The organism is Variovorax ginsengisoli, from assembly GCF_030486595.1.
Classification (GTDB): Bacteria; Pseudomonadota; Gammaproteobacteria; order Burkholderiales; family Burkholderiaceae_C; genus Variovorax; species Variovorax ginsengisoli_B.
This window is the reverse complement of record NZ_JAUJZH010000016.1, coordinates 1-56,815: the sequence shown is the minus strand read 5'-3', so window position 1 is coordinate 56,815 and position 56,815 is coordinate 1. Positions and strand designations below refer to the sequence as shown.

The 56,815-nt window shown below is 63.3% G+C and carries 51 protein-coding genes and 1 pseudogene (1 of these 52 cut by a window edge); 26 read left to right on the top strand and 26 right to left on the bottom strand.

The features are described from left to right. A protein-coding gene (locus QZH52_RS21325) for a hypothetical protein (RefSeq protein WP_301812600.1) crosses the window boundary here: on the top strand, positions 1–297 show its 3' portion. 9 nt of this gene lie to the left of the window's left edge; only the last 297 of its 306 coding nucleotides appear in the window; the start codon falls outside the window, past its left edge; the stop codon is at positions 295–297. A 1,090-nt stretch (positions 298–1,387) separates the two neighbouring features. Here the strand turns inward: QZH52_RS21325 and QZH52_RS21320 are convergent. After that, the gene (locus QZH52_RS21320) at positions 1,388–1,981 is read right to left on the bottom strand and encodes a VOC family protein (RefSeq protein WP_301812599.1); all 594 of its coding nucleotides are present in this window, start codon (positions 1,979–1,981) and stop codon (positions 1,388–1,390) included. A gap of 364 nt (positions 1,982–2,345) precedes the next feature. Then, positions 2,346–3,248 carry a LysR family transcriptional regulator gene (locus QZH52_RS21315; protein WP_301812598.1) on the bottom strand — a complete coding sequence of 301 codons (903 nt, stop codon included), beginning with the start codon at positions 3,246–3,248 and terminating at the stop codon, positions 2,346–2,348. Between the two features lie 69 nt (positions 3,249–3,317). On the opposite strand from QZH52_RS21315, the gene QZH52_RS21310 reads away from it, so the two are divergent. Further along, a complete protein-coding gene (locus tag QZH52_RS21310) occupies positions 3,318–3,818 on the top strand; it encodes an ester cyclase (protein ID WP_301812597.1) in 501 nt (166 codons plus the stop codon). A gap of 87 nt (positions 3,819–3,905) precedes the next feature. Further along, the gene (locus QZH52_RS21305; RefSeq protein ID WP_301812596.1) at positions 3,906–4,130 is read left to right on the top strand and encodes a DUF2798 domain-containing protein; all 225 of its coding nucleotides are present in this window, start codon (positions 3,906–3,908) and stop codon (positions 4,128–4,130) included. A gap of 17 nt (positions 4,131–4,147) precedes the next feature. Here the strand turns inward: QZH52_RS21305 and QZH52_RS21300 are convergent, their stop codons facing one another. From QZH52_RS21300 to QZH52_RS21265, 8 genes are all read right to left on the bottom strand, one after another. Next, complete coding sequence (locus QZH52_RS21300; RefSeq protein ID WP_301812595.1) at positions 4,148–4,552, bottom strand: PaaI family thioesterase; 405 nt, start codon at positions 4,550–4,552, stop codon at positions 4,148–4,150. After that, positions 4,553–5,953 (bottom strand): MmgE/PrpD family protein, encoded by a 1,401-nt coding sequence (locus tag QZH52_RS21295; protein WP_301812594.1) that lies wholly within the window; start codon positions 5,951–5,953, stop codon positions 4,553–4,555. A gap of 13 nt (positions 5,954–5,966) precedes the next feature. Further along, a complete protein-coding gene (locus tag QZH52_RS21290; RefSeq protein ID WP_301812593.1) occupies positions 5,967–6,929 on the bottom strand; it encodes a Bug family tripartite tricarboxylate transporter substrate binding protein in 963 nt (320 codons plus the stop codon). Positions 6,930–6,955: 26 nt separating this feature from the next. After that, the gene (locus QZH52_RS21285) at positions 6,956–8,185 is read right to left on the bottom strand and encodes an iron-containing alcohol dehydrogenase (RefSeq protein ID WP_301812592.1); all 1,230 of its coding nucleotides are present in this window, start codon (positions 8,183–8,185) and stop codon (positions 6,956–6,958) included. Positions 8,186–8,188: 3 nt separating this feature from the next. Then, the gene (locus tag QZH52_RS21280) at positions 8,189–8,992 is read right to left on the bottom strand and encodes an enoyl-CoA hydratase/isomerase family protein (protein ID WP_301812591.1); all 804 of its coding nucleotides are present in this window, start codon (positions 8,990–8,992) and stop codon (positions 8,189–8,191) included. 12 nt (positions 8,993–9,004) lie between these two features. Beyond that, positions 9,005–9,748 (bottom strand): SDR family oxidoreductase, encoded by a 744-nt coding sequence (locus QZH52_RS21275; protein WP_301812590.1) that lies wholly within the window; start codon positions 9,746–9,748, stop codon positions 9,005–9,007. 41 nt (positions 9,749–9,789) lie between these two features. Beyond that, positions 9,790–10,962: a thiolase family protein gene (locus tag QZH52_RS21270; protein ID WP_301812589.1), complete on the bottom strand. Its 1,173-nt coding sequence runs from the start codon at positions 10,960–10,962 to the stop codon at positions 9,790–9,792. Positions 10,963–11,027: 65 nt separating this feature from the next. Next, entirely contained in the window at positions 11,028–12,194 is a 1,167-nt protein-coding gene (locus tag QZH52_RS21265) for a CaiB/BaiF CoA transferase family protein (RefSeq protein WP_301812588.1), read from the bottom strand. Positions 12,195–12,459: 265 nt separating this feature from the next. Here QZH52_RS21265 and gcvA point away from each other — a divergent pair, with 265 nt between their 5' ends. Beyond that, entirely contained in the window at positions 12,460–13,368 is a 909-nt protein-coding gene (gene gcvA, locus QZH52_RS21260; protein WP_301812587.1) for a transcriptional regulator GcvA, read from the top strand. 13 nt (positions 13,369–13,381) lie between these two features. Here the strand turns inward: gcvA and QZH52_RS21255 are convergent, their stop codons facing one another. From QZH52_RS21255 to QZH52_RS21245, 3 genes are all read right to left on the bottom strand, one after another. Next, on the bottom strand, positions 13,382–14,302 hold the full coding sequence (locus tag QZH52_RS21255) for a Bug family tripartite tricarboxylate transporter substrate binding protein (protein ID WP_301812702.1): 921 nt from the start codon (positions 14,300–14,302) through the stop codon (positions 13,382–13,384). Positions 14,303–14,503: 201 nt separating this feature from the next. Then, positions 14,504–15,049, bottom strand: a complete 546-nt coding sequence (locus QZH52_RS21250) for an NAD(P)H-dependent oxidoreductase (RefSeq protein ID WP_301812586.1) — start codon at positions 15,047–15,049, stop codon at positions 14,504–14,506. An 8-nt stretch (positions 15,050–15,057) separates the two neighbouring features. Continuing rightward, the gene (locus QZH52_RS21245; protein WP_301812585.1) at positions 15,058–16,287 is read right to left on the bottom strand and encodes an MFS transporter; all 1,230 of its coding nucleotides are present in this window, start codon (positions 16,285–16,287) and stop codon (positions 15,058–15,060) included. A gap of 82 nt (positions 16,288–16,369) precedes the next feature. On the opposite strand from QZH52_RS21245, the gene QZH52_RS21240 reads away from it, so the two are divergent. Further along, entirely contained in the window at positions 16,370–17,377 is a 1,008-nt protein-coding gene (locus QZH52_RS21240; protein WP_301812584.1) for a LysR family transcriptional regulator, read from the top strand. Positions 17,378–17,532: 155 nt separating this feature from the next. Here the strand turns inward: QZH52_RS21240 and QZH52_RS21235 are convergent, their stop codons facing one another. The 3 genes and pseudogenes from QZH52_RS21235 to QZH52_RS21225 form a co-directional block, all read right to left on the bottom strand. Further along, positions 17,533–18,594: a DNA-binding protein gene (locus tag QZH52_RS21235; protein ID WP_301812583.1), complete on the bottom strand. Its 1,062-nt coding sequence runs from the start codon at positions 18,592–18,594 to the stop codon at positions 17,533–17,535. A 738-nt stretch (positions 18,595–19,332) separates the two neighbouring features. Further along, a pseudogene (locus QZH52_RS21230) lies at positions 19,333–20,417 on the bottom strand (IS630 family transposase). 136 nt (positions 20,418–20,553) lie between these two features. After that, entirely contained in the window at positions 20,554–21,801 is a 1,248-nt protein-coding gene (locus tag QZH52_RS21225; RefSeq protein WP_436411618.1) for a CaiB/BaiF CoA transferase family protein, read from the bottom strand. A gap of 180 nt (positions 21,802–21,981) precedes the next feature. Here QZH52_RS21225 and QZH52_RS21220 point away from each other — a divergent pair, with 180 nt between their 5' ends. The 7 genes from QZH52_RS21220 (at position 21,982) to QZH52_RS21190 (ending at position 29,429) form a co-directional block, all read left to right on the top strand. Next, positions 21,982–22,944 carry a LysR family transcriptional regulator gene (locus QZH52_RS21220; RefSeq protein ID WP_301812581.1) on the top strand — a complete coding sequence of 321 codons (963 nt, stop codon included), beginning with the start codon at positions 21,982–21,984 and terminating at the stop codon, positions 22,942–22,944. Between the two features lie 196 nt (positions 22,945–23,140). After that, entirely contained in the window at positions 23,141–24,382 is a 1,242-nt protein-coding gene (locus QZH52_RS21215; RefSeq protein ID WP_301812580.1) for a CoA transferase, read from the top strand. A gap of 25 nt (positions 24,383–24,407) precedes the next feature. Then, positions 24,408–25,253, top strand: coding sequence for an HTD2 family dehydratase (locus QZH52_RS21210; protein WP_301812579.1), 846 nt, complete (start codon positions 24,408–24,410; stop codon positions 25,251–25,253). Positions 25,254–25,281: 28 nt separating this feature from the next. Further along, positions 25,282–26,385, top strand: a complete 1,104-nt coding sequence (locus tag QZH52_RS21205) for a MaoC family dehydratase (RefSeq protein ID WP_301812578.1) — start codon at positions 25,282–25,284, stop codon at positions 26,383–26,385. A gap of 44 nt (positions 26,386–26,429) precedes the next feature. After that, complete coding sequence (locus QZH52_RS21200) at positions 26,430–27,407, top strand: HpcH/HpaI aldolase/citrate lyase family protein (protein WP_301812577.1); 978 nt, start codon at positions 26,430–26,432, stop codon at positions 27,405–27,407. Then, the gene (locus QZH52_RS21195) at positions 27,404–28,330 is read left to right on the top strand and encodes an HpcH/HpaI aldolase/citrate lyase family protein (protein WP_301812576.1); all 927 of its coding nucleotides are present in this window, start codon (positions 27,404–27,406) and stop codon (positions 28,328–28,330) included. Before QZH52_RS21200 ends, QZH52_RS21195 begins: the two co-directional genes overlap by 4 nt. Before the next feature lie 124 nt (positions 28,331–28,454). Continuing rightward, on the top strand, positions 28,455–29,429 hold the full coding sequence (locus QZH52_RS21190; RefSeq protein WP_301812575.1) for a Bug family tripartite tricarboxylate transporter substrate binding protein: 975 nt from the start codon (positions 28,455–28,457) through the stop codon (positions 29,427–29,429). Between the two features lie 189 nt (positions 29,430–29,618). Here QZH52_RS21190 and QZH52_RS21185 read toward each other — a convergent pair whose 3' ends face one another. Further along, entirely contained in the window at positions 29,619–30,515 is an 897-nt protein-coding gene (locus tag QZH52_RS21185) for a LysR family transcriptional regulator (RefSeq protein ID WP_301812574.1), read from the bottom strand. A gap of 95 nt (positions 30,516–30,610) precedes the next feature. Between QZH52_RS21185 and QZH52_RS21180 the strand changes: the two genes are divergently transcribed. The 3 genes from QZH52_RS21180 to QZH52_RS21170 all read left to right on the top strand — a co-directional run bounded on the left by QZH52_RS21180 (position 30,611) and on the right by QZH52_RS21170 (position 33,040). Beyond that, positions 30,611–31,294, top strand: coding sequence for an RraA family protein (locus QZH52_RS21180; RefSeq protein ID WP_366919311.1), 684 nt, complete (start codon positions 30,611–30,613; stop codon positions 31,292–31,294). 48 nt (positions 31,295–31,342) lie between these two features. Continuing rightward, entirely contained in the window at positions 31,343–32,326 is a 984-nt protein-coding gene (locus QZH52_RS21175) for a Bug family tripartite tricarboxylate transporter substrate binding protein (protein WP_301812573.1), read from the top strand. A gap of 75 nt (positions 32,327–32,401) precedes the next feature. After that, positions 32,402–33,040, top strand: a complete 639-nt coding sequence (locus tag QZH52_RS21170) for a 4-carboxy-4-hydroxy-2-oxoadipate aldolase/oxaloacetate decarboxylase (RefSeq protein WP_301812572.1) — start codon at positions 32,402–32,404, stop codon at positions 33,038–33,040. 375 nt (positions 33,041–33,415) lie between these two features. On the opposite strand, the gene QZH52_RS21165 is transcribed toward QZH52_RS21170, so the two are convergent. After that, positions 33,416–33,601, bottom strand: coding sequence for a hypothetical protein (locus QZH52_RS21165; protein ID WP_301812571.1), 186 nt, complete (start codon positions 33,599–33,601; stop codon positions 33,416–33,418). Between the two features lie 145 nt (positions 33,602–33,746). Here QZH52_RS21165 and QZH52_RS21160 point away from each other — a divergent pair, with 145 nt between their 5' ends. The 3 genes from QZH52_RS21160 (at position 33,747) to QZH52_RS21150 (ending at position 35,463) form a co-directional block, all read left to right on the top strand. After that, the gene (locus tag QZH52_RS21160) at positions 33,747–34,166 is read left to right on the top strand and encodes a hypothetical protein (protein ID WP_301812570.1); all 420 of its coding nucleotides are present in this window, start codon (positions 33,747–33,749) and stop codon (positions 34,164–34,166) included. A gap of 36 nt (positions 34,167–34,202) precedes the next feature. Next, positions 34,203–34,733 carry a hypothetical protein gene (locus QZH52_RS21155; RefSeq protein ID WP_301812569.1) on the top strand — a complete coding sequence of 177 codons (531 nt, stop codon included), beginning with the start codon at positions 34,203–34,205 and terminating at the stop codon, positions 34,731–34,733. A gap of 175 nt (positions 34,734–34,908) precedes the next feature. Beyond that, complete coding sequence (locus QZH52_RS21150; RefSeq protein WP_301812568.1) at positions 34,909–35,463, top strand: hypothetical protein; 555 nt, start codon at positions 34,909–34,911, stop codon at positions 35,461–35,463. 473 nt (positions 35,464–35,936) lie between these two features. Here the strand turns inward: QZH52_RS21150 and QZH52_RS21145 are convergent, their stop codons facing one another. Both QZH52_RS21145 and QZH52_RS21140 read right to left on the bottom strand, forming a co-directional pair. Next, the gene (locus tag QZH52_RS21145) at positions 35,937–37,133 is read right to left on the bottom strand and encodes an IS91 family transposase (protein WP_436411616.1); all 1,197 of its coding nucleotides are present in this window, start codon (positions 37,131–37,133) and stop codon (positions 35,937–35,939) included. A 9-nt stretch (positions 37,134–37,142) separates the two neighbouring features. Beyond that, positions 37,143–38,018 (bottom strand): tyrosine-type recombinase/integrase, encoded by an 876-nt coding sequence (locus tag QZH52_RS21140; protein WP_301812567.1) that lies wholly within the window; start codon positions 38,016–38,018, stop codon positions 37,143–37,145. Between the two features lie 192 nt (positions 38,019–38,210). Here QZH52_RS21140 and QZH52_RS21135 point away from each other — a divergent pair, with 192 nt between their 5' ends. Further along, complete coding sequence (locus tag QZH52_RS21135) at positions 38,211–39,338, top strand: IS110 family RNA-guided transposase (RefSeq protein ID WP_301812566.1); 1,128 nt, start codon at positions 38,211–38,213, stop codon at positions 39,336–39,338. Between the two features lie 292 nt (positions 39,339–39,630). On the opposite strand, the gene QZH52_RS21130 is transcribed toward QZH52_RS21135, so the two are convergent. Continuing rightward, positions 39,631–39,789 carry a hypothetical protein gene (locus QZH52_RS21130; RefSeq protein ID WP_301812565.1) on the bottom strand — a complete coding sequence of 53 codons (159 nt, stop codon included), beginning with the start codon at positions 39,787–39,789 and terminating at the stop codon, positions 39,631–39,633. Between the two features lie 509 nt (positions 39,790–40,298). Then, the gene (locus QZH52_RS21125) at positions 40,299–40,541 is read right to left on the bottom strand and encodes a ParB N-terminal domain-containing protein (protein ID WP_021009193.1); all 243 of its coding nucleotides are present in this window, start codon (positions 40,539–40,541) and stop codon (positions 40,299–40,301) included. A 210-nt stretch (positions 40,542–40,751) separates the two neighbouring features. Here QZH52_RS21125 and QZH52_RS21120 point away from each other — a divergent pair, with 210 nt between their 5' ends. From QZH52_RS21120 to ligD, 4 genes are all read left to right on the top strand, one after another. Beyond that, positions 40,752–43,100: an AAA family ATPase gene (locus QZH52_RS21120; RefSeq protein WP_301812564.1), complete on the top strand. Its 2,349-nt coding sequence runs from the start codon at positions 40,752–40,754 to the stop codon at positions 43,098–43,100. 64 nt (positions 43,101–43,164) lie between these two features. Next, the gene (locus QZH52_RS21115; RefSeq protein ID WP_301812563.1) at positions 43,165–45,654 is read left to right on the top strand and encodes a DUF4238 domain-containing protein; all 2,490 of its coding nucleotides are present in this window, start codon (positions 43,165–43,167) and stop codon (positions 45,652–45,654) included. A gap of 448 nt (positions 45,655–46,102) precedes the next feature. After that, complete coding sequence (locus QZH52_RS21110) at positions 46,103–46,279, top strand: DUF3606 domain-containing protein (protein ID WP_301812562.1); 177 nt, start codon at positions 46,103–46,105, stop codon at positions 46,277–46,279. A gap of 487 nt (positions 46,280–46,766) precedes the next feature. Continuing rightward, positions 46,767–49,325 (top strand): DNA ligase D, encoded by a 2,559-nt coding sequence (ligD, locus tag QZH52_RS21105; protein ID WP_301812561.1) that lies wholly within the window; start codon positions 46,767–46,769, stop codon positions 49,323–49,325. Between the two features lie 21 nt (positions 49,326–49,346). On the opposite strand, the gene QZH52_RS21100 is transcribed toward ligD, so the two are convergent. Both QZH52_RS21100 and QZH52_RS21095 read right to left on the bottom strand, forming a co-directional pair. Beyond that, positions 49,347–49,637 (bottom strand): YciI family protein, encoded by a 291-nt coding sequence (locus QZH52_RS21100; RefSeq protein WP_301812560.1) that lies wholly within the window; start codon positions 49,635–49,637, stop codon positions 49,347–49,349. Between the two features lie 8 nt (positions 49,638–49,645). Next, complete coding sequence (locus tag QZH52_RS21095) at positions 49,646–50,410, bottom strand: SOS response-associated peptidase (RefSeq protein WP_301812559.1); 765 nt, start codon at positions 50,408–50,410, stop codon at positions 49,646–49,648. 223 nt (positions 50,411–50,633) lie between these two features. Here QZH52_RS21095 and imuA point away from each other — a divergent pair, with 223 nt between their 5' ends. The 3 genes from imuA to QZH52_RS21080 are packed head-to-tail and all read left to right on the top strand — an operon-like array spanning position 50,634 to position 55,878. Next, a complete protein-coding gene (imuA, locus tag QZH52_RS21090) occupies positions 50,634–51,473 on the top strand; it encodes a translesion DNA synthesis-associated protein ImuA (protein ID WP_301812558.1) in 840 nt (279 codons plus the stop codon). Then, on the top strand, positions 51,418–52,776 hold the full coding sequence (locus QZH52_RS21085; RefSeq protein WP_301812557.1) for a Y-family DNA polymerase: 1,359 nt from the start codon (positions 51,418–51,420) through the stop codon (positions 52,774–52,776). Before imuA ends, QZH52_RS21085 begins: the two co-directional genes overlap by 56 nt. Positions 52,777–52,779: 3 nt before the next feature. Beyond that, entirely contained in the window at positions 52,780–55,878 is a 3,099-nt protein-coding gene (locus QZH52_RS21080; protein WP_301812556.1) for an error-prone DNA polymerase, read from the top strand. Here QZH52_RS21080 and QZH52_RS21075 read toward each other — a convergent pair. Then, positions 55,872–56,012: a hypothetical protein gene (locus QZH52_RS21075; RefSeq protein ID WP_301812555.1), complete on the bottom strand. Its 141-nt coding sequence runs from the start codon at positions 56,010–56,012 to the stop codon at positions 55,872–55,874. The two genes, QZH52_RS21080 and QZH52_RS21075, sit on opposite strands and share 7 nt — an antisense overlap. A 289-nt stretch (positions 56,013–56,301) precedes the next feature. Further along, positions 56,302–56,815, bottom strand: a 514-nt coding sequence (locus QZH52_RS21070; RefSeq protein ID WP_301812554.1) for a helix-turn-helix domain-containing protein, incomplete at its 5' end; no start/stop codon positions are given.

Below are 56,815 nucleotides of genomic sequence, written 5' to 3'. Positions count from 1 at the left end.
GTCGCCATAAGCGGAGCCGCTGCGCAAGCCAACGAGCCGGCCCCGGTATTCACCCGCGCTCGATTCATGTCCTCATTTGAAGAACCTGGCGGGAAGCTCTACGTGCGCCTGAAGTTGCTACCCGGGTTCCAAATTCCCTTCGCAACGCTGACATTCAGTGTGCCTGACCGCTCGCTGTTGGCTGATATTCCTGAAGGCTCCTGGGTCAAGTTCACCTCGAAGCGCATCGATGGAGAGAACTCTTTGACGTCAATCCACTCTGTCGCGGAGTGCAAGCGCTTTCAGCCGTGCGACTGAAGCCGGGCCAGAAGCCGACACTCGCCACCATCCTCCAGTTTGTACGCCCTCTGCCCTTTTCCCCCATTCGGAACTGCGAGTCCCTTCGAAAGGACACCCCGTATATCGCGATGAAGCACAGACTGTCAGACGCTCAGAAGGCATTTCTTAGCAGGCCCTTCTCTACCTCTCGGCTATTGGAAGCTGACGCCTCTCGAGGCGGGGCACCTCGCCGTGCTTGCGGTCTATCTTGGCCTCGCCGCGGGGTTAGCCGTGCTGGTGGTTGCCGTTCGGAGATGGTTACGACCGCCCAGGTCCGTTCTCGAAGACACGTTCATCGATGTGAGCGCCGGCGGAGTACTGAGGAGACGCCAACATCTCGTACCTTGCTTCTGGCAAGTCCACAGGTCGGCCGAGCGTAATTATGATCCTCTAAGCGGGGTGCCCGCTGGCAGACGCGGTTGGATACGGCTCACACCGCCCTCGCGCACCGGCCAAGCGCAGCGCCTGACTCGGGCTCGTCAACGAACACGCTGAAGTAGCGGAGGTGGTTCGTCCACAAACTATATGGAACGACAATCCATAGCATGGCTCAGGCGTAGACTCCCGCGATGCATGCGTGCTCCCCAATTGGCGTGAGCCTCCCGAACCATGGAGAAGAAATGTCAAAGCTCGCGAACGCTGTCCTGCTGTGCGCCCTGATCACCTTTGTGGCGGGCTGTTCTGGCATGCCGCCCCCTTCGGAAGCCACCGTGTGTTCGACCCACCCTGGGACCTACGCCTGTCAGGTTTACCGCATGGAAAACGCTGGCAGCTGATGCCCTCAAGCGGCGCTTGAGACGCGCCTTCAGGGCTCCCAGGCTTTATTCGTGCTGCTGGCCGGAAGCGGGCTCATCTTCATCGAGCGGTCGTGCTCAGCGATTTCCTCGGGGTCGAAGGACGGCTTCGGGGCCCAAAGGAGGCCTTCGGTCTTCTCCAAAGCGGCCGTCGACGTCCTCTTATGCCCGCCTTTACACCGCTGGAAATGGGTTGCCTCTAGCCATGGCGTCCACGGCCAGAGACTCTGGCTTCACAAGGGCCGCATGCTAGTGGTGGACGGGCCGCTGCGCGCCTAGCTATCAAGGTCGAGATGCCTTTGTGGGACCGTCGAAGCATGCTGTTCTAGTGTCCCTGCTTCGACAAGTCGATTCCGCAATTGTTCGCGCCACTCCGTTCGTCTCATGTGCCCTGGCGTCGCATTCACCGTGTCCTCGGTCAGCTTGTAGATTTCATCGTCGGATAGGGCCATGTCGAGCGGAACCGAGATTGGCGGTACATACCAGGGAGTGGGTGCAAACAGTTCGATTCGATTGCCTTCGGGGTCAAGAAAATAGATCGACCAAGAGCCTCCATGGTTGGTCGGATTGAGGCCGGCGACACCCAGCGCCTTGACCTCAGAATGAAGACGGCGAAGTTCCGCGATCGAGATGACGCGGAAGGAGATTTGATTGACCGTGGATGGCCTGTCGGGCCTACGACCTGGAACAAGGACGATCTGATGATGCTCGTCAGGATTCCGAGATAGGAAGACAACATCGGCGCCCCGGATGTTGGCGCGGTCAGTCACCGCGAAGCCAAGCACGTCCTCGTAGAACTCGACCATCGCAGACATGTCTGAGACATAGAGGCCCATGTGCGAAAAAGCCATCCGCGGTGCTGGGTCCATTTTCATCTCCGGTGGCGGCAATAGCCCCGGAGCCTGCCGCAAGGACATCCGGGATGCATCGATGATAGTCCCCTTGGCAGCCAACCGATTCAGCGGTGCCCCACAACCGACTGCGCGAATGCGCGGGCCGCGAGCTCGGTCCAGTTCAACTACCCAAAAATTGAACGGCGACTTCCAAATTCCGGTCTTGGCCGGTAGGCCCAGTTCGACGGCCTGGTTCGCGAACGTGCTTCAGACTGGTTGCAGCCAGTCGCCTGCGAATCGTGGATGCCGCAGATGGGGCCCGAAGCAGTCGCTCAAAACTGTCAAGGGCAGGCAGCTAGATGTCGCAGGTCAACCGAAGCTGAACCGCCGAAGGCGTGTTTCAAGCGGTGTCGGATTGGGACTGCTTTTCCACCACATCGCTGCTCAGCAAAACCTCGGACAGCAACGCAACCAGCGGCTGCACGATGTGCTGCAGCGCGGAGTCCTCGCTGATGACCGCGACTTCGGTGTTAGGCAGCGCCGGCCACTGCTGCGAAGTGGGCAGGATCTTCATGCCGCTTTGCACGAACGATTTGCCTAGCACCGTGACACCGAGGCCGGCGCGAACCGCGGCCAGCGTGCCGTTCAGGTTGCTCGAGGTGCATGCGGTGTTCCATTCGCGCTTGCTGGCGTCGAGCGCCTGGGTCATCACTTCGCGGTACACGCACGGCGGGCGCATCATGACGAGTTGCACCGGCTGCCCGGCGCGGCTGCGAAACGTCGATGCGGCGATCCATACCAGCGCTTCGCGCCATATGACTCGGCCGCGGCGGGACGAGCCTTCGTTCTTCGGCTTGGCGATCACCACGTCGAGCTGGCCGGCCTCGTGGTTGGCCACGAGGTCCGCACTCAGGCCGGTGGTCAGCTCCAGGTGCACGCTGGGATAGAGGTGACTAAAGCGGGAAAGCAGCTGCGGCAGTTGCGCCTGTACCAGGTTCTCCGAAACACCCAGCCGCAATGTCGTGATCGGCGCAGGTTCGCGCAGTTCGCGCATGAGGGCATCGTGGTAGTCGAGCATGCGGCGCCCTGCGGCAAGTACGCGCTCGCCATCCTTGGTCAGGGTCATCGAGCGGCTCGTCCTGTCGAACACCCGCAGCTGCAGGATTTCCTCCAGGCGCAGCACCTTCTGGCTGACAGCCGACTGCGAGCGGTTCACTAGGCTGGCCGCGCCCGTGAAGCTGCCGGCCTCGGCCACCGCGACGAGGGCGCGTAGCAAATCCAGTTCAAGGTCTTGTGCGTTCATGATCAATTCGATTTTCCACTGAATGCGAGAAGAATTATTCGTTTTACTTCTTTTCGGCAAGCTTCAAAAATGGATACCCAAGCAGGCGTTCTTCATATGCACGCCGCCGGGAGATCGGCTAAACACCATATTCGCGCGATGCGCAGGAGATTCAAGATGGACAAGCGGAATTCAGTAGAGATCGTCGAAAACTTCTGGCGTGAAGTGTGGCAGTCGCAGAACCCCGATGCCATCGACCGGCTCGTTGCGGAAGACTTCTGCATCACCTCGGGCGGGGTTGAGATCCACACGCGTGGGGCGTTCAAGCAATGGGTTTGCGCATTCCTGTCCACCATCGACGACTTCAGGTTCGATGTCGTCGAGACGTTCCAGAACAACGCCGGCGACAGGGTCGCCTCGCGCTGGCGCGTCACCGGCAAGAACAACGGCTTCATGGGCATGGCGCCGTGCCAGTCGCCCATCACGCTCAGCGGAACCGCGATCCTGCATGTACGCGAAGACGGCTTGCTGCAGCACAACTGGGTCGAGCGCAGCGCACTGGAAGTGCATCGCAGCCTGTCGGCGAGCTAGCGTTCCCTCGCCGCCGTGCCCTTGCCCAGCCTGTAGCGGCCAGGCGATCTTCGAAGCGCATGCTCAATCATTCGCGCTGGTTTGCACATGCTGAACATCCCAAAGCAATACAGTCATTTCGCCTTCGGCATCATTCAATCCGGCTTGACGTGCGCCATTGCCGCGGCAATTGCCAACATCCCCTTCCTTTCCGAGGGCACGTTCGCCGTCCACTGGTTCAAGGCACTGATGCTTTCGTGGGCTGTCATGTTGCCGGTCGTGGTGGTCGCAGCGCCTGTCATACGCCGGCTCGCGAACAGCATCACCCGGTAGAACGTCGGCAGGCCGCGTCACCTTCGGGTCGAGCGGTCGACGTACTTGAAGGAACCGATGGCAGTGGCGAGGACCCGCGTGCCATCCATGCTGACATTGGCGTCGCTGAAGAAAATCGAGCGGCCTCTTCGCTGCAGCTTTCCGCGTGCGATCAGAACCTCGCCTGCGGCCACGTCCATGAAATTCGTGGTCAGCGAAAGCGTCACGGCGTTGCGGGCCGGCTCGCCCAGGGCCGACCAGATGCCGGAGTAGCCCGCCGCCACGTCTAGCATTGCGCAGAGTACGCCGCCTTGAACCTGGCCGATGCGGTTCGTCAGCTCGTGACGCATCGGAAGATGGAACTCGGCGTTGCCGTCGCTCCACCCGACAAGCCGAATGCCCAGGTGCTGCAGGAAGGGGTTCTCCAGGGGCAGCGATTCCATTCAGTGCCTTTGCACGACGGTCAGGCGGGCCAACTCACCCACATCGCCCACCTGCTCCAGTTGCGCCACTGCCTGCTCCAGCGCGTCGACGGCCGACGCCGACATCCAAGCAAGGCACAGAGCCTTGTACTTAGCGACCAGCCTCGCCTGCTGGGCGCCGAGGTCGGCGCCAGGAATACTGGAGTCGTGGCGGTGTTCCAGCGTGCGGGCGTCCCGCAGCCGGATGCGCACCACTGTCTCCGGCACACGCAATGCAGGGTCCAGCACGACCCGCGTGAGCTCACGAAGTTCAAGTAGCTGCAGGTCCGCAACGCTGTCGGCGTCGAAGGCGAGCGGGTCGGCGGTCGACTTTCCCGACAAGGCCATGGCGACCGTTTGACGCAGGCTGAACCTGGCCTGCAGCGGCGTCGCGGGCGATGCGATGTTGCAGATGTCGTCGCAGTGCGGGTTGACCCGAATTTCGATGGCCGCCACGTCGGCCGTCGCGAAACTCGCGCCGCGAACGATATGCAAGGCGCATTCGATGGCCGAATGGGTTTCGTAGCAGGAGTTGTGGAACTTGAACAGGTTGTTCTCGAGGTGGTAGCCATAGACAGGCGCGTCCTGCGCAGTCGCCTCGGCAAAGTCGTCTACGTAGCGTGGGGCTCCCAGCGCGGCGTGGATCGCTATGTCGTCCGAGTGTGTCCTGGCAAACCCGAGCTTGTGGCCCAGCATATCGCCCGGTGCGTCCATGCCTCGCTGTGCCAATCGGGCGGCCACTAGACCACCGCGCGCGGCTTCGCCCACCTGCAGCGCCTTGCAAGAGGAGCCAAACGCCGCCTTCAGGCCGGCCGCACGTGTCGCCGCGATGCCCATCGCGCGTGCGGTCGCCTCCGCATCGAGGCCGAGCAGACGGGCGCTCGCAACCGCCGCCCCGAAGCACCCCAGCGTCGCGGTGGCATGGAAGCCGCGGGTGTAGTGGTTCGGCGCAACCAGTTGCCCGATGCGGCAGGATGTTTCGTAACCCGCGAGAAATGCCTCCAGCAACTGCGGCCCGGTCGCATGCACTTCTTCTGCGACGGCCAGCGCCGCGGCAAGCACGGGCGCCGTCGCATGACCGGGAATCGAGAAGTTGACGTCGTCGTAGTCGAGCGCATGCGACGCGGTGCCGTTGAGCGCCGCCGCCGCCGACGCCGGAAGGCGCCCCGGGCGCCCGATGAGACCGCAGTGGGGTTGGCCGCCTTCGTGCTCCAGGTAGCCGACCAGCATTTCGGTGGCCGGGTCGCCCGCACCGGCGACGGTAACGCCGAACCAGTCGAGCACGGCCTGCCGAGCGATGGTCAATACTGGCGTGGGCACGTCCGCAAGGCGAATGCTCACGGCTGCCGACGCCAGCGCCAAGGTGATGTTCTGGGTTGTCATTGCTTTACCTTCTTCATTCCGCTTTCAGATTGGCGCGCTTTGTGAGCTCGCCGGAGAGAACGATCTCCTCCCTGATGAAGCGATCGAACTCGGTTTGCGACATGGGCAGCTCGTCGATGCCGTTGGCCGCGTACTGCTGCTTCACCGCCGCGCTCTCGGTGGCTCGCGCGATCTCGGCGTGAATGCGAGCCACGATGGCCGGCGGTGTCCTGGACGCAAGAAACGCCCCGATCCACAAGGGGTACTCCGCACCGGGCAGGCCGGCCTCTGCAACGGTTGGCACCGTGGGCAGCGCCGGGTTGCGTTTCTTGGCCGTCACGGCCAACGCATCGACACGCCCCGACTTGATCATGCCCAACGCGGTATTGACAGGCGCGACGAAATAGTCCGATCGACCTGCCGCAACGTCGGTGATCGCTTCGGGTGTTCCTCGAAACGGAATGTGCTGGCCGCCTATCCTGGCCAGCATGTTGATCTTCTCGGCGCTCATGTGCGTCGAACTGCCAGTGCCCGCCGAGGCGAAGTTCAGCCCGCCACTGTTTTTGCGCGCCTTGTCTAGCAACTGGCCGAGGTCGCGGTACTTGCCGGGCGGCGCGATCACCACGCCCGGAAAGCCACCGAACGCAGCCACGTTCGTCAGGTCCCGCAAGGAGTCGTAGGGCAGCGACTTGTAGAGCCAAGGCGCCACCACGTAGGAGCCCGAGTGCGCGAGGATGGTATAGCCGTCGGCCGGCGATTTGGCCACGAAGCTTGCGGCAATAGCGCCGCCGGCCCCGGGCCGGTTCTCGACGATCACCGGCTGCTTCATGTTGATCGAGAGTTGGCTGGCGACGATGCGCGCCATCAGGTCGGTCGAACTGCCCGCTGTGAAGGCGATCACCATGCGGATGGGACGGTTTGGATAAGCCTCCTGCGCCATCGCAGGAATCGAGGCTGCGCAGAGCACGCCCGCGGCTAGGAAGATGCGTTTTTTCATGGTGTTCCGGGGTAATGGGTAGTGCTTCAGACGTCGCGAGGGCCGTCGGCAAGGCTGTCTCGGCCCTGCGGCGACGCGCCCGCCAGCGCCAGGACGGCGCGGATGTCCGCGGCGGTGCGAATCGGGCGCAGGTTGTTGTGCGTGACCTGGGGGTGGTCAAGGGCGGGCTGGATGAATGACTCGATCTGCTCGTCCTTCAACCCCAGGTCAGCCAATGTTCGCGGCATGTCCAGCTGCATCAGAAGGCCTTCCAGCACATCGGCGAAAGACTCCCTCCGGTTCAGCAACTGCAGCATCCTGGCGTGCTGCTCCTTCGCGTGGCGCTCGAGCCATCGGGCCTGGGCTAGCATCAGTACGCAGGCCGCATCGCTATGCGCAACGCCGCCCAGCGGCCCCACGATATGCACCATCCAGTGGCTGAAGCCGTGCGGCACCGACATCTGCCCCATGCCGGTGTACCAGGTGGCCAGCTGGCAATTGGTGAAGGCTTCGGTGTCGTTGCTGTCGCGCAAGCGCGGCAGGTTTTCCACATATAGCTGTATCGCCTTCTCCGCGAGCAGGCTGGCAAAAGGGTGCGGGTGCAGCGAGCAGGCGGTATTGATCGCGTGGTCGAGCCCTCGCACGCCGGTCGACAGCAGCAGCGACAGCGGCGTGCGGGCAAGCAGAGCCGGGTCGTAGACGATGCCGCGGGGTGCACCTTCGGGCACCACGAAACGCGCCTTCAGATGGGTCTGGTCATCCACAGGCGTGCTGACCGGCGTCCATTCCGAGGTGGAGATGGTGGTGGGAATCGCGATGTGCCGAATGCGCTGAGCGGCGGTGGTGCCGGAGAGCATTTCGGTGCCATCGGCCGACATGTGCATCTGCAATTGCAACAGCCGCTCACGCTCGAATGCCTGCTCGGAGATGCACAGCTGCATCGTCTTGCACATATCCATGACGGAGCCGCCGCCCACCGAGACGATGACGTCGGCATCCAGGTCGGCGGCCCGCCTTGCCGCGGCCAACACGTTCGACAGCGGCGAATGCTCGCCCACCTTATCGGTCAGGCCGATGCAGCGGTCGCCGAGCGCCGCGACCAGGTTGGCGATGACGTCGCTGCGCGTGTTCAGCGTGCGCGAACACACCACGAAGGCACGGCGATAGCCGAACCAATCCATCAATTCTGGTAGTGCCTGCGACGCTACCACGTTGTGCAGGACACGCTCGTGTCCGGTGAAACGATAGCGAAGGCCGGGAGGAACCATGACGGTCATTTTTCAGTCTCCGATGTAATTGGGGGTGCGCTTGTCGGCAAATGCCTTGCGCCCTTCGATACGGTCCCTGGAATCGCGCAGCAGGCCCCATCGCAGGGCGGCCTGCGCGATGAAGTCGCGCGGCGCGAGGTGCGCGGTCTCCAACGCAAGCTTCTTCACCATCTGCGTTGCAAGCGGCCCGTTCGCGGCAATTCGCACAGCGATGGCGTGGGTCTCGCGAAGCAGGTCGTCCGGCGCGAACACGTCGCTGACCAGGCCGATGCGCAGCGCGGTTGCCGCATCGATGCGATCGCCCGTCAACGAAAGCTTCATCGCGTGCGCTGCGGGAATGGCCCTCAGCAGTTGCTGGACACCGCCGGCCGCCGGAATGCTTGCGACCTTGACTTCCGGCAACCCGAAGGATGCGCTCGCGCTCGCAATGCGGAGATCGCATTGCATGGCCAACTCCAACCCGCCGCCAAGGCAGTAGCCGTTGATTGCCGCGACCATGGGCTTCCACAGCTCTAAGTCGCTGAGGTCGAGCAGGCGGGTGTAGCCGTCGCGGCCTGCTTCCGCCATGCGGCCCAGCAGGGCCCCCTTTGCGAACAAGTCGCTCGGCGGCAGTGTTTCCTTCAAGTTCGCACCGGTGCAAAACGCTCTGGCACCGGCACCCGTCAGCACGATGCAGCGTACTTGTTCATCGTCTTGCAGGACACGCAGTTCCTGGCGCAGTTGGAGCAGGTCTGGAATTGCGAGCGCGTTCAGCGACTCGGGGGCATTCAGGGTCAGCGTGGCAACTCTTTGCGCGTAGCTCAGCTCGATGGTCATGACACGATTCCTTTAGACGCTGGGGCTGGAAAGCGACCGGCCGCCGCAGACATACAAAGTCTGCCCCGTGATGTAGGACGCTTCGTCGCTGGCAAACAGCAGCGCCGCGGCAGCGACGTCGGCGGGCTGACCGATGCGCCCCGCCGGCACGCTGCGTTTCAGGCGATCCTTGACCTCTTCGTCGAACGACTCGAACAGCGGCGTTTCAATGATGCCCGGCGCGATCGTGTTGGCCGTGATGCCATGCGAGGCCAGCTCGATGGCCAGCGATCGGGTGAAGCTCACCACGGCACCTTTGGCGGCGGAATAGTTGGCCTGCCCGAAGCCGCCGAGCCATGCACGCGAAGACATGTTGATGATGCGGCCGTACTTCTGCGCCACCATGGCGTCGATCACCGCCTTCACGCAAAGGAATTGCGAACGCAGATTGACGTTGATGACGAAATCCCAGTCCTCCTCGCTCATCTTCTGGATGCGCTTGTCGCGGCTGAGGCCGGCGTTGTTCACCAGCACGTCGGGCGATTTCCACCTGGCGGTCACCTCAGCCACGGCGGCACCAACCATCTCGGAGGACGTCACATCCACCTGCAGCGGGAGAAACCGACCGCTCCCCGAGAACTGGTCTGAAGCCTGCCGCAGCGCCGCCGTGCTCAGATCGAAGGCGGCAACCCGCAGTCCCTTCTTCAAAAATGCCTCAACGATTCCGCGGCCAATACCTTGCGCGCCGCCTGTGACTACCGCTACTTTTTCTGTCATCGCCGTCTCCATATATGGCGTTGTTGCATGAACGGCGCGCTTCACACGGCCAGGATGGTGACCAGCGCGACGGCGGAATCCCCGGCCAGTTGCCCGCCGTTGTTCTCGGCCAGTGCCACCTTGGCGCCGTGGCGCTGGCGCTCGCCACTGCGCGCGCGCAGTTGCTGGGTAAGTTCCACGATCTGTGCCGCACCGGTGGCGCCGATCGGATGGCCGCGACTGAGCAAACCGCCACTCGGGTTGACGCTCAGGCGGCCACCCAGGCCCGTGTCTCCCGAGCGAATCAATGCGCCCGCCTCGCCGGGGGCGCAGAAGCCCAGGTTCTCGTAGTGAATCAACTCGGCCGGCGCGGAGGCATCGTGCAGCTCGGCCACATGGATGTCCCGCGGGCCGAGGCCGGCCTGCTCGTATGCGAGTCTGGCCGCGCTGACCGCCACCAGTTCAGCGCCCGGTATGCCAGGGGCACTGACGATGGAGCAGGCCTTGATGTGCACGGGCTTCACGCCGAGCTTGCGGGCATAGGCCTCAGAGCACACCACGATGGCGGCGGCGCCGTCCCCGATGGAGGAGCACATGAACAGAGTCAACGGGTCGCTCACCATGCGGCTGGACAGCACTTCCTCCAGCGTCGTGGTCGCGCGAAACTGCGCCTTCGGGTTCAGCGACCCGGCGAGGCGGCTCTTGACGCAGACACGTGCGAAGTCCTCCTTTTCCACGCCCGCGGTCTGCATCCACTTGCGCGTCTTCGCGGCGTAGATGTCCATGAAGACGCTGCCGGTGCCCGTTCCGATGTGGGCACCGAGGTCTTCTTCGATGTCCACCGCGCGCGCGAAGGCGCCGAACGAAACCTTCTTGTCTTCGTGGCTGAGCTTTTCGCTGCCGACGACCAGCACGCATTCGTACTGGCCCGAAGCCACCGCGGCGCGCGCAAGGTTGAACGCCGAGCTGCTGGAGGCGCACGCGTTCTCGATGTTGAACATCGGCTTGCCGGCAAGGCCGGTGTTTCTCAGGGACGACTGGGCACGGATCATTTCCTGGCCGGTGACGACACCAGCGGCCGCGTTGGCAAAGAACACGCACTCGATCTGGCCCGGCTGCACGTTGGCATCGGCCAATGCTTCCTTCACGGCCTCTTCGGACAGCGACTTCAGGCTGCGGTTGAGAAATTTTCCGAATGGCGTCATGCCGACGCCTGCGATTACTGCTTCGCTCATGGGAGATCCTGGGTTTTAGTGGAAATGCGTTTGCGCATGGAGATATGCAGGGAACCGCTGGGCGCTCAGGCGCAGCGCGTGGCCTGGCGTGCGAAATCGATGACTTGCGCGGTGTGCTCGCCCAGCAAGGGCGCGGGACGCAGCGGGCCTGTGCGGTACGCGCCATCCCAGCCGGTGGGAAGCGGGCCGATCACGCGCACTTCGCCAGACTCAGGGTGCTGGAAAGACGCCGTCATCGCCTCGAAGGGAGGCGACGCCGCGACTTCGGCATAGGTGTTGACGGGGCCGCAGATGATGTCCTCGGCTTCCAGTGCGTCGAGCAGTTCCGTGCTGGAGAAGCGGCGGGTCTGAGCCGAGAGCTGCTCGAACATCGCTGCACGATTGGCCACGCGCAGGTCCGATGTGCTGAACAACGGATGAACCGCCAGCTCCGCAACGCGCAGGATGCGGCACAGCGAAACCCAGCGCTTGGGCTGATAGGCCGCGACCATGATCCAGCCGTCGGCAGTGGGAAACGCCTCGTTGGGCGCCGAATAGGGGGCAGAGCTTCCGCAAGGGCTGGGCGGCTTGCCCGACGCGAGGTACGAGGCCAGTCCCATCTGCTGCAGCTGGATGCCGGCCGCATACATGCTGATGTCCAGCCACGCACCTCGGCCGCTGTCGCGCCTTGCCATGAGGGCATCGAGGATGGCGGTGGTGGCCAGGAAGCCCGTGACCATGTCGACGACGGGCGATTGCACCTTGGCCGGTACGCCGTCCGCCGCGCCGGTGATGCTCATGAGGCCGGAGGTGGCCTGCACGACGCCGTCGACGCCAGGCTTGCCGCTGTAGGGGCCGTGCTGGCCGTATGCGGAAATGCTGCAGTAGATCAACTGGGGGTTGCCGACTGAAACCGTTGCATGGTCCAACCCGAATTTCGCCATGACGCCTGGGCGGAAACTCTCCACGACGACGTCCGCTCGTTGCAGCAGACGACCCGCGACTTCCAGGTCTTGCGGGAGCTTCAAGTCCAGCACCGCGCTTCTCTTGTTCCGATTGAGCGAGAGAAAGATGACGCCATGGCCTTCGAGAAAGGGCGGCCCCAGCGTGCGTCCCAGGTCGCCGCCGGGGGCCTCGACCTTGATCACGTCGGCGCCACGGTCCGCAAGCATCATGGTGCAGGTCGGGCCCGCCGCGATCTGGGAAAAGTCGACGACCAAGAGGCCGGCGAGATTGCCGTCGTTGTCTTCCATATGTCTATCTCCGGTGTCGTTGCGGCCCTGTACGCCCCGCTGGGCAAGGCAGCTCATGCGGTAGCTTTGCGGGGGCCTGGCCGAACTATCGTTCTTCGCCCCATGCCCTCGCAAACGACTTTTGAAGGGGTCTTGGTTGACTTTTAGTCAACCGTGGAAAAAAAGGCCCATAGGGTGGGTGTTATCGAGAAATCGTCCGAAATGCCGAGTGTGGGGAAAGACCTGCTTGACGTAAATGCAATGAAAGCAGCAAGCTTGCACACCCATGGAGAAACTGCCCCCGCTCAATTCGCTCAGAGCCTTCGAGGCGGCCGCCCGCCACCTCAGCGTGACCGCTGCGGCGGAAGAGCTTTTCGTCACGCCGGGCGCGGTCAGCCGCAAGGTGCGGCAACTCGAGGAGTTCCTGGGGACCCCGCTGTTCCTGCGCGGCCATCAGCAAATCGCGTTGACGCGGCACGGCTCCGAATACTTCAAGTCGATCTCGCGGGCGCTCAACGACATGCGCGAGGCCACATCCCGGCTGGGCCGCAGGGTGCAGAAGCAGGAACTGCGCATCCGGGCCTACACGACCTTCGCGATGCGCTGGCTGATCCCGCGGCTTTCGGACTTCCACGCCCGTCACCCGGAGATCGAGGTGTCCCTGACGACATCGCTGGAAGATGTCGACTTCGACCGCGAAGACATCGACGGCGCCATCCGCCTGGGCGACGGGCTGTGGCGCGGCGCAAACAGCTATTGGCTCGTGCCCAATGTGCTGTGTCCGGTGATGAGCCCGCATCTGCCGAGTCCAGATGCCCCACTGAGCGTGCCCGACGACCTGTCGCGCTACACGCTGCTGCATTCGCTGGCACGTCCCGACGACTGGGCCGACTGGCTGGCGTCCGTGGGGGCGGCTGGCGTGGACCCGCGTGCGGGCACCATGTTCCAAAGCTCGGCCATGGCCTATGCCGCGGCCATCCAGAGGCAAGGCATCGCCATGGCGCAACTCTTCCTGGTAGAACAGGATCTTCGCAGTGGCGAACTGGTCAAGGCATTCGACTTCTTGCTCGACCGCGCAAGCTTCACCTACTACCTGCTGACCCCTTCGGGCAGACCGGAGAGGCCGCAAATGACAGCCTTCCGTCAGTGGATACTGGAACGCTCCGTGGGGCCGGGCGGGCCACCCGCGCGCTGAGCCGGCCCGGCACTCAGTCGGCCTTGATGTTCCCCTCCTTGATTGCCCTCGCCCAGCGTGCGCTTTCGGACGCGACGCGGCGCGAGACTTCGTCCGGCGGCTCGTAGCGCGCATCGAACCCGGAGGCTTCGGCGGAAGTGCGGGTTGCCGGGCTCTCCATGGCCAGGCGCACTTGCGCGGACAACTTGTCGACGACCGTTCGAGGCGTGCCAGCGGGCGCGAACAGCGCCACCCAGGTTTCGAGTTCATAGCCCTTCAGGCCTGCCTCCGCGGTGGTCGGCACGTCGGGCAGTTCGGGGTATCGCTGCTTCGACGTTACCGCCAACGCGCGCAACCTGCCCGACTTGATGTGGCCGATGACAGAGGGCGGAGTCGTGATGAAGATCTGTACCTGGTTGGCCAGGACATCCTGCAGCGCGGGCCCGGAGCCCCGGTAGGGAACATGCAGGATCTGCGTACCCGTGTGCTGCTTGAAGATTTCCGTGCCGATATGCGAAACCGACCCGTTGCCCTGGGATGCGTAGCTCAGTTCGCCCGGATGCGCCTTGAGGTAGGCGATCAGCTCGCCCAGCGTGTGAACAGGCACCGACGGATTGACCGTGATGACATTGGTTGCCACGGCGATCAGTGCGACGGGCTCCAGGTCCTTCTGCGCCCATGGCAGCTTCGGCGTCAACAAGGGGTTGCCGACGTGGTAGCCGGAATAGGAAACCAGCAGCGTATAGCCCTCGGGCGCCGAGCGGGCGACCTGCGCATAGGCCACGTTGCCGCTGCCGCCCCCCCTGTTCTCCACGACGAAAGGCTGGCCCAGCGCGCGTGACAACTGCAGGCCGATCAAGCGGGCGGACGCGTCGATGATGCCTCCGGGCGGCGCCGGCACGACGATGGTGACGGCCTTGGCCGGATAGCCGGTCGGCGCCGCGGCGACCTGCATCGCCAGCGCCCCAAGCACTGCCACCAGGCCGGCTCGCAAGGCACGGGGGCGCTTCGTGCGCGCGGATTCGCGGTAGTGCCTCCATTCGAAATACATGCTGTCTCCTTGTGGTTGGAGAGGGCATGTTGACCAGGGCCGAATGAGGCGGCAATCGACTTTTGTGCCGGGGTGCGTTGACGTGCGGTAAACCGCAACTCGCGTTCAGCGCGCGGCCTCGGGACTGTCCGAGTCCAGCACGTACCCCACGTAGCCCCTTGCATTCGCTTGCAGCGCCTGGTCGTCCACTGCGTCAACTCCGGCAAGGAAGAAGCCCGGCAGGTATTGCATGCCCAATCGAAAGGCCGTTACCTCGAACGGGCTGGTCAGCTCTTCCATGGTTCTGCCGTAGCGCCCGTCCTTGCAGTAGTCGGCACCGCGCGACCACGCGGAAACAGCGATGCCCAGCTGCTTTCCTTCGAGCGCGTTCGCCCCGCCGCCGTATGCCCATCCATGCTCAAGAACCAGGTCGAGCCACTTCTTCAGCAGCGGCGGGCTGCTATACCACTGGAACGGAAACTGCAGGATCACGCGCCGATGCCGTGCGAGCAACTGTTGTTCGGCCCGGATGTCGATCTCCTCGTCCGGATATGCGGCGTAGAGATCGTGGACAGTGGCATCGGTCGAACGCAAGGCCTGCATCCAGGCCCGATTGACACGGGAACACTCCAGGCTCGGATGCGCGACCACCACAAGGGATGAATGTGACATGGCCTGCCTCACTTCCTGCTTCCGTTATGGGCGATGTGCAAGGTAGACAGCAAGACGCTGCAAAGAAGGACCCCCGCGAAGATCGTGGCGCCGACGCGCAGGCCGACGAGGTCGATCGCGAAGCCGCTCAACATCGGCAGCACCCCCGCGCTGACGTAGGCGCCCATGTTGAGCAGCGAGATGGCCTCGGCGCGGTGCGCCTCCTGCACGTGGGTGCTGATGAGCGTCAGGCCGCCGAGTTGCCCCAGCCCCTGGCCAACGCCAGCGAGGATTGCAGCAGCAACAAGCAACGCCGGACTACCGAAGTAGATGGCGCCCAGCAGGCTGACCATCGAGCCGGCGGTGGCCGTGCAGCTGAGGAAGAACATGGCGCGCACCGAAACGCCGCGCACCGCGAACTGCACGCCCGTGGCGGCAAGGAACATCACGCACGCCGTCAGGCCGGACACCAGCGGGCTCGATACGCCGAGCAGGCGGGACAGTAGCGTGGGGCCAAGTGCCAGCACGAAGGATGTTGCCGTCAGGCCGGGGGCGAAGACCGCGACGCCTTGAAGCAGATGCTCGCGGTTCGAGGCCGGAATGGAGGGTATGTGCAGCCCGAGGCGGCTCGCGCCGGTGGCGGGGCGCGACCTGGGGTGCTGCTTTAGGGGCAACGCCATCACCACGATGCCGGCCAGCAGGATGAGGGCCGCCTCGATGGCGAAGGTGATCGGCATGGGAGAGTGCGTCCATTGCGCGACGACACCCGCGCCCAGCGGGCCGAGTCCGGCGCCAAGGACCATGGCGACCGACGCCGCCAGCGACGACTTGCGCTTCAGTGCGGCGCCTCCAACGTCGACCACCGCGGCCATGCCGGCCGAGACGATCACGCCGACGGCAACACCGGTCAGGAAGCGGCCGATCATCAGCGCGCCCACGGACTGCGCGGTTGCGAAAAGCGCACATGCAACGAGCGCGCTGGCCAGGCCGGGCAGCAGCACCGGCCTGCGGCCGAGGCGGTCCGACAACTGGCCCGCAATGGGAAGCGTAACCAGTAACCCGACGATGTACGCGGCGAAAATGACGGTGAGCGTGCCCGAGGAAAATCCGAGCTTGTGCTGCCACAGCATGTAGAGCGGCGTCGCGGAATTGGAGAGAACAAACACCGCGGTGACGACGCTGGCCGCCAACACGACAGAACGCCCCTTTGCCGAAACGTCCCCATTGGGGAGCGGTGATTGAAGAGCCGAGGTGTTCATTGCGACAGCCTTGTGGAGGAGTGGATCCCGAAGGCCATACTGTGGGCGCCGCGCCTCGAATTGATAAGCCGTCGATCGCCCAATGAGGCTTGTAGCGCCGCTACATAATCCGGAAAACTTGCGCGATGTCGCGCCCCTCTTTAGCGAGCAACCTGAAAAAATGCGCCAGGAAAACCTCGAAGGTCTCGTAGCTTTCGTCCAGGTGGCCGAGTCCCGGAGCTTCTCCGCGGCGGCAGCCCGCATGGGCTTGACGCCTTCGGCCGTGAGCCAGTCGATCCGTCTGCTAGAGGCACGGGTCGGCATTGCATTGTTCACGCGCACCACCCGCAGCGTGCGCCTGACCGAGGCCGGCGAACGATACCTCGAGCGCGTGCGGCCCGCCGTAATCGAACTCGACGAGGCTGCGGGTGCATTGGGACAAACCGATGCCCGCCCGACGGGAACCTTGCGCCTGAACCTGCCCCGCATCGCCCACACAGTCGTGCTGCAATCGGTCCTGCGAAGGTTTCTGGATAGGTATCCCGAGCTGAGCATTGAAATTTCGATCGACAGCACGCTGATCGACCTCGTCGAAGGTGGCTTCGACGCCGGCATTCGCTACAACAACATCGTCGACGCCGACATGGTTGGCGTGCAGGTCGGCCCGTCGATGTCAAGCTATGTGGTCGCCACCGCTGAGCACTGGGCCAAGTACGGCGCACCGTCGACGCCACGCGACCTGCTCGCCCATCGCTGCATCGGCTTTCGCTACAAGAGCAGCGGTGTGCTAGAGCGATGGACCTTCTTCAAGGATGGGAGGACGCTCAGTCTCTCCCCGACGAAGCATGTGGTCGTCATCAACGACATTGCCGCCATTGTTCAGGCGACGCTGGATGGCATCGGCGCCGCCTATCTAACCAGCGCCTACGTGGAGCGGTTCATCGAAAGCGGGCGTCTGGTGCGCGTGCTCCATGAATGGACGCACTCGCTGCCAAGCTTGACTCTGTACTACCCAGGCCGCCGCGGTGTCACACCGAAGCTGCGCGCGCTGATTGAGTTCCTGAAAGAGCAAAACCGGAACTCGGACGGATTGCAAGCCGTTCTTCGCTGAGAAGCCATGGCAGACGCTGGCCTCGGCATCGATGCGCTCAAACGACGGCTGTTGTGTGTGCACAGCGCAGCGAAGCCGACTTTCGAACAAATTGTGTGACGCTACAGAACGACTGCTTCTGGCCCGGTTACGGAAGTCTGGCCGTGCGCCTCGCGTCACTTTTGCGACGCGCTGCGTAACTGTCGCTTTGAAGGCGACCGCTGGCCTACCGCTGCGATCGCCTGAGCGAGCGCGGCACGCGTCTGTATGTGCACAGCGGCTTCATTTGAGAGTTGCAACTGCACAGCCGCCAACTTCTCGCCCAGATTTTCCGCCTGCCCCCGCGCCAGTGAGAGCGCAACCGCTTGCGCCTTCAATTCGTCTCTGAGGTCTCGGTCGGCCTGCTTCGCTTCCTCAAGCGCGGCCCAGCTTGTCTTCCTTTCGACCGCTGCCGCCTCTTCGCCCTGCAGTCGGCGCTTTCTTTCCTTGGCAAGTTCACTTTCCAGTTGCTTCGCACTCTGGCGAGCCTGATCGATCTCGGCCAGGAATCGACGCTCATGGGCGACCTCTCGCGCTGCAAGGCTCTGTCGCTCTTGCCGCCACACCTCCTCGCGAGCCTGGATCGCCTTCTCGCGCTCGGTCCGCAGCGCGGCATTCCCGAGCCGCTCTGATTCGAGCGACTCCCGCAGTTTGTCGACATCGGCGTCATACCGGCTGCGCAGGGTCGCAAGCTCGCCCTGAGCCGAAGCCAGTTCACTCCGCAATGCCTCTGATGCCGCGCGCGTCTCAGTCAGCGCCTTCTCGATGGCAGCGTTCGTTGCCACCCATTGCTCTTCCCTCCTCGCCATTTCCGCTTGATCTGCGGAAAGCTGCGTCCTGCCCTGCTCCAGCGCGGTGCTCTCTGTCAGCAACGCCTCGTTCGCCAGGGTGCGCGCCTCATGCTTGGCGTGGTTCCACGCGTTGCGCAGGTCGGGCGGCAGGTCGTCCTCGGTCGGCACGGTGACGCCCGCGACACGGGCGGAGAGCCGCTCGAACCAGACGTCCAGCATAGGGCTGATGGTGTTGGGCGAGCCGCCGCCCAGGTGCTGGCGCACGCGCTCGATGGTCGGTTTGAGGCCTCGGCCGAGCAGCGCATCGGCCGCCTCGACCACTTCCTCCAACTGCACGCCGCGCGGCCCTCGCCGCCGGACCGGGACTGATGGGTTGGACGCCGAGACGCCCGTGGTGCCAGGATTCATCGACAGCCTCCGATTGGGGTCGATAAGCGCGGATTATGGTGCCCTATCGCGTGAATTGCATGCCACACAATATGTATTGCACGTAGATCTTACGAGTTTGCAGTCTTGCATGCACCTGAGGCGATGGGTCGTTCAAGCTGAAGCGCTGGAATACCGCAATCTCGTCGCAGCCGACGTCCTCGCGCGCGGCCACGGAAAATCGGGGCCTGCCTGCCGCCTGGACCGCTCCAAGCTCGCACCCCCTCCCCCAGTCGCGTCTCGGGCTCCCAAGCCGGCTCACGTGGGGATGTCCCAGATAGTCGCCTGCCTGCCTGACCCCCGGCCCTGTCAGAAGCTGACGCCGGGGGTTCATGGGGCCGGCTTGTGCGTTGGCCGAGCACCGTACAGACAGCATCGGATTTCGGCTTCGCAGCGGCTGCGGTCCTACCCGTTCGGACGGCGAACTTACGCTGTCGGCCCGTTTCCAGTCATCCAAGTGCCGAGGACACCTCGGTATGGACGGCCGGTCCTCAAGGCATCGCAGTCATAGCCCCACTGCCTGCCCTCTAGCGACCTTGTCTTCGAAGAGTCGAACGCCCGCTCTGCCGCGATCGAAATGGGAGTTCGGGCCCTAAGCCGTCGATTTTCCCGTCGCCGTGGGCGGCCGGAATGGGTTGAACAGCTGCCCTAGACATGGACGGTAGGGGGCTGGGGTTGCGAGCCTTGGCCTCTAGTGTAGTGCGCCAATCTGATATGTACTTATCTTGTGCTCCGTGCCAGCGCAGCCTTGGCTCGCGTGACCTTGGCCAGGATGTCGGTCGCGCTCTTGGTCCAGATGAACGGGTTCGGGTTGGCGTTGTGGTGGGCCACGTACAGATCGATCGCCAGTTCCAGTTCGGGCACGCTGGTGAAGCTGTCGCGCCGGATGCGGTTCTCGGAGATGTCGCGGAAGAAGCGTTCGACCATGTTCAGCCACGACGCGCTGGTCGGCGTGAAGTGCATGACGAAGCGCGGGTGCTTGGTGAGCCAGGCCTGCACGTCGGGATGCGTGTGCGTGCCGTAGTTGTCCACGATCAGGTGCAGCTGCAGGTGCTTGGGCGTTTTGCGCTGGATCAGGCGCAGGAACTGCAGCCACTCTGCGTGCCGGTGTTGCTGTTGGCACATCGAGATCACCGTGCCGTCCAGAGTGTTCAATGCCGCGAACAGGGTGGTCGTGCCGTGGCGCTTGTAGTCGTGCGTGCGGTACCGGCGCGGCCTTTCCTCATCGGCAGGCCCGGCTGGGTGCGGTTGAGCGCCTGGATCTGACTCTTTTCGTCGCAGCTGAGCACCAAGGCGCGCTCGGGCGGGTTCAGGTACAGCCCCACGACGTCCAGCAGCTTGTCCTCGAAGCGCGGGTCGCGCGAGAGCTTGAAGCTGCTCTGGCGATGCGGCCTCAGGCCGTTGCGCTGCCACACGCGGCGAATCGTCGTCGGCCCCACCCCGAGTTGCGCGGCCAGCGTGCGCGTGCTCCAGTGCGTGGCAGCAATGGGCCTGTCTTGCAGCGTCTTGTCGACGATGCTCGATTCAAACTCGGCGGTGGTCACGCTGGGGGTGCGCCCGGGGCGCGGCGCATCGTGCATCAGGGCCTCAACCCCGCCTTCCAGGAAGCGTTGGCGCCACAAGGCCACCTGGCGCCGATCCAGATCGACCTCGGAGGCGATGTCCTTGTTCTGCCAGCCCTGAGCGGCCAACAACACGATCTTGGCGCGTTGCTGCACACGAGCCTCGACGCGGCCGCGCCGCGCCAGTGTCGTCAACTCTCGTTGAGCAGCAGCATCCAGTTCGATCCTTGGGGCAATGCGCATGACGACCTCCGTCGAGGTCGGAGTGTGCCGTATCGATTAAGTTCCGCTATTTCGAGCGCACTGCACTAGGACATTCCAAAGTCAAAATCAACTTCCGTCAGATCGTGCCCCTCCGAGCGGGCTCGAGCAGCTTCGCTCAAATCACCCCGGATTCTGCATGTGCGGCCACCTGTTCTGCCGACAGGCCGAGTATGTCTCCGAACACCTGGAGATTGTCCGCGCCCAGAGCACGGCCCGCGTGGCGAAATGTCGGCGGGGTTTCCGATAGCCTGGGCAAGGGGCCAGGCAGCACGAGAGCGCCGACCCTTTCATCATGGATGTGCAGAAGATTCCCGCGAGCCTTGTACTGCGGATCTTCAAAGATCTCTCGGACCGAGTAAATCTGCGCGCACGGCACTCCGCCTTCGCGCGTCTTCTCGATCACTTCCGCCAAGCTGTGGTCGGCCATCCAGCCCGATACCAAGGCATTGACCTTCACACGATGCTCGACTCGGATCGCGCTTGTTGGGTACAAGGCCACCAGTCCAGCCTGTCCCATTACCACCGCAAGGCGCTCGAACATTTTGTCGTTAGTGCAAGCCAAGGCCACCCATTCACCACTTGCAGTCTGATAGTGACTGTGAGGCACGACGTTAACGGTATCCGCACCCATTCTCTCGCGGACTGTTCCGTACTTGGCGTAGGCAGGGGCAATCTCGTCAAGTAGCCTAAAAACCGATTCATAGAGACCGAGGTCGATGAACTGACCGCGGCCGGTCCTTTCTCTGTCCCGGAGCACAGTCAGAACGCCGATCGCTCCCCACATGCCTGAGACGTAGTCGGCCATCGAGGTCGATCCAGGGACCACCGGCGGTCCGTCCGCCTCCCCTGCCAGCCACGAAAGACCTGCGAAGGCATGCGCGATCCGGGCGAATCCTGGTTCTCCGCGCTTGGGACCAGTTTGTCCGTAGGCACTGATGCGCAGCATCACCAGGCGAGGATTGATCTCAATCAGTGATTCGAAACCGATGCCCCACTTCTCTAAAGTGCCAGGGCGAAAATTCTCAAGCACGACGTCCGACTCCGCGACCAGCTTCTTGAAAAGATCGACGCCCTCGGACTTGCGAAGATCCAGCGTGATCGTCTTCTTGTTTCTGGCCTCGCTGAGCCAAACGAGGCTGTCGCCGCACTCCGTGATCGTCCCAAACTGGCGCAGGGCATCGCCTGTTTTGGGCTGCTCGATCTTGATCACTTCCGCGCCAAAGTCAGCAAGGATGGTGCCGCAAAACGGCGCGGCGACGAACGTCGCGATGTCCAAGACCCGCAGGCCCGCCAGCGCGCCGGTAGCTGTGCCGGCGCTGGCTTGTTTGCTCGATGTCGATTGCAATTGGGTCTCCTTTTGAATCCGGCTTTGCCATCCAGAAAAGAGAGGGCTGCACCGCGATGAAGTCGACTGTAGAAGCGGTCCGCGAAACGGACAAACGCGTTTATGTTGATGATTGTGCTGAGCGACTGCACAATCACACAACGCGCGACGCGTTGTCATCCACATCCTCTCATCGGATTCTCTGACCACGGCCCAGCCATGAACTCACTTGCGTCTCCACTGCCAAACGTCAATCTCAAGCTGCTTCAGACGTTTTTGCAGGTAAGCGAGCACAGCAGCTTCCGTGTCGCCGCGGAAAAGACGTTCCGCTCTCCTTCGGCCGTCAGCGCACAGGTGCGTCAACTCGAAGAGCAACTGGGAGTGTCGCTGTTCCACCGCACGACGCGCAGCGTTCGCCTCACGGAGGAGGGACACCAGCTGCTTGAATGCGCCCAGCGTGCCTTGCAGGAGGTGGGCTCAGGTCTTCGCAAGATTCAGGAGTCCGCGGACGTTAAGCGAGGCCGCGTGGCGCTTTCCTGCTCGCCGACTATCGCCGAGACCCGCCTCGCACGCGTTCTTGCCGCGTTCGAGCAGGACTACCCGGGCATCGAAGTTTCGGTGCGGGAACTGACTTCGACCGCCCTTTTCGAGAGCGTGCGTCGCCGGGAGGTCGACTTCGGAATTGGGCCCAAGATCGAAACTTCGGATTTTTCGTTCGAGACCGTGCTTGACGATCCGTTCTATGCACTCGTTCCAAAGCGCTTCATCTCGACAAGCAAGTCGACGATCGCACTCTCCACGCTGGCCGGCATGCCCATGCTGGTTCTGAACACAGCTACCGCCCTCCGCGGCATGCTCGAGGCCACGCTCAAGGAGCGGAACCTGACGATCTCGAATCGTTACGAGTTCACGCAGGCCCAGACATTGATCTCGATGGCCACGGCTGGGCTTGGCGCGGCGATCTTGCCCAAGGTGGCGCTGCCTGCAAAGTTGGGACCTTCGGTTTATTCGCTGCGAATCGTCAAACCTCCACTGCTCCGGCAGGTCGCGGTGATCACCCTGCGCGGGCAGGCGCTTTCGCCCGCTTCGCTGCGGCTAGTGCAGCTGCTTCGGCAACTCATCGCGGACCCAGCGGAGAAGCGCGTATCCGAAAAACCCAAGCGCTCCCGCACACGCACCTGACGCTCACGCCACAGCTTCCAAAGGTGACGATTTGGATTGTGCGGATGATCTGCACAATCGACGCGATAACTTCGATTGTCAGAGCGTCGAGGCAAACCTAAAGTCCCCCTCCATACGGCCTCGGCCGGACATGAGCCCTTGATCAAAAGGCGGCCAGCACGTCGCCTGCAGTCAATTGCGCTCAACGGAGACAACTTTGAACTTCAACCTCTTGCGTGGACTCCGCGTCGTCGAGAGTTCGGCCTTTATCGCCGCGCCGCTCGCCGGCATGACGCTCGCCCAGTACGGCGCGGACGTCATTCGTGTTGACATGATCGGCGGCGGTATCGACTACGCGCGGTTGCCGATGATGCCGAAAGGACGAAGTCTCTACTGGACCGGGCTCAACAAGGGTAAACGCTCGATCGCGATCGACATCCGGCGTGCCGAGGGCCGGGAGCTGATGCAGTCGCTGGCGGTGGCGCCCGGCGACGACGGGGGCGTACTACTGACGAACATCGGCGTGCCATGGCTATCCCACGCCGTCCTTTCTCACCATCGAGCGGACATGATCACCTGCACGATCGAAGGCAACCCCGATGGCTCCACCGCGGTCGACTACACCGTCAATTGCGCAACGGGCTTCCCGGCGATGACCGGAGGCGCCTCGAAGGATGCGCCCGTGAACCACGTGCTGCCCGCCTGGGACATCGCCTGCGCCTACCAGGCCGCGTTCGGCGTGTCTGCGGCGGTGGCAAATCGGCAGGCCATAGGTCAGGGCGCCGAGCTGAGGCTTGCGCTTTCTGATGTCGCTTTTTCCATGCTTTCCCACTTGGGCATGTTGGCGGAAGCCGAACTGCTGCAGCAGGAACGACCGTCACTCGGCAACTACCTCTACGGCGCCTTCGGCAAAGACTTCGGTACGGCAGATGGAAGTCGAGTCTTCGTGGCCGCGATCTCGCTTGGTCAATGGAGTAGCTTGGTCAGGGCGTGCGACCTGGCAGGCACTTGTGCCCACATCGAGTCGGATCGAGGTCTCGACCTTAAAAAGGAAGGAGACCGCTACTCAGCACGCGAGATGATCGCCGAGCATGTCGGCTCGTGGTGTGCCTCCCGCGGTATCGAACAGGTGCGCAACATCTTCCAAGCCCACAAGGTGTGCTGGGGCGTCTACCAAACGGTGCAAGACGCATTCGTTGGCGACCCACGTCTAAGCGAGGCAAATCCGGTCTTCGAACGCGTGAGCACGATTGGCGTGGGAACCCACCTCGCAGCCGGTGGCACCTTGCGTGTTTCGGGCTTGCAGCGCCACGCGACGGTGGCGGCACCCTTGCTCGGTCAGCACACCGACCAGATTCTTCTCGAGGTGCTGGGCCTTAACGAAGGTGCCGTTGGGCGGCTCCACGACGCCGGGATCGTGGCGGGTCCGGATAGCGACCCGTTGATGCAACGCGCTTGACCCGCCCTGAACCGAAGGAGCCTTCATGGATACCGGCATGCTGAAGAATTGGGTTGGAAAGCACGAAGTGTTGGCCGACGTCGCCTCGTCGACCACCCTCGACGGGTTGGCCGCAACGCTCGATCGCTCAACGATGTTGCACATGGCTGGTGACGACGTGCCGCCTCTGTGGCATTGGATCTATTTCCGGCCGACTCCCCGGCAATCTGAACTCGGCACAGACGGCCACCCGCTGAGAGGCGGCTTCCTGCCTCCTATCGAGCTACCCCGACGGATGTGGGCTGGAAGCCAGCTTGAATTCTTCCGAGCTCTCAAGGTCGGAAGTGCAATTCAACGCAAATCGAGCATCGTCGGCGTTGACGCAAAGTCGGGCCGCAGCGGCAAGCTCGTCTTCGTACAGTTGCAGCACGAGATCAGCGACGAATCAGGGCTCGCATTGGTTGAACGGCAGGATCTGGTTTACCGGGAAGCTCCCGCGCCGGGGGCCACTGACAGCACTCCAGTGTGCGCGCCGGTGGATGCGGATTGGCGCCGCAGCGTCCAGCCCACGCCCGCGTTGCTTTTCAGATATTCGGCGCTCACGTTCAACACTCACCGCATCCACTACGACCGGCCGTATGCACGTGAAGAAGAAGGCTACGACGGTCTGGTAGTGCACGGACCATTGATTGCGACGCTGTTGCTGGACCTGCTGCACAGCGAACTACCAGGGTCCACAGTGAGGCGCTTCGCATTTCGTGCAGTGCGCCCGCTGACCGACATCCGACCGTTCAGCGTTGCGGGTGCCAGGCAACCCGATGGATCGGTGCAACTTTGGGCGAGTGACGCTCAAGGCTTGATTGCGACGACGGCAACAGTGGAACTGGCCTGAAACAGCGGGCGTTGCCCATGGAGCACCAATGACCATACACAAGCATCACAGCAACTTCTTCGAAGATTTTCGGATTGGCCAAGTCATACGCCATGCCACACCGCGTACGGTGACCGACGGCGACAGCGCGACCTACATGGCCCTGACCGGATCCCGCTTTGCCAGCCATTCCGCCGACTCTGTCGCTCAAGGGATCGGCTATGCAGGACGCCCGTTGGACGATCTGCTGGTGTTCAACATTGCATTTGGCAAGACGGTTCCTGAAATCTCCTTGAACGCCGTTGCAAACCTCGGGTACGCGGAACTGCGCTTTCTTTCTCCAGTGTTCGCTGGCGACACTCTCAGCTGCGAAAGCGTCGTGATCGGTTTGAAGGAGAACTCCAATAGGCGCACTGGCGTTGTCTATGTCCGCTCCACTTGCCACAACGGGGATGGCATCGTGGTGCTCACCTGGGTGCGATGGGTCATGGTTTACAAGCGCAAGGCCGAAGCGGAGGTCGCTGAAAGCCACGTGCCTGAACTCGCCTCCGCGACGCCGCTCGATGATCTTGTGATACCGGCGCGTGTACATACGAAAGAAGCCTTGGAGGCGTGGTGCGAGGCCACCGGATCCAGACGCCTGTGGGAGGAGTATGCACCAGGCGACCGGATCGATCATCCCCTGGGAATGACGATCGAGGAAGCCGATCACATGTCGGCCACGCGTCTCTACCAGAACAACTCACGGCCGCATTTTGACGAGCTGCAGATGCGCAGTTCACCTGTTGGTAGACGTCTGGTGTATGGCGGCCATGTGATTTCAATCTGCCGCGCGCTCGCCTATGACGGACTTGAGAACGTGCTGTCCATCTTGTCGATTGACGGTGGAACCCACGTCGCTCCGTGCGTCGCGGGCGACACGCTGTATGCCTACTCGGAGGTGCTGGACCGACGGACGGCTACCAGTCGTTCTGACGTCGGAGTGCTGCGGCTACGCCTGGTTGGCTTGAAGAACACGCCGCCGATCGAGGTTCCCGCGCTGAAAGTCGAAGGGAAGACGCGCGGCTCGAACTACCACCCGGCGGTCGTCCTGGACCTGGACTACTCCGTCGCGGTGCCGCGCAACCACTTCAACGGAACTCGCCATGCATAGCCGGTCAGCCATTCCCGTAAACCTTTTACCAGGACGATCAAATCATGAGTGCAACCGTCATTGAGCCCACAAGGCCGCGCCTCCAGCGATCGCAACTTGCGGTCCCCGCGTCCAATCCAGCCTTCTTCGAGAAGGCCGCAAGGTCGAGGGCTGATGTCATTTTCCTAGATCTCGAGGATGCCGTCGCACCAAGCGAGAAGGTGCAAGCTCGAAAGAACGCCATGGAGGCGTTGAACGACATCGACTGGGGTGACAAAACGCTCCAGGTACGCGTCAACGGCCTAGACACGGAGTACATGTACCGCGACGTCATCGATCTCGTGGAGGGTTGCCCGAGGCTGGACATGCTGCTGTTGCCGAAGATCGGCGTCGCCTCGGATGTCTATGCCGTGGACTTGCTCGTCACCCAGGTCGAACTCGCCAAGAAGAGGACCAAGAAGATCGGTTTCGACCTTCTGATCGAAACAGCGCTTGGCATGGCGAACGTCGAGGCGATTGCGGCCAGTTCTAGCAGGATCGAAGCTTTGAGTTTTGGCGTTGGCGATTTTGCAGCAAGCACACGAGCTCGGTCGACGTCCATCGGTGGGACCATTCCGGAGTACGGCGTTCTGTCTGGCTCGCCAAGCGACAAAGCGCGATCTTTCTACCTCGCTGACGTATGGCAATACGCACAGTCGCGCGTCCTGGTCGCATGCCGAGCCTATGGGTTGCGACCGGTCGATGGTCCCTATGGGGACTACTCGGATCCAGCGGGCTTCAACGCTGCTGCACGACGCGCCGCAGCTCTCGGCTATGAAGGGAAGTGGGCCATCCACCCCTCGCAGGTGGATCTCGCGAACAACGTGTTCTCCCCGGATGGACAGGAGATCGCCATGGCGAGCCGAATCATGGATGCGATGACCGTAGCCCAACGAGAGGGGCGGGGCGCGGTGAGTTTGGATGGCAAGCTGATCGACATCGCAAGCATCAAGATGGCTGAAAGCCTGTTGAACAAGGCTGCACAGCTGAGGGCGCATTCATGACCGCTGCGCGCAATCCCGGCGCGAGTCCTAGGGCCCGGCGCTCCGCGCTCTACATGCCCGGCGCAAACACGAGGGCCATGGAAAAGGCGCAGTTCCTTCATGCTGATGTCCTGATCTTGGATCTTGAGGATGCGGTCGCGCCGGAGGCTAAGTTGACGGCCAGAAGGAACGTAACCAAAGCATTGCGGCCAGGGCATTACGGCCACCGCGAAGTTGTCGTGCGGATCAACTCGCTGCAATCACCATGGGGACACGATGACCTCGCGGCCATCGCAACATTGGGCGCAGACGCCGTGTTACTGCCCAAGGTCGAGTCGGCTGAGCAAATCCAAGATCTCGCAGCGCTGATGTACAGGGCCGGAGCCCCTTTGCGAACGAGGATCTGGGCAATGATCGAAACGCCCGTCGCGATGTTCAATCTCCGGGAAATTGCAGCATCCCATTCGCTGCTGGAAACGTTGGTGGTCGGCACCTCCGATCTGGTCAAAGACCTGCACGCTCGCCATACTGCCGGACGCCACGAGGTTCACACAGCATTGTCGCTCTGCATCTTGGCTGCACGAAGCTATCAGCTGAGCATTCTTGATGGCGTTCATCTCTCGTTGAACGATGAATCGGGGTTGCGAAGCGCCTGCGAGCAGGGGCGGGATATGGGCTTCGACGGCAAGACGCTGATCCATCCGTCCCAACTGGCTGTCGCAAACGAGGTTTATGGCCCGTCATCAATCGAGATAGGCGAAGCGCGCCGGCGCATCGAAGCCTATGAGGCGGCGGTTCTGGCAGGTAGTGGTTTGACGGTCCTAGACGGGAAGCTCGTTGAGGAACTGCACGTTCAGGACGCCAAGAGGATCCTCAACCTTGCGCACGCCATCGATGTCCTTGAGGAGCCGCTGGGACAGGCCGTTAAAGCGGACGACGGTTGACCTCGCCCATCGAGCCGCCACCCAGCATCGCAGCAGGCTAGTTGCCCCGCAGCCCTCGCGAACGCTTGCTCAACTTGGGCCAGTTTGCCGACTCTATTTATACAGACCTTCTCTGGAGACCATCATGAGATTCAGTTCCCTTCGCTTCGTAGCCACGTGCATCGCGATGTGCACCGCCGCATCTGCATTCGCCGCCGACTCGTACCCTGCAAAGCCGGTGAAAGTGATCGTGCCCTGGACGGCCGGACAAGCTACAGATGCTGCGGCGCGTGCCGTCGCCGAACGCCTTGGCTCCAGCATGAAGCAGCCGTTCATCATCGACAACCGTGCAGGCGCAGGTGGCGGCATTGGGAGCGATGCCGTGGCGAAATCGCCCCCGGACGGATATACGTTGCTGGCCGGGTCCACGGGCTCTGTAACGGTCAATCCCTTGCTGTCAAAGACAAACTATGACGCCGACAGCTTCGCACCAGCAGGCCTCATCGCCACAGTCCCGTACGTGCTCATCACGGCAGAATCGTTTCCTGCCAAGGACGCAAAGGCCCTCGTCGCGCTATTGCAAGCCAACCCTGGAAAGTACAGCTTTGCATCCTCGGGCAATGGCTCTATCGGTCATCTCATCTCGGAACTCTTCGTCTCCAAGATCGGCGCCAAGGCGTCGCACATTCCGTACAAGGGGAGCAGTGGGGCCATAGTCGACGTGATTGCCGGGAGGGTGGACTTCATGTTCGACTCGGTGACTTCGGTGTTGCCACACGTGAAATCTGGGAAAGTACGTGCATACGCGTTGTCGTCGGCAAAACGAAGCACTTCACTTCCCGACATCGCCCCACTTGCCACCGCAACCGACCTGCGTGATTTCGATCTCTACGCCTGGATAGGCTTGATGGCACCGAAAGGAACTGCCGAACCGGTTCTCAATGCACTCAATAGGGGCATTCAGGATGCAGTGATGTCGAAACTTGTGAAGGATCAGTATCTGACATTGGGCATCGAGACAGTTGAGGCTTCAACGCCTGCTGAGATGTCAAAACTCATCGCGGTGGAACGCGTGCGGCTTGGTAGTCTTATCAAGGCGTCCAATATCAAGGCTGACTAGCACTTCTGCGCAGGTTGGTGAGGGTGAGCGCCGGCGACAGGTAACAGAAGGCACTTACCCTATGACTTCGACGCTAGGCTCGCGCAATATCGGGAAGACCCTCGTTGAGTTTGGTTGGCCCCATGCACGTTAAAGCCTTGTACTCTGCCTTGCGCCTCCTGCTTTTGTCCACCTGGGGCCGCGAAGCTGCTACCTTGCCATTGACTGCAACAGCACGATGTCGAGAAATGCATCGACAAGCTGGTGTCGGGCACCCTTCAGGTGGATCGCGAAGACGTTTGCTGTTGTCTTTACGCCGCTGAGGGGAAGAAATCGGACATCGCTCCGGTTGTTGTCCGCCACCGATTTGCCGACTAGCGCAAACCCCAGTCCGGCAGCCACGAGGCACAACGCCGTGTGGATCTCCTTCGCCTCATACGCCACGCGAGGTTTGATGCCAGCCTGTTCCAGCGCATGAATTGTGTGCCTTGCAAAGCTGCTGTTGGGGTCTTTGGGGTAGCTTATGAAGGACATCTGGTCAAGGTCCCTCGGTTTGAGCGTCTTGCGTCGAGCGAGCGTGTTCTCCGACGGCAACGCCACAAGTAGCTGGTCGGTGAACAAGGGCACGCATTCCAAGTCGTCCTCAGTGCTGAAGGGGCCAATCGTGCGGGCCAGCCCGACGTGGATCAACCCGCTGCGCAATGCTTCGCCCTGATGTTCCGTGAGGATCTCGGTTAGATCAATTCGCACTTTTGGCGCACTCGCACTCAAGCTGCGCACAGCGTTCGGCAGAACCGAGAAGATCGTGGAGCGTGTGAAGCCAATGCTCAGCCATCCGGATCGGCCCAGCGATAGGTCCTTCGCTTCTTCCAGCATGCGTTGCGAGTCCGACAGCAGAAGCCTGGCTTTCGGATAAAGAAATCGCCCGAGTGGCGTCAGCTTCATGGGGCGCGTGGACCGGTCGAAGAGCTTGCCTCCAAGCAGGCCCTCGAGCTGCGCGATCTGCATGCTCACCGCAGTCGGCACCACGTGCAGTCGACTCGCAGCCAAGTTCGCACTGTTGGCATCGACCACCTCGCAGAAATACCGCAGCGACTTCAAGTTCATAAAGATTGATCTTAAGGTCAAAAGAGGTTGGTTGTGTTACTGCTTTCGTTCACTGAACATCGGGTTTGTTCCTTCCCAACACCTTGGAGACAAACTTGACTTCCGATGTGAACGAGCCGCAATGGCTCTCCCAGGCCCGATCGCTGTCGACAGCTGAGGTATCCGACGCTCTCGACTTCTTTAATTTGCCCGGTAGCGCTTTGGGCATTCGACCGATCGCGGGGCCGGCCAAGATCTTTGGTCAGGCCTTCACGGTTCGCTTCGCTGCGATCGACCACTCTCAACCAGGCACCGTGGGCGATTTCATCGACCGGCTGGAGCCAGACAGTGTCGCGGTGATGGACAACGGAGGCCGGCTGGATTGCACCGTTTGGGGTGGCATCCTGAGCCAGTTGGCCGCGCAGAAACGCATCGGTGGCACCGTCGTCAACGGGGTCTGCCGCGACACAGCAGAGGCCGACGAAGCGGGCTACCCGCTCTATGCCTGCGGCAAGTTCATGCGTACCGGCAAGGATCGTGTCCAGGTCGAGGCTTACGAGCAGCCGGTGATGCTGGGTGACGTTCGCGTGTGCCAGGGCGATCTGGTGATCGGCGACGCTGACGGCGTCGTGGTGGTGCCTCGTCTGCGCATGCAGGAAGTGCTGACCAAAGCCCTCGAAACGCGTGTCGTGGAGGCACAGATCTTGGAAGCCGCGCTAGATGGCATGCCATTGGTCGAAGCTCGGAAGAAGTATGGCTATCACACGCTGCAGCGGTCGGCGACGACCCTCGCGGCCTGAGCGGCTGGCGCTCACGGCGACATCAATCAAACGAACCGGAGACAACTTGTGAACACGACAATCAAACACTTCCGCTCAGCCGCACTAGGACTGGTGGCGGCTGCGGCCGCCTGCGGCGCCCTGGCGCAAGACGCGTACCCCTGCAAGGTGGTGAAGCTCGTCTCGCCCTATCCGCCCGGCGGCACAACAGACATCCTTGCGCGGCTGCTCGCGCCCGGCTTGGCGAAGGAACTCGCCACCACAGTCATCGTGGACAACAAGGGCGGCGCGAGCAGCAACATTGGCACCGAGTTCGTTTCAGCCGCTCCGCCGGACGGTTGCACACTGCTGCTGGGCAACAACACCGGGATCGTCATCAATCGCAACCTTTACAAGCTGCGTCTCGATCCGGTGAAGTCGCTCACGCCAGTCGTCGAGGTCGCTTCGGTGCCATTGGTGCTCTATGTCAATGCGGCCGAATCCGCAAAGACGGTTGACCAACTCAGTGCGGCGATCAAGGCTGCGCCCGGCAAGTACAGCTTTGCCTCCGGCGGTAGCGGCAGCCCGCAACACCTGATGGGAGAAATGCTGAAGCTCGAGATGAAGGTGGACATGACCCACATTCCCTACCGCGGCCAGGGGCCAGCGCTTCAGGACGTGATTTCCGGACAAGTGCCGGTTGCGTTTGAAACGACCACTGCAATCGCTTCGCAGTTGAGCGGCGGCGGGCGCATCCGGGCGCTTGCTACGACCGGCAGCGCGCGCTCGAAGAATCTTCCGAACGTGCCCACGATGAAGGAGCTCGGCTATGACAACTTCGTGGTCGAGAACTGGTACGGCATCTTCGCGCCTGCCAAGACACCGGCGGCGCTGACCGAGCGCTTGAACCGCGACCTGGTCAAAGTCCTCAAGAGCCCGGAAGTGTCGAAGAGTCTCGCCGACATGGGCTCCCGAGACGTCGCGGGAAGTGCCGAGCAGTTCAACCAGTTCATCGCCAAGGAACTTCCTTACTGGGAATCGCTGGTGAAGCGCTCTGGTGCAAAGGTCGACTGATCGGTACCCACTTTTGCACCGGCTGCGCTTGCGCAGCCGGTGCGTCCATCCATCCCAATACTTGCTGGAGATCTCTTGGCTACGTCCGAACAAATCACTCAGCTGCGCGACCTCGGCGCAGCGACCGTCTATGAGGCGCAAGGCGCCAAGGGCGCGCTCGACCACGGCATGAAGCCCATCGATCCGACGATGCGACTCGCCGGCCCCGCCTTCACCGTCGACTGCCGGCCAGCGGACAACCTGATGCTGCACTATGCGGTGCAGAAGGCGAAGCCGGGCGATGTGCTCGTGGTCGATGCCAAGGGGTTCATGGAAGCCGGGCCTTGGGGCGACGTCCTTACGATCCAGGCCCAGAAGATTGGCGTCGCCGGCCTCGTCATCAATGGCTGCGTGCGCGACGCCAACCTCATCATCGAACTGGGTTTTCCCGTGTTCTGCCGCGGCTTGTCGATCAAGGGAACCGGCAAGAATCAACCCGGAAAGATCAACGTTCCCATCACCATCGGGGACGTGCTCATCCACCCCGGCGACATCATCGTCGGCGATCGCGACGGTCTGGCAGTGGTTCCCAAAGACGAAGTCGAATCGGCGATCGCCAGCAGCCTGGCGCGCGAGGAAAAGGAGGCTGGGCAACGCCGGGCCATCGAAGAGGGGGCGATGACTGCCGACTTGCTCAACCTGACGGACACGCTCAAGCGCTTTGGGCTTGTTTGACGGAGCAGCCTGTCCGGCGTGGCGACGTGCGCTATAACCTCGCCGTGATTTGTGGCATCGAATTCTCAGCACTCTTGCCGCTCAAGTACCGCTTTGCAATAGATACCGGCCTTTGCAGACCGGTGCGCGATTGACCGGTCATGGCCGCGAGCACCAGTTCGCGGCCGTGCCTGGCAGCAGACCTTCGGCGTGATCGCCCGGTTGGCCAAGGACTGCTATCGGCGCGCTTGGCGAACAGGCAGTCCCGGCCAAGACCGGTCTCTCAGCGCAAGAATCTCGATGTCCGGTGATCTCCGCTAAGCAGTCGCTGGATTGGGCATCCCGTTCTGCTGGTAGGTGCCGCCGGCAGCGCACGCGCGAATTGCAAGGCATCGATCAGGCATCAAGGTCAATCGCACCCTCTGGATGCTTGCCGAAGAGATGAAGCGCCTGAAGGCCTGAGCGTGAATTGCGGGGCCCGAGGTCCTCGCCTCCGGCCTCCATCACTGCCGCCTCGGCACTGGCGGCGCTGCGCCCTTTCAAGTGCATGCGCCTGGACCGAAATTCGGACAGCGCGGACATGCATAATTTTGATGATGCAGACCGATTGACAGGAGGCTATCTTCGACGTGCGATACGAGGCATCTCCATCATCGGCAGCGAGGAGGTTCGCATGTGGACGAAAAACATTCTCAATCGGCGCCCACGTCAAATGAGAAGCCGGCGAATGGCCGGTTCGATCGCGTTCGCTGTCTTGTTGTCGGTTGCCTTGTCCAACGCGCATGCGGGACGCGAAGAATTAACCATTGACGACACTGCAAATGGACTGTTCAAAGTCGACAACAAGTCGCTTGGGTTGATAAATATCAAAGCCCAAAACCGCACGAGAAATCTCAAACTCAATTGCGAGGCCCTTTCCATTCGCGACGGCAGCGACGACAAATGGATGAGGCTCACGCTTAAAACAGATCCGAAGCTTCCTGGTATCGATTTCACCAAGACTCTTGGTGTCGATAACGCTTCGAAGATACAAACAGGAGATCTCACGGCGGTTGTGCCTTCCAATCAACGTGTTGAAATCCGTATTGATCACGTCAACAACAACTCGGCGGCGATGGAACTGAATTGTCGCGTGGTGCTTCAATGAAGAGGCGCTCGCCTTATTTGGCGATTGGAGGACGGCATGCGAAATGCAATTCAAACTCTCCTCGAGGCAGCTACCGTTTCATTTGCCTTTGCAATGAGTTCCCACGCGGCTTTTGACGACTTCGGTAAGCCTGAACCAGGGAAAAGTACTGGCATCCTAACTGGCTCTCCGATGTCGCAAGCGGATGAGCAGAGGCTTCGCAGACGCATTCCCATTGATTCAGATGCAGCGACAGCGGATGGAGGCGGAGGCCGTCAGCGGGAAACCATCTATCAGCAGCCGTTTCCGACGCCATGTTCAAAATTGGACGGTTTGACCTGGCGGACCGGACCTCAATATTTTGAGATCTATCTGGATCACGACCAAGCGGAGTCAAAGATCAGAGAGGGGATCGCCAATTGTGGGAAGGCGTCCGTGGGCACTGGCCTGGCCACGGCTTATCTCACCGGAGGAAACGTCGATGCGGCCGCCAAGGCATTTTTTGCTACGTACAAGGTTTGCTTGGTGGCATACACCAAAGATCACTATGCGGAAGTGGTGTCCGCAGACACCAGATGTGCCTATTGACTAGGCACCCCTCACCTCGCCGGTGAGTTAGCCGATTCTTGAATGCGGGACAGGTGTGTCGCCACCTCGCGTTGCAGGTGCCGCGCGCTCCAATTTTCCATTGACCCAGTTTTGCTATCTGTAGCGCATAGGATATGTTCAGCATGTCGTGAATTTGAAGACGAAGGAGCGACGCATGGCTGAAGCCATTGAAACACCAACACCGATAGTGCCGCCGCCCGCTGTGAAACCGCCGGATGCCGAGGAAAGCACGTTCGGAGCAATCCTGGATTACCTTCGAAGCCAGCCGGGAAAGCACGTGCGCAAGTTCCTGCTTTGGGTAGTTGGCGTACTCATAGCAACTTTGAGTGCAGGCTTTGGTGTTGGCCTCTGGACATCAAACCTTCTTCATGCCAATGAGACCGCAGGGCTCAAGAGTGATCTGAATGTAAAAGTCACGGAGTATGAACGGAAGCTCCAGGCGGAGCGCGACGAGCACGAGCGGAAGATCCAAACGGAGCGTGACCAGCACAAACAAGAGCTGGCCACGGCGAAGCAGTGCAAAGAGTGGAAGCAAGAGGCGGACGGCTACGCCGCACGCACCCGCGTGCTCGGTGTGGAGCGAATAGCCGCCGCGCAAGCGGGCTATCCTCAGTCGATCACGCGAACGGCCACCGTTGACCTCCAGCTCAAGGAAGTCGACACCAAGATGATCACAGTGAAAGCGTTGCTTGAAGGGTGCAAGCGATAGGACATGTCGAGCAGACCCCAACGCAAGCAGCGGCAAGCATCTAGGACGGCCTCACTGCATATGCCGACTTTGAGCCTCAGACCGCTCGCTGGCGGAAACCTGCCGTTCTCTCTGGATTGCGAGAAGTCTGCAACGGTTTAGGGTTGTCCGATACCTGCCCGTGCGGCGTGACAGCGTTGAGCGCGCCAACGGCCTGAGGGCAGGTGTTGGACAAGCCTCCATGGAGGAAACCGCGGAATGCGCCACTGAGGCCTGAGAAGGCTACGAGGCTATGGGGATTCGGGCGGCGTGAATCGAGGTGGTACTGGGGAGGCGACTCAAGAAATCGACAGATGGCGTCATTGAGGCGCTGCGGATCGATGCCGGCACGTTGAGTCGCCCAGCGACGCGACCGGCGACAAGGCCGTCGGCCGGTGCGGGGGCAGGACCGCCCCGCATCCAGGCTCGGACGGATGGCTGATGCAGATGTGTACTCATGGTGCCCAAGCCTGTTGAGGCGGCGCGCGTATGGGCTGACCGCGAGCGAAGGTCTGCAAGACGATCATCGGCGCGCCGCAGTGTGGGCAGAAGAAGCTCGGTCGCGCCGATTCGACCTCGGCATCAGAGGCCGACGTTCGGGCAACGGCATCGTCTTGCTGCAGCAGCAACTCGCGAATGCGTGTGAGGCTGGAGGTTCGGTTGCCGTTGGCCAGCAGCCCGTAGTGGCGGATGCGATGGAACCCACTCGGCAGGACGTGCAGAAGGAAGCGACGCATGAACTCGTCGGCATCGAGCGTCATCGTCTTGTGGCGAGTCCGGCCCTTGGCGCGGTAATCCTTCCAGCGGAATGTGACGCCTCGCTCGTCCATGGCTAGAAGTCGGCTGTTCGAGATCGCGACGCGGTGGGTATAGCGCGACAGATAGGCCAGCACCGATTCGGGGCCAGCGAACGGGCGCTTGGCGTAGACGACCCATTCGCACTTGCGCAGTGGCGCGAGCCAGTCGGCGAACACCTTTGCGTCAGCGAGCGCTGTGTCCTCGCCGAAGAAATGCAGGCGGCCGGCGTCGTGAGCGTGCTCGAGCGCTTCAAGGAAGCGGCGCCGGAACAGCCGCGACAGCACGCGCACCGACAAGAAGAAGCCGGGCTTGCACGCGACCCAGTGCTCCCCGTCCGGCGACAGGCCACCGCCCGGCATGATGCCGTGCACATGGGGATGATGCGTCAGCGCCGATCCCCAGGTGTGTAGCACCAGGGTCGCACCGATGCTGGCACCCAGATGCTTCGGATCCGCCGCGATGGTCATCAGGGTCTCGGCGGCCACGTCAAAGAGCAACGCGTAGATCTCTGCCTTGTTGTAGTAGGCGATGGCGCTGATCGGCGCGGGCAAGGTGAAGACGACGTGGTAGTAGTCCACCGGCAGCAGATCGGCTTGACGCGCCTCGAGCCAGCGTTGCGCTGCGCTGGCCTGGCACTTCGGGCAGTGCCGGTTGCGGCAGGAGTTGTAGGCGATCTGGTCGAGCCCGCAGCCTTCGCAACGCAACACGTGGCCTCCCAGCGCCGCGCTGCGGCACTGTTCAATGGCCGACATCACCTTGAGCTGGCCCAGGCTCAGATGCCCACGCTGCGCCTTGCGCCAGCCGGGACCGTGGATGCGGAAGATGTCAGCGACTTCCAGGGCGCAATGCGCCACGGAGATGCTCTACGCGTGTTCAAGCCTCTCCAGCGGGCTGACCACTTCGTGCAGGATCTCGGTGGCCACGTGCGTGTAGACCGATGTCGTCTCCAGCTTCTTGTGCCCCAGCATCACCTGGATCACCCGGATGTCGACCTTCTGCTCCAGCAGGTGCGTGGCAAACGTGTGGCGCAGCGTGTGCATCGTCACACGCTTGTCGATCTTGGCTGCCTCGGCGGCGTCGTGAACGGCGCGGTTGAGCTGGCGCGCGGTCAACGGGTCGACCGGGTTCATGCCGGGAAACAGCCAGCCGTTGGGCAGCATCTTGCCCTTCGCGTTGGCGTATCGCCACCAGTCGCGCAGCCGCTTGAGCAGCACCGGCGACAGCATGGCGTAGCGATCCTTGTGGCCCTTACCCTGTTCGACGCGCAAGGTCATGCGTTGGCTGTCGATGTCGCCGACCTTCAGCGCAACGATCTCGCTGACACGCAGTCCTGTGCCGTAGGCGATGGACAATGCCGTCTGGTACTTCAAGTTGGAGGCCCCGGCGATCAGGCGTGCGACTTCATCGCGACTCAGAACCACCGGCATCTTCTGGGGCACATGCACGTAGCTCATCCTGGCCATCAGTTCGCCACGGTCGAGCGTGACGTCGAAGAAGAACTTCAAGCCGGTGATGGTCGCATTGAGCGTGACCGGCGAGACGCCTCGATCGACCATGTGCAACTGGAAGCACCGCAGATCCTCTGCGGTGGCCGTGTCGGGGGAGCGTTGAAGGAAGCCGGCGAGGTACCGAACCGCGCGAACGTAGGCAGCCTGGGTCTTGGGTCCGAGCTTGTGCATGCGCATATCGTCGAGCATGCGCTGACGCAGCGGAGAAACCGCTGGTGTCGAAGGGGTCATGATCGTGCTCCTGTCAAAGAACGAGGCCGATTGCCTCGCTCCTCAACATAGACAGGGGCGCAATGTTTGCCATTACCGTAGCCTCAGCGGCGGGCTACCGCGAATACGAAGGGACTTCCCACCCTCCAGCAACCGTGTCGAAGCACCAAGATTGGGTTGCGACTCTCAATCTGAAACAGAAAGGGGAAGCCCATGAACGAGACTACAGGAGTACGGATAGCGCGGGTAGGTGTTGACCTTGCCAAGCAAGTGATTCAGGTCCACGCGGTGGATGCGTCCGGCCGGCGCGTGGTGGCGCGGGCGTTCAAGCGCGAGCAGTTCTTCGCCTGGTGCACGCAACTGCCCGCGGGTTGCGTGGTGGCGATGGAAGCATGCTCGAGCGCGCACCACTGGGGCCGCAAGCTGCGCGCGCAGGGGTTGGAACCGCGGCTGATCGCGGCCCACTTCGTCACCCCGTATCGCATGGAAGGCAAAGGCGGCAAGAACGACGCCACGGACGCCGCGGCGATCTGCGAGGCGGCGTCGCGACCGAGCATGCGCTTCGTGCCGGTCAAGACCTGCGAGCAGCAGGGCGTGATGAGCCTGCACCGGGTGCGCGAAGGGTTGAAGGAAGAGCGCACCGCCTGCATAAACCAGATCCGCGGTGTGCTGACGGAGTTTGGCCTGGTGTTCGGCAAGAGTCCCAAGGTCTTGCGTGCCGTTCTGGCCGACATCATCGAAGATGCTAGTAATGAGCTCAGCACAACGGCGCGCCTGGTGCTGCAGCGCGCGTTCGAGCACTGGCGCGAACTCGACGAGCACATGCGCTGGTGCGACCGGCAGGTCGGGCAACACGTGCGATCCAACCCAGCGGCCAAGCGCGCGGCCAAGGTCATCGGAATAGGCGAACTCGGTGCGTCAGCGCTGACGGCCGGCGTGGGTGACTTCACGCAGTTCAAGAGCGGCCACCAGTTCGGCGCTTGGCTGGGCGTGGTGCCGCGCCAGGCATCCAGTGGCGGCACGATCCGCCTGGGGCGCATCACCAAGCGCGGCGATGACTACCTGCGCACGCTGCTGATCCAGGGTGCCAAGGCCGCGGTGATGAGCGCCGACAAACGCGACGACCCGATCTCGCGGTGGTTGGCGCAGCTGACGGCGCGCGTGGGCTGGCAGAAGGCCTGCGTGGCCATGGCCAATAAGAACGCTCGCATCCTGTGGGCGGTAATGACCCGCGAAGATGGCTTCGACTCCAAACACGTCAGCATCAAACCACAGGCCAAGCAGCCGGACCGGCAACCCGTCGCAGACCCGGCATCGATCTCCGCTGCGTGCGTGGCCTGAAGCCCGCTGTGAATCACGGCACCCGATCAACTCCACAACAAGGTCAACCCCTTCCTCCTTCCAGCTAAGACGTGCTCTCGAAGATGCGTTTGACAGGTCAGACCGGCAGCTGGCGAACTCGGTAAACCGTGCGTGGCGGCAATCGCGCCCAACCCCGTACCGCGAATGGAGTCCGGCTGAGCGGTTCGTATCTGGGCCCGCGCCACGATGCGCAACAAGGCCGTTTGTAGATGTGCAGTCTGTTCTCTGTCGCACCGCACCTTCACCTGCCGCACGGCGCCGAACGAGGGAGTCAATCGAAAGCAACACCGAACTCACCGAACGGCCGCTGATCAAGGAAGAACAGCCAAAATCCAAACAACTCCGCTTGACTCTGCGGGAAGTCCTTGTAGAGCGGTTTAGTCCTCGGGCCCTGAACGCCAGTTTGCTGTATGCCGAAGCGGCCGTTCAACGCAATTTCGTTGGCCGCTGCATCGGACCTGCTACCGAAGTCAGATTCCGAGGTTCAGCAGTCGTACATCGGGCGAGGTGTCGAGGTGTCGAGGTGGCGAATTCAGCTTAGCTGGCTGCCGCCGTTCGCTTTGAAAACTCGAACAGCCGCGACCAGTCGGGATGAGTCATTCGGGGGAATCGCGCTGCCCGCCTCCTCGGCCCTGCACGGATCGCCCTGAGTTTCAGCTTTTCGATGGCTCCAACCTCGCAACCTCGGATAGGGGTCCATAAACCGGGGTTACCGCGCATCCACAGCTACTCCCGCCCTCCTCCGCTTTGAGGCAGTTGTTCAGCGGGAGCCGTCGTTCGCAGCGCGCCGATCTGTGACTCAGATCGGCCAGGTCCTGACGCTCACGAACGACCGCTCTACGGAAGTTCAACCGATGGGGCGCCGTCCGGCTCGCGATCTGGCGGTCAGCGCCCTGGCTCAGTCGCAGATCTCGTAGGGGTCGTCCACAGGATGGCCGGCTAGAAAATCATGGATGTGGTCAGGCAGTCGTCACCGAAGACGTTCTTAGCTGCGCTCGCCGGCCACGATCTCGTAAGGTCGATTCCCGGGATCGATCGCACGAAGATGGGCTGGATGACCCGGCCCACTGCTCGCAGCCCCGCCTCCAGGTCGGCCATCTCGTCCGGGTCGAAGCATTCGCAGGGGTCCTTACCCTGCACGATGCGGCGCAAAGCCAGGGTGAGGCTGACAGGTGTGGGCATGGCGCCTCCGGTGTGGATGAAACCATGCTCCCGGGGAGCAATCCGCGTTCAAGGGCGCGCCCCCTTGCCCCGCTGCCAGGGGACAATCAGCGTCCAGAACGCCTCAAGCGAGCGGGCGACAGACTATCCGTCATGGAGCGGCCCCGATACAGGCGAGCGTCTACAGTACGAGAGGCGCTCTGGCACGAGACGGAGAACTAGGGAGATCGGATGAGGATTGCACGCCTTGCGAAGGCCCACGGCTATCGCATTTTTCGGGACTTCAGCTGGCCGGCGACGGGCCTTCACGACTTCAGCCGCTACAACGTCATCTACGGATGGAACGGTGCGGGGAAGACCTCGCTGTCCACCATCTTCCGGCACCTCCAGCGCAAGCAGCCGCTTTCCGAGGGCCAGGTGCAAGTGCTCGTCGACCAGGCGATCGTCAACGGCGCTGACTTCGGCACCGCGCCCCTGCCCGCGTTGCGCGTCTTCAAACGGGATACGGTCGACCGCAGCGTCTTCGAGTCCGCCGGCCAGCAACTGCCGCCCGTGTTCTTCCTCGGGGAGGACGGCGTCGAGAAGCAAAAGCAGATCGAACAGCTCACGATCCAGCTGAACACGGCGCTGGAACAGGCGGTCGAGCATCGCGGGGACGAGGCCACCGCCAGCACGGCTTTCGAGTCGTTCTGCTCCGAAGAAGCCAAGGGCATCAAGAACCTGCTGACGGTCGCCGGCGGTGGACCGTACAACAACTACAACGCTGCCAACTTCAAGGCGGACGTCGCGAGCCTCGCCCAGGCCAACCCCGAGCCTGCCATGCTGTCGGAAACCGACCGGAGGAAGCACCTCGACGCGAGGAACGCCGCCATCATGGACACCGTCGAGGAGCCATCGGTGGGTTTTCCCGATCTTGTTGATCTGACCAACAAGACGCGAGCGGCGCTTGAGCGCTCCGTCGTGTCAAAGGTGGTGGATCGCCTGGCAGCCAACCCGAGCCTTGCCACCTGGGTTGGCTCCGGCCTGACCCTACACACCGGGGAGAACGCGACCGACACCTGCGAGTTCTGCGGCGGCCCGTTGAAGCCCGAACGCGTCGAGCAGCTTGAAGATCACTTCAACGACGAGTTCAAGCGATTCCAGTCAGAGCTTGGCCAGTTGATCGCCGAGGTCCAGAAGGCCCAAGCGTTTCAGAAATCGCTGGAGATCCCGCCCAAGGAGGCGCTTTACGCCAACCTGCGCACCGCCTACGACGAGGCGCTCAAGTCCCTCAACAGCCAGGCGAGCATGATGTCGTCGGCGCTGGATGTCCTGCTTCGAGCACTGCACGCCAAGCGGGATGAGCCTTTCAAGAGCATGGAGCTGATGCCGTTCATCAGCAGCCACAAGCCTGATGACGCACCGGCCAGCGGGTGGGAAACGCTCTTCCGCGGCCTGTACACCGGCATGGCGGTCGTCGACGCGGCGCTCGGGCAAACCGCGTTCGCGAAACTCAGCGAGTTGATCACCGAGCACAACCGCCAGACCGCGAACTTCGAGACCATCGTCGCCAACGCGAGAAAGTCGCTGGCCCGCGATGAGCTGCTCCGCGCCCTGCCCGACTGGAGGACGAGATCCACCGCGGCCTCCACCGCGACTGCCGATCAGAAGACTGCGACGGATACCGCCAATGACCTCAAAAGGCAGATCGCCGCGCTGGAGCAACAGGTGCGCCAGCACCGGCGGCCCGCCGAGGAGCTGAACAAGGAACTGGCCTCGTACCTCGGGCGCGACGAACTGCGCTTCGATGTGGAGCAGAACGGCTACAAGATCATGCGCGGCGACCAGCCCGCGCTGCACCTGAGCGACGGCGAGCGTACGTCCATCGCGTTCCTGTATTTCCTGAAATCCCTGAAGGACACCGACTTCGATCTGGAGAACGGCGTCGTTGTCATCGATGACCCCGTCTCCAGCCTCGATGCGAACTCCCTCTTCAGCGCGTTCGGCTACATGAAGGCCCGGACGGCTGCGGCGGGCCAGCTGTTCGTCCTGACCCACAACTTCACGTTCTTCCGTCAAGTCCGGCTCTGGTTCGACAAGCTGCCGCAGCAGAACAAGAAGGATGCCGCGCTCCACCCCGCGAGGTTCTACATGTTGTCCACGGAGGTGAAGGACGGCACGCGCGGCGCGAAGCTCTCCGAGCTGGATCCCCTGCTCAAGGGCTACGAGTCCGAGTACCACTACCTCTTCAAGCATCTGCAGGAGGAGTCCAAGAAGCCCAACGCGCCGGCGCTGGAGGCGTACTACGCGCTGCCCAACATGGCCCGACGCCTGCTTGAGGCGTTCCTCGCCTTCCGGGTTCCTCACCAGACCGGCGACCTCTACAAGCAGCTCGACGCCGTCGACCACGACAACGCCGCCAAGACGCGCATCCTGCGGTTCCTGCACGCCTTCTCGCACCTGGACCAGATCGCGGATCCGGAGCACAACCCGTCGATGCTGGCCGAGACGCCGTCGGTGCTCAGGGATCTGTTTGCCCTGATCGAGCACAGTGACGCTGCTCACTTCAAGAGTATGAACGACCTCGTCGCGAGCGCATGAGGCGCCCACCGTGGTCGTTGGCGCCCAAGGGACAATCAGAATTCCGAACGACCCAAGTGAGCGGATGACCGACCAGCAGACCCGGAACAACCACTACGTCCCGCAGTGGTACCAACGCGGCTTCCTCGCCCCGGGCCAGTCTCGTCTCTTCCACCTCAACTTCGATCCGGACCGCAAGACGCTGCCTGATGGCCGCCAGGTCCCGCGCAAGGCGCTCCACGAATGGGGCCCTGTGAATTGCTTCGTGGAGTACGACCTGTACTCCACGCACTTCGGCTCGATCGTCAACGACGACATCGAGAAGCACCTGTTCGGCGCCATCGATGACCAAGGTGCCAAGGCGGTGCTCGCCTTCGCGAAGGGCGATCACGCCGACGTCCACGACTCGTTCGAGGACTTCTTCGAGCACATGGCCGCGCAGAAGCTACGCACGCCCAAGGGGCTGGACTGGATCCGATCGTGCTACGGCAAGCTGGACCAGATCGACCTGATGGTGGAAATGCAGGCCCTGCGGACCATGCACTGCACGATGTGGGCCGAGGGCGTGCGGGAGGTCGTCTCGGCGGCTGACTCGGACGTGAAGTTCATCGTGACGGACCACCCGGTGACGGTCTACAACCCGCAGATCGATCCCACGGCGCCGGACTGCGCCTATCCGTTGGACCCGATGGTGGCGTCGCTTGGCACGCAGACCGTGTTCGTGCTGGACGCCAACACCTGCCTGATCTTCACGCACCTCGAATATGCCAAAGCGCCCGACCGGCAAGACCTGACGCGCCTTCGCACGAACGCCCGCCACCAGGGCATGGGCATGGTGCGCACGGACGCGTTCATCCGCGACCGTCGCCTGACCCGCGACGAGGTGATCGCGATCAACCACCTGCTCAAGTTGCGCGCGAAGCGCTGCATCGCGGCGGCCCACAAGGATTGGCTTTACCCTGAGCGGCGCTACCGCGGCACGTGGGCCGAGATCGCCCAGGTGCTGATGCCGAAGTCCGACCTCTGGCAGTTCGGCGGCGAGATCTTTGTCGGCTACAAGGATGGCAGCTCCGGGTACTGGGACGAACACGGCCGCACGTCCAAGGTCCACGAGTTCCTGACCCGCGAGTCGCCGCGCAAGAACATCGCGGCCAACGACTACTGCGGCTGCGGCAGTGCGTACGCCTTCAAGGACTGCTGCCAGCGCCTGCCCCTCGCCGGGCGCCCGCCGTGGGAGGTCTACGGCCTGCGCGAGCGCAACCTGATGTTCTGCAATGTCGTCACCGGCATCCTCGGCATGCAGGATGGTGCGACCTGGGATGACGTGCGCCGCACCCTGAGCGACGACCAGGTCCAGCGCATCAACGGCGCCTTCTCGTCCCTCTGGCCTGACGACACCGACCTCGCCGCGCTGCTGCCGCGTCCCCATCCCAAAAAGCTGCGCTCGGTCTTCCTCGGTCTGGCCGATCCACGCACGGTCGAAGCCGCGGTGCTGGGCTGGCTGCCATATGTCGATGAGATCGTGCTCGTGAACCCGTTCTTCGTGGCGCGGAACTTGAAGCCCGAGTTCAGCCCCATCGACTCGCCCGCCGGCCACAAGATGCAGACGCTCAAGAACGTTCTGCTGCTGTTCAAGCTGGAGCCGTACATCCGTGCCGGCCTCGTCCATTGGGTGCCGGATCCCGGCGAGGTCTGCGCCCCTCTCGGCCAGCACGTAAGGCAAGTGTTGACCCGCCGCACCGCCGGGTGGAAGCCGCCCGAGGGCGGCCTGCACCAACGGCTCAAGCTCGCCGAGGACGAGGGTCGCCGGATGATCCGGATGCTGCCGCGAGACTCCCTGCGCCGCCACATTGCCAAGCACGCACCCGACGCTGGCGACGCGATGGTGGATCAGATGGTCGCGTACTTCCGGCGCCAGGCCGAGGCCGACCCATACCTACTTCTGCAGCCGCTGCCCGTGGGAGAAGCCGGTGCGCAGCACCAGATCTACAAGGGCCTGAACCTGGAGTCCGCGCTCTACCTGGCCACTTTGACCGGATCGGTGATCCACGTCGATACCGACGCTCACTGGGAACAGCTGCTGATGGACGCACAGCCCGCAGGCGCGGCGTCACAGCACGGCTGGGCGCCCGTTCGACAGGCCCTGGCGGCGATCACCTTCCCGGTGGACCTGAATCCGGTCCGCGTGGCTGAGCGGTTAACCGAGCGAGAGCTGCCGCCCATCAATGCGCTGCTGCGACGCCTGGCTGATTCGGTCGCGTCCCCGGGAAAAGGCGCCACACCCCAAGCCCTGGCCACGCAGCTGCGGCAGGCCCGCGGCAAGGCTGAGCGCAAGGATCCCGCTATCGACGACAACAACCTGCTCACAGCGCGGTTGGAGCTGCATGTGCCGCCGGCGGGCTTCTTCCGCCACGAGGTGCAGCGGCTGCTGGTGATGTTCGCGGGCGCGACCCGGCCCCGTTCGGTGCCGTATGCGCTGCGCCTCGTGTTCGATGAAGCCGACGACGCAGATGCTCCGGAGCCGGCCAGTGGAGCTGGCGGAATCCCCGCCCCACACGCAGCGTTGCGCCGATAAAGTCGAGACCGCAGCCCGCCTTGAATTGCGTGTGTACTGTCATTTCTACGGCGCGCATCAGCGCGAGCTAATCTCTGAACGGCAGGTTTTAGGCGTCCAGTGCATGCAACCCGAGGGGTGGAATGGGCCCATCAGCGACAGCCACCGTTTCCAAGCGACCGGCCGCAACCCCAGATACATTGCTCGACCGGCTTTGCGCCTGCTGCGCCTGCCTACGGCAGCGAGGGAGCGCTAGGGGCGTTCTGCTGATTGAGCGACCGGCGCTGGCGGTGCCCCGGAGGCCTGCCTGTCACGGCCAGCAGAACTGCTGAACGCTCGTGGGCAGAACAATGGAAATTGGCCGGCACCGTTCTGCGCCAAATTCCCACGCACGTAGCCGGGAGAGGGGGAACACTCTTGATGTGCGGTCCGATATGGACAGCCTGGTCCGCACTTACAGGAGTTGAAGATGGCAGACGATCCCAAGAAGACAGGCCTCGACCGCAAGCTGATTTCCTTGTCCGAGCCGCACGAGATCCAAAGCTGGACCCGATCGCTGGGTTGCACCGCCGAGGAGCTCAAGGAAGCTGTGCGCGCCGTTGGCAACAGTGCCGAGGCGGTGCGAGCGCACCTCAAGAAGAAGTAGTCCGGAGGCCAGCATGCCCCGCCCCCGCCTCCCACAGGCATTCGAGGACGACAAGGCGCGGCTGATCGCATCCTTGAAACCAGCCGCCAAGCCGGCCGGTGGAACCGCAGCGGGCGGATCTGCCCCTCGCGCGAAAGTGAGCGCCAAAGGGAACGCCGCTGCCAAGACTGCGACGCCAGCGCGGGCGAAGAAGTCATCGTGATTGTCCTGACGCTTTTCAACGGATGGCTCCGGGTGCTCGCCTACTGCCGCACGAGGGGGCTGGGCTCATGAGCTCAAAGGCAGCTCGGCGCGAGTACCTCGATGCGGTCGCCGAAATCGAGCGCGCGTGCCTGGCTCTCTCTGAACGGATGGCCTCCATCACCGATCCAACTGGACCTGGACCGATGCCCTTGTTGTCCCCCTTCGGGCCACGCAAACCAGCCAAGCGTGCGCGGCCTGCCAGCGCGCCGCTCGACATGGCCAGGCGTGCACCGTAAATTTCCGCATGGCCCGCGAAGCTCGTCTCGATCCGCTCGACAAATACTGGTCGAAGCGCGACTTCGCGGTCACCTCCGAACCTCGTGGCGAACACGCACCCCGAAAAGGCAAGGCGCTTTCCTTCGTCATTCAGAAACACGCGGCGAGCCGGCTGCACTACGACTTCCGGCTTGAACTGGATGGCGTCCTGCTCTCCTGGGCCGTTCCCAGGGGGCCGAGCTTCGACCCGGCCGACAAGCGCATGGCGATCCATGTCGAGGATCACCCGCTGTCCTATGGGTCGTTTGAGGGCACCATTCCGCCCAAACAGTATGGCGCCGGCACGGTCATCGTCTGGGACAACGGCACCTGGGAGCCCTTGGGCGACCCGCGGGAAGGCCTTCAGAAGGGAAAGCTCCTCTTCAATCTCCGCGGCCAGAAGCTGGCCGGCCTGTGGGAGCTCGTCAAGATCGCCAAGGGCGGCGAAAAGCAGGAGCCCTGGATCCTGTTCAAGAAGCGCGACGCCTTCGCGCGGCCGAAGGCCGACTTCGACGTCGTCTCGGCCCTTCCCGACAGCGTGATCGCCAAACCGCTGCGCGCGGCACCGGCGCAGCCCAAGGTCGCGGTGGCGCGCGGCGCCAAGCGAGCCCGCCCCACCGACGACAGCGTGCCAGGCGCAGTGAAGGCACCCCTCCCCGCCAAGATCAGCCCGCAGCTTGCGACCTTGGCGACCGGCGTGCCGGCGGCCGGCCAGTGGCTTTACGAGATCAAGTTCGACGGCTACCGGATCATGACCCGCATCGACAACGGCGAGGCGACGCTCGTGACGCGCGGCGGCCACGACTGGTCGGCCAAGATGCCCGGCCTGGTGCGCGAACTGGAAAGCCTCGGGCTCAAGTCGAGCTGGCTGGACGGCGAGATCGTGGTGCTCGACGAGAAGGGCCTTCCCAGCTTCAACGCATTGCAGAAAGCCTTCGACCGCGGCGCGGGCAATGCCCAGATCGTCTACTTCGTGTTCGATGTGCCTTATTTCGAAGGCCACGACCTGCGTGAAGCCCCGCTGGTGTCGCGCCGGCAATTGCTCAAGGCGCTGCTCGACGAGAAGGCCACGGATCATGTCCGCTTCAGCGCCGCCTTCGAAGCCGATGCGGCGTCGGTGTTGAGTTCGGCCTGCCGCATGAACCTCGAAGGCGTGATCGCCAAGCGCGCCGATGCGCCCTACGCCTCGCGGCGCACCGAGACCTGGCTGAAGCTCAAGTGCCAGCAGCGACAGGAGTTCGTGGTGGCCGGCTACACCGACCGTTCGGACGGCACGCCGCAAGTCGGCAGCCTGCTGCTGGGCGTGCATGCGCCGGACGGCACCCTGGTGTCGGTCGGCAGCGTGGGCACCGGGTGGGATACGGAGGAGGCTGCGGCGTTGAAGCGCAAGCTCGCCAAGATCGAGATTCCCAAGCCGCCTTTCCCCGCCGGCGCGGGCAAGCCGGGCCGCTGGTCCAAACGCGCGCCCGGCGCCGAGCGGTGGGTGGAGCCGCGCGTCGTTGCGGAGGTCGCCTTCGCGGAATGGACGCCCGATGGGCAGATCCGGCATGCGTCCTATGTATCGCTGCGCACCGACAAGCCCGCCAGCGCGATCGTGCGCGAGACGGCCAAGACGCTCACGGATGCAGGCCCCGTGAAGACGGCCGGCACGACGGCCACCGGGGGCATCAAGGTCAGCAACGCCGACCGCGTGATCGACCCCAGCTCGGGCCTCACCAAGCTCGACCTGGTGCGCTACTACGAGTCGGTCGCGGACTGGATCCTGCCGCATTTGAAGAACCGGCCGTGTTCGCTGGTGCGCGGCCCGACCGGCGTGACGGGCGAACTCTTCTTCCAGAAGCACGACGAGAAGATCAGCATCCCCGGGATCAAGGAGCTGGACCCCAAGCTGTGGCCGGGTCATGGTGCTCTGCTCGAGGTCGGGACCGCGCAGGCGCTTGCCTCGGCGGCGCAGATGAACGTCATCGAATTCCACACCTGGAACTCCACTGCGAAAAACATCGACAAGCCGGATCGCATGATCTTCGACCTCGACCCCGGCGAAGGCACCTCCTGGCAGCATGTCCAGGAGGCGGCGATCCTGGTGCGGACGCTTTTGACGGAGCTGGGGCTGCAGGCCTGGCTGAAGACCAGCGGCGGCAAGGGCCTGCACGTCGTGGTGCCGATTGCGCCGCGCTTCAACTACGAAGCGGTCAAGGGCTTCTCGCAGGCGGTGGTGCAGCATCTCGCGCGCACGATCCCTGCGCGTTTTGTGGCCAAGAGCGGGCCATCGAATCGGGTCGGGAGGTTGTTTGTCGACTTCCTGCGCAACGGGCACGGCGCCACCACGGCAGCCGCGTTTTCTGCTCGGGCGCGCCCCGGGCTCGGCGTGTCGATGCCCGTGGCTTGGGATGACCTGACCAAACTGAAGAGCGGTGCGCAATGGACCATCGCGACTGCGCGGGAGCACCTGTCGTTTCAGTCGACGGACCCATGGGCCGACTATTGGACTACGCGCCAGCCGCTGACTGCCGCGATGAAGATGATCGGATTCACGCCGGCGAAGTAGCGGCACCCGATCCGGTCCGGCCTAAAGCTCCTTCAACACCTCCGCACCTGGCGCAGTCATGCTGGGCGAGAACTCAACGACCTCGGCGCGGGCGCAGCCGCTCTTGATGAACGGGTCCTGCGCCAGGATGGCTTCGAGCGCGCTGCGGTCGCCAGAGCGGGCGAGGATCACGCCGCCGCTGCGCGGCACTTGGCGCCCCGACGCGATGAAGAGCCCGCTCTTGTAGTGCTTCTTCAACCAGACGACGTGCTTCGCCATCAGCGCATCAATCTCCTCCAGGGGACGGATGTAGGTCAGGCTGATGATGAACATGGGCCTGCTCAGAAAAGCGGTGGCTCGACCGGCCCCGACTCACTGGGCGTCGTCTTCACCTTGGGCGCTTTGGGCTCCTTCAGCGGCGGCGCCTCGGCCACCATCGCAAGTCGCTCGGCAGGGAACTGCATCAGGAAATCCATCGAGCGCTCCGGGGGCGCATCGAGCCACTCGCCGTACCACGCTTCCGGCAAGATTGCGACCATGCGCTTGTCCTGCTTTTCCGGCGGGCGCTTCAAGTCGGGCCTGTGCATCAGCTTGAACAGCGGGTGCGCGTCGGCGTTGATCGTGAGCATGGTGAAGCTCAGCTCCCACTCCGCGGTTTCCGGGTTCTTCCAGGGTGACCACAGCCCGGCCACCCCCAGCGTCTCATCGTTTGCCGCGGTGAACCGTGTCGGGATGAACTTGCCCGTACGCCAGTCCGGCTCGTAGATCGCCTCGCAGGGCACGATGCAGTGCCTCGGCCTGGCCCAGGCATTCTTGAAGCTCGCCAGCTCGCGGACCGTCTCGCTGCGCGCGTTGTACGTCTTCAGGCCGAACTTGGCATCCTTGGCGAAACCGGGCAACAACCCGAAGTGCCCCTCGACCACCTCGAAATCAGGTATCGCCTCGTCGCCCGATTCGCGCTCGGGCGGCCGCCGGATGAAAGGCGCCATCTGCGTCGGGTAGATGTGCAGGCCGCCCGGCGGCGGCTCCCAACTCGGCGGCAGTTGGATGCCGAAGTGTTTCGCGATCTGCTTGCGGCGCTTCTCGGCCTGGTAGTGGCTGCACATCCCGCGCATTCTGCTGGAGTCCCGCTGTAGGCGCCGCCCTCCGACTCAGCCATCCGCCGAGTCCCCCGCGGTTTAACGTCGGCCGGCCGGGTAGCAAGACGTGCGAACGCGGGCCGGCCGGTCGACCGCCTCCGCATTTAATTCCGACCTCGTTCAGGGGCCAAGCCATCACACCGTGAATTTGACGCATACTGGATACCCATACAGTATTTTGGAGCCCGTGATGGCCGCCCTTCTGGAGTGGGCCGACGACGATGCGCCGGCCCCGCCGCCCCGTCCTTCAAAGCCCGTCCTGCGTCCAGGCGAGCTTCCCGCCTCTGTCGAGGCCGCGATCTGGCGCGGCGACCAACTGGGCTCGCCGGTCACGCGCGTGGTCGCCAGCGGCTATCCGGCCTTGGACGCCGAACTTCCAGGTGGCGGCTGGCCCGCTCGCTCCCTCACCGAGGTGCTCCAGGCACAGCCGACGGTGCTCGAGTGGCGGCTCCTGGCGCCGGCCATGCGCCAGGTGATCGCGAAGGGTGAAGACATCGTCATCGTCGGCCCCCCGAAGGCCCCGCACCTGCCCGGCCTGCGCGACGAAGGCATCGACGAGCGCCGTCTGGTCTGGATCCAGGCGTCGACCCCGGCGGAGCGGCTGTGGGTCACCGAGCAACTGGTGAAGGCCAACGCGGCCGGCATGGTCGTGTCTTGGCTCCCTCAGGCTCGCCAGGAACAGATTCGACGGCTGCAGGTGTGTTCGCAGAGCTGTGACAGCCCGGTGTTCCTGTGCCGTCCGGCGACCGCGGAGCATGAACCGTCCGCGGCTCCCCTGCGGGTGCAGGTCAGCGTGGGCGTGGACTGGGAACTTCGGGTCCACCTGTTGAAGCGCAAGGGCGGTGTCCATGACGGTGTGCTGCACCTCCCCTCGATTCCGCGCGGCCTTGCACCCCTCATCACGCCCCGGCTGTCGAAGCCGAGCGTGCTCCTGGCCGCGCGCAAGCCGCGCGCCACCCCAGCAGAGACTTCCCATGCTCTGGGCAGCGCTACTTCCCGGCCGTCCACTCACCGACTCCCAGCGCATTGAAGCCATTCGCGGGCTGTCGATCTGGTGCCTCCAGTTCACACCGCGCGTCAGCGTCATCGACGCGCCTTCGCTGTCTTCGGCGGTCGTGATGGAGCTCGAGGCGAGCGTGCGCCTGTTCGGGGGCAAGCGAAAGCTCGTGGAGCGGGTGAAGGTGGAAACGCAAGAGCTGGGCGTGAGGCAGCTCGCCTGGGCCCCGACCAGCCTGGCGGCGGTGGCCCTGGCCCGCAATGGGCAATCGAACGGGTTCGCCAAACCGCTCGAGGCGCTGCTCGACGACTTGCCCGTGGAGGTGCTGGCACCGGTCGCAGCGCATGCCGCCATCCTCGCGCGCGTGGGGTGCCAGACGCTGGGGCAGGTGCGCGCCCTCCCCCGCGGCGGGCTGAGCCGACGCTTCGACAAGGAACTGGTGGGCGCGCTCGACCAAGCCTATGGCCTGAAGCCCGAAGCGCACGCCTGGGCCACCCTCCCCGACCGCTTCGAAGCCAAGCTCGAACTGATGTCGCGCATCGAACTCGCGCCGGCGATGCTGTTCGGTGCGCGTCGGCTGCTTTTGCAGCTCTGCGCCTGGCTGGCGGCGAGGCGCTCCGGGGTCACCGCCTTCACCCTGAAATGGTGTCACGACGCCATGCGGGCCAAATCGGCCGGGGATGGGGGCGAGCTCACGGTTCGAACCGCGGAGCCGACCAGGAACATCGAGCACCTGAGCAGGCTCCTGGCCGAAAACCTCGCCAAGGTCGAACTGCTCGCGCCCGTCGGCGACCTGGCCATGACCGCGGACGACGTGCGCCCGCTCGAAGAGTCCAGCTTTTCCTTTCTGCCGGAGACCTTGCCCGACGGTGAGGGGCTCGCGCTGGTGCTCGAACGAATCGCCGCGAGGCTCGGCCCCGAGAGGGTGCTCCGGCCGGTCGTGGCCGAAGACCATCGCCCGGAGTGGATGTGCCACTGGCAACCCGCGCCGGACAAGCGGCCAAGGCAGGTGGCCCGCAGCCTGGATTGCCCACAGCCCACCTTCATCCTGCCCAAGCCGCTGCGCCTGGCGTCACGGGAGTCCCATCCGCTGTACCAGGGGCCGCTGCAGCTGCTGGCGGGTCCCCACCGCATCGAATACGGCTGGTTCGACCGCGTGGGCGACCGGCCCTGTGACCGGCAAGGCGACGCGGCACCCCCGACGTCCTCAGGCACGCGACACGTTGCACGGGACTACTTTGTCGCGCTGAGCGAGCACGCCGGCGTGCTCTGGATCTTCCAGACGCGTCTCGCCAACGAGGAAAGCGCCTGGTTCCTCCACGGCGTCTTCGCCTGAGCCATGGCCGCCCTCCCCGACTACGTCGAGCTGCGCTGCATCTCGAACTTCACGTTCCTTCGCGGTGCCAGCCAGCCGGACGAGCTGGTCGAGCGGGCGTCGAAGCTCGGGTACCAGGGCCTGGCCCTCACGGACGAGTGCAGCCTGGCGGGGATCGTTCGCGCCCACGTGGCGGCCAAGGAGCACGGCCTGAAGCTGCTCGTCGGAAGCCAGTTTCAGGTCGACTGCGAGCACCCGTTCACGCTCGTCGTGTACGCCTGCAACCTGAATGGCTACGGCAATCTTTGCGAGTTCATCACGAAATTGAGGCGCAGTTCCGAGAAGGGAAAGTACGAGCTGCCGTTCGACGACCTATCCGCCGCCGCGCTCGAGGACTGCGTCGTCGTCGCCTGCCCGAAACGGATGTCCTCGCCAGCGCAGCTCGAGGCGATCGGCCTCTGGTTGCTGGCCAACTTCAGAGGGCGATGCTGGCTCGGTGTGGACCTGCTGCGGTTCATTGACGATGAGATGTGGCTCTATCGGTTGCGGCAGGTCAGCGAACACACCGCCATTCCCCTGGTCGCCACCGGTGACGTGCAGTTCCACGTGCGATCCCGAAAGCCTCTGCACGACGTCCTCACGGCCACACGCGTGGGCCGGCCGTTGACCGAGTGCGGCCTGGACCTGCAGCCGAACGCGGAGCGGCACCTGCGAACCCGCCTTCGGCTGGCCCAGACTTACCCGGAGGATTTGCTGGCCGAGACGCTCCACGTCGCCGCGCGCTGCCAGTTCAGCCTGGAGGAGCTGCGCTACCAGTATCCCGATGAGGTCGTGCCGGAGGGCGAGACGGCATCTTCCTACCTGCGCCGACTGACCTACGAGGGCGCCGGGCGGCGCTGGCCCGAGGGAATGCCGGCCAAGGTGCAGCTTCAGATCGAGCACGAGCTCGACCTCATTGCCGACCTCCAGTACGAGCACTACTTCCTGACCGTCGCGGACATCGTCCAGTTCGCCCGTTCGCGCCATATCCTTTGCCAGGGCCGCGGCAGCGCCGCCAACAGCGTGGTCTGCTACTGCGTCGGCGTCACCGAGGTGGACCCCGCCCGCATGAGCGTCCTGTTCGAGCGGTTCATCTCCAAGGAGAGGAACGAGCCCCCGGACATCGACATCGATTTCGAGCACGAGCGCCGGGAAGAAGTCCTTCAGTACCTCTACCAGCGCTATGGGCGGGATCGGGCGGCGATCACCGGCGTCGTCATCAGCTATCGCCCGAAGAGCGCCATCCGTGACGTTGGGAAGGCCCTGGGCTTCGAGTTGGAGGTGGTGGAGCAGTTGGCGAAGGACCACAAGTGGTTCGACGGGAAAACCGTCATGCCGGAGCGGCTGGTCGAGATCGGGCTGTCGCTGGACGACCTGAAGGTTCGGCAGCTGATGCTGCTCACCGGTCAACTCCTCGGCTTCCCGCGTCACCTGAGCCAGCACACGGGGGGCTTCGTCCTCACGCGCGGGCCGCTGTCGCGCATGATCCCCATCGAGAACGCGAGCATGCGCGACCGGACCGTCCTCGAATGGGACAAGGATGACCTTGACGCGCTCGGGTTCCTGAAAGTGGACTGCCTGGCGCTGGGCATGCTCACCGCCATCCGCAAGTCGTTGGAGTTCATCGGCCTGCGCAAGGGCTACGACTTCGGGATGCAGGACATCCCTGCCGAAGACCCGGTCACCTACGAGATGATTTCGCGGGCGGACACGGTCGGGGTGTTCCAGATCGAAAGCCGCGCGCAGATGAGCATGCTGCCGCGACTGAAGCCGCAGTGCTTCTATGACCTGGTGGTCGAAGTCGCGCTGGTACGGCCAGGGCCGATCGTCGGGGGCATGGTGCATCCCTACCTGCGCCGGCGCCAGGGGTTGGAGCCTGTGAGCTACCCCAACGAGGCGCTGAAGGAAGCGCTGGGCCGCACGCTCGGTGTCCCGGTGTTCCAGGAACAGGTGATGCAGATCGCCATGATCGCAGCCGGATTCACGCCGGGCGAGGCGGACGGCTTGCGGCGCGCTATGGCCGCCTGGAAGCGCAAGGGCGGCCTCGAGCGCTACTACGCCAAGATCGTGGATGGGATGACCGCGCGTGGGTACGAGAAATCTTTCGCCGAGCAGATCTTCGAGCAGATCAAGGGGTTCTCCGAGTACGGATTCCCCGAGAGCCATGCGGCCTCATTCGCCCTGCTCGTCTACGCCAGCTGTTGGATCAAGTGCCACCATCCGGCCGAGTTCCTGGCCGCGATGCTCAACGCGCAGCCGCTCGGCTTCTACAGCCCGAGCCAACTCGTGCAGGACGCCAAGCGCCACGGCGTCGAGGTCCGCCCGGCCGACGTCCTGCACAGCGACCTCGACTGCACGCTCGAGAACCTGCCGCACCGGCCCGCAGTTCGCCTGGGGTTGCGGATGCTGTCGGGGCTTCGGTGGGAATCGGCCCAGCGGATCGTCGATGCCCGGCATGAAAGCCTGTTCGACAACGCTGAGGACCTCGCGCGACGGGCCGCGCTCGAACTCCACGAAATGAAGCTCCTGGCCGGCGCCGATGCATTGAGGAGCTTGAGCGGGCATCGCCGGAACGCGGTGTGGGACGCCTCCGCGCTACGCGCAACACCTCGCCTGCTTCGCGATGCCCCGGTGGACGAGGATCTTCTGGAGCTCCCTCCGGCGCCGGAGGGGGAGGAAATCATGTTCGACTATGCGGCGACAGGACTGACGCTGCGCCGGCATCCGCTGGCCCTGCTCCGCCCGGCGCTTGCGAAGCGGGGACTCATGGCGGCCGCAGACCTGCAGGACCTGCCCAATGGCGAGGACGTGAGCTACTGCGGCCTCGTGACCTTGCGCCAACAGCCGGACACGGCCAAGGGGGTCATCTTCGTCTCGCTGGAAGACGAGACCGGGGTGGTTCAGGTCATCGCGTGGAGGAGCTTGCGGGAGACGCAGCGCCAGGAATTGCTCAATGCGAGGCTTCTGGCTATTCATGGGACGTGGCAGCGCGAGGGCGAGCTTCGAAGCCTGATCGCGCATCGGCTTGAGGACCTGACGCCGATGCTCGGCAGGCTGCCGACCGTGTCGAGGGATTTTCACTGAGGATCCGCGGGCTGGTCGCCCTTCCTGCCGCGCTTCTCCGACTTCTTCTGGGCCCTGTCGATCAGCAGTCTGACGCCCACGACGCTGGAGATCACCATCAAGCTGAGCATCAGACTGAGAATGAGCATCGCCATGTGGCGAAGCCTACGCCCAATCCTCGATGGGAACCAGCCACAAAACGGAGGCGCGACTTGCATCGCACGAGTGTCGTCTTCGTCGGGCACAGGCGTCGCCCCTTGTCCCGCGGCCCCAGGTCAAGCGCCCTCGCGAACGTGCGTGAAACGCTCACTCGACCGTTGCCGCCCCTCGCGGATCGACGGGCCGCGCCTCCCGCTCCAGATCCTGAACTGAGTTCCCCTGCCCCTGGCCTTCCAAAGGGTGACCAGATTGGCGACACGGAACTCACGCAAGCGCAGCGACGATTCAGCGATGCGACTGACGGTCTGCCTTTGCCCGCGAAGTCTTTCTCGCTACCTTGGTCGCGCGTTGTTCCTCGCGCAATGCATTGACGAAGTGTCCGTCGGGATAGTCATACAACCTGGCGTCGACACCCGCCTGCCGGGGCGAAACCCTATTTTCGTGGTTCTCCGTGCGACTCTCCAAGTAAGCCTGGACTGCTGATGCCCGGATGCGGCGATGTCGCCCGTCGATCATCACGACTTCGCCCAGCTTGCCTGTGTTGCAGAGCATCGATATGTAGACTCGGGAGGTCTCGAGCTTCGCGGCGGCCTGCGCCGTCGTCAGCCATTCATCCTGAATGGCAACTTGCGCCACTGCCAGGGGCGGCTGCGCACCACCCACCTCTTCATTGGCCAGCTCGGCGATCAGAGCCGGCCGCGCAAATCTGAACACGCCGCAAAGTGGATAGGCTGCTCCCATGGGCGAGGACAGAGCCCGGATGACAGGAGCAGACGACATGAGCAAAAGACCCCGCCGC

What these genes read in the sequence shown, in the direction of transcription:
- QZH52_RS21255 (WP_301812702.1), bottom strand. Translation starts at nt 14,302, where the DNA reads ATGCAGGTCGCCGCGGCGCCGACCGGCTATCCGGCCAAGGCCGTCACC.
- QZH52_RS21080 (WP_301812556.1), top strand. Translation starts at nt 52,780, where the DNA reads ATGGCCGCCCTCCCCGACTACGTCGAGCTGCGCTGCATCTCGAACTTC.
- QZH52_RS21155 (WP_301812569.1), top strand. Translation starts at nt 34,203, where the DNA reads ATGCGAAATGCAATTCAAACTCTCCTCGAGGCAGCTACCGTTTCATTT.
- QZH52_RS21250 (WP_301812586.1), bottom strand. Translation starts at nt 15,049, where the DNA reads ATGTCACATTCATCCCTTGTGGTGGTCGCGCATCCGAGCCTGGAGTGT.
- QZH52_RS21265 (WP_301812588.1), bottom strand. Translation starts at nt 12,194, where the DNA reads ATGGAAGACAACGACGGCAATCTCGCCGGCCTCTTGGTCGTCGACTTT.
- imuA (WP_301812558.1), top strand. Translation starts at nt 50,634, where the DNA reads ATGGCCGCCCTTCTGGAGTGGGCCGACGACGATGCGCCGGCCCCGCCG.
- gcvA (WP_301812587.1), top strand. Translation starts at nt 12,460, where the DNA reads ATGGAGAAACTGCCCCCGCTCAATTCGCTCAGAGCCTTCGAGGCGGCC.
- QZH52_RS21280 (WP_301812591.1), bottom strand. Translation starts at nt 8,992, where the DNA reads ATGACCATCGAGCTGAGCTACGCGCAAAGAGTTGCCACGCTGACCCTG.
- ligD (WP_301812561.1), top strand. Translation starts at nt 46,767, where the DNA reads ATGGCCCGCGAAGCTCGTCTCGATCCGCTCGACAAATACTGGTCGAAG.
- QZH52_RS21150 (WP_301812568.1), top strand. Translation starts at nt 34,909, where the DNA reads ATGGCTGAAGCCATTGAAACACCAACACCGATAGTGCCGCCGCCCGCT.
- QZH52_RS21240 (WP_301812584.1), top strand. Translation starts at nt 16,370, where the DNA reads ATGAGGCTTGTAGCGCCGCTACATAATCCGGAAAACTTGCGCGATGTC.
- QZH52_RS21140 (WP_301812567.1), bottom strand. Translation starts at nt 38,018, where the DNA reads ATGACCCCTTCGACACCAGCGGTTTCTCCGCTGCGTCAGCGCATGCTC.
- QZH52_RS21120 (WP_301812564.1), top strand. Translation starts at nt 40,752, where the DNA reads ATGAGGATTGCACGCCTTGCGAAGGCCCACGGCTATCGCATTTTTCGG.
- QZH52_RS21115 (WP_301812563.1), top strand. Translation starts at nt 43,165, where the DNA reads ATGACCGACCAGCAGACCCGGAACAACCACTACGTCCCGCAGTGGTAC.
- QZH52_RS21135 (WP_301812566.1), top strand. Translation starts at nt 38,211, where the DNA reads ATGAACGAGACTACAGGAGTACGGATAGCGCGGGTAGGTGTTGACCTT.
- QZH52_RS21310 (WP_301812597.1), top strand. Translation starts at nt 3,318, where the DNA reads ATGGATACCCAAGCAGGCGTTCTTCATATGCACGCCGCCGGGAGATCG.
- QZH52_RS21205 (WP_301812578.1), top strand. Translation starts at nt 25,282, where the DNA reads ATGACCATACACAAGCATCACAGCAACTTCTTCGAAGATTTTCGGATT.
- QZH52_RS21100 (WP_301812560.1), bottom strand. Translation starts at nt 49,637, where the DNA reads ATGTTCATCATCAGCCTGACCTACATCCGTCCCCTGGAGGAGATTGAT.
- QZH52_RS21290 (WP_301812593.1), bottom strand. Translation starts at nt 6,929, where the DNA reads ATGAAAAAACGCATCTTCCTAGCCGCGGGCGTGCTCTGCGCAGCCTCG.
- QZH52_RS21110 (WP_301812562.1), top strand. Translation starts at nt 46,103, where the DNA reads ATGGCAGACGATCCCAAGAAGACAGGCCTCGACCGCAAGCTGATTTCC.
- QZH52_RS21320 (WP_301812599.1), bottom strand. Translation starts at nt 1,981, where the DNA reads ATGGACCCAGCACCGCGGATGGCTTTTTCGCACATGGGCCTCTATGTC.
- QZH52_RS21125 (WP_021009193.1), bottom strand. Translation starts at nt 40,541, where the DNA reads ATGCCCACACCTGTCAGCCTCACCCTGGCTTTGCGCCGCATCGTGCAG.
- QZH52_RS21075 (WP_301812555.1), bottom strand. Translation starts at nt 56,012, where the DNA reads ATGGCGATGCTCATTCTCAGTCTGATGCTCAGCTTGATGGTGATCTCC.
- QZH52_RS21235 (WP_301812583.1), bottom strand. Translation starts at nt 18,594, where the DNA reads ATGAATCCTGGCACCACGGGCGTCTCGGCGTCCAACCCATCAGTCCCG.
- QZH52_RS21270 (WP_301812589.1), bottom strand. Translation starts at nt 10,962, where the DNA reads ATGAGCGAAGCAGTAATCGCAGGCGTCGGCATGACGCCATTCGGAAAA.
- QZH52_RS21200 (WP_301812577.1), top strand. Translation starts at nt 26,430, where the DNA reads ATGAGTGCAACCGTCATTGAGCCCACAAGGCCGCGCCTCCAGCGATCG.
- QZH52_RS21165 (WP_301812571.1), bottom strand. Translation starts at nt 33,601, where the DNA reads ATGTCCGCGCTGTCCGAATTTCGGTCCAGGCGCATGCACTTGAAAGGG.
- QZH52_RS21275 (WP_301812590.1), bottom strand. Translation starts at nt 9,748, where the DNA reads ATGACAGAAAAAGTAGCGGTAGTCACAGGCGGCGCGCAAGGTATTGGC.
- QZH52_RS21085 (WP_301812557.1), top strand. Translation starts at nt 51,418, where the DNA reads ATGCTCTGGGCAGCGCTACTTCCCGGCCGTCCACTCACCGACTCCCAG.
- QZH52_RS21160 (WP_301812570.1), top strand. Translation starts at nt 33,747, where the DNA reads ATGGCCGGTTCGATCGCGTTCGCTGTCTTGTTGTCGGTTGCCTTGTCC.
- QZH52_RS21220 (WP_301812581.1), top strand. Translation starts at nt 21,982, where the DNA reads ATGAACTCACTTGCGTCTCCACTGCCAAACGTCAATCTCAAGCTGCTT.
- QZH52_RS21245 (WP_301812585.1), bottom strand. Translation starts at nt 16,287, where the DNA reads ATGAACACCTCGGCTCTTCAATCACCGCTCCCCAATGGGGACGTTTCG.
- QZH52_RS21295 (WP_301812594.1), bottom strand. Translation starts at nt 5,953, where the DNA reads ATGACAACCCAGAACATCACCTTGGCGCTGGCGTCGGCAGCCGTGAGC.
- QZH52_RS21195 (WP_301812576.1), top strand. Translation starts at nt 27,404, where the DNA reads ATGACCGCTGCGCGCAATCCCGGCGCGAGTCCTAGGGCCCGGCGCTCC.
- QZH52_RS21315 (WP_301812598.1), bottom strand. Translation starts at nt 3,248, where the DNA reads ATGAACGCACAAGACCTTGAACTGGATTTGCTACGCGCCCTCGTCGCG.
- QZH52_RS21305 (WP_301812596.1), top strand. Translation starts at nt 3,906, where the DNA reads ATGCTGAACATCCCAAAGCAATACAGTCATTTCGCCTTCGGCATCATT.
- QZH52_RS21190 (WP_301812575.1), top strand. Translation starts at nt 28,455, where the DNA reads ATGAGATTCAGTTCCCTTCGCTTCGTAGCCACGTGCATCGCGATGTGC.
- QZH52_RS21185 (WP_301812574.1), bottom strand. Translation starts at nt 30,515, where the DNA reads ATGAACTTGAAGTCGCTGCGGTATTTCTGCGAGGTGGTCGATGCCAAC.
- QZH52_RS21210 (WP_301812579.1), top strand. Translation starts at nt 24,408, where the DNA reads ATGGATACCGGCATGCTGAAGAATTGGGTTGGAAAGCACGAAGTGTTG.
- QZH52_RS21285 (WP_301812592.1), bottom strand. Translation starts at nt 8,185, where the DNA reads ATGACCGTCATGGTTCCTCCCGGCCTTCGCTATCGTTTCACCGGACAC.
- QZH52_RS21300 (WP_301812595.1), bottom strand. Translation starts at nt 4,552, where the DNA reads ATGGAATCGCTGCCCCTGGAGAACCCCTTCCTGCAGCACCTGGGCATT.
- QZH52_RS21095 (WP_301812559.1), bottom strand. Translation starts at nt 50,410, where the DNA reads ATGTGCAGCCACTACCAGGCCGAGAAGCGCCGCAAGCAGATCGCGAAA.